The organism is Mycobacterium parascrofulaceum ATCC BAA-614 (assembly GCF_000164135.1).
Lineage (GTDB): Bacteria > Actinomycetota > Actinomycetes > Mycobacteriales > Mycobacteriaceae > Mycobacterium > Mycobacterium parascrofulaceum.
The window spans coordinates 1,051,273-1,094,327 of record NZ_GG770553.1 but is presented as its reverse complement, the minus strand read 5'-3'; the positions used below and the strand labels follow the sequence as shown (position 1 = coordinate 1,094,327).

The window sequence follows — 43,055 nt, the reverse complement described above, 5'->3', positions numbered from 1 at the left end:
CGCCGCGAGCCCGCGGCGGGCCACTCGGTCGCGTCGTCGCGGCCGCACGCCGCGTCCGCCAGCGCGTCGCACAGCCCGACGCCGTCGGTGAGGCAATGGGTGACCACCAGGCTGACCGCGGCCCCGCCGTCGGTCAACGGCAACATGCCGAGGTGCCATCCGGGACCGCGTTCGGCGTCCGGCCGCATGCGCGCCTGCTCGCTTAGCCACTCGTCGATCTCGTCCCGCGGCCGGGGCGCCGCGGCGATCTCCAGGCCCGACTGGTGGGCGGGTGTCACCCAGCGATGCCGGCCGAACGGCAACGGGCTGCGTTCGATGCGGCGACGCAACCGACCCCGGCCGAGATGGCGGTGGAAGGCGCGCAGACCGTCGAGGTCGATTGCGTGGTCGTACACCCAGATGCACTGCAGCACACTGGTTGCGGCCGTCGCTCGCTCACCGAGGAAGAGTGTCTGGTCGGCCAGGTCCAGCACGTTGCTCATCGCTAGGCCGCAACCACGTCGGGCTGGTCGGGGGTGGTGTCGATGACGCGGACGAACTCCCGGATCAGCGCCGCGACGTAGCGCTGCACCGAGTCGCGCGCTATCTCGTTGTCGGGGAACGAGATCGTCACCGTGGTTCGTTCGACGTGCCGGTTGATCCACAGGTTGATCCCGCCGGCGGAGAGGCTGTCGCCATAGGTGCCGAAGTTCATCTCCGCCCACATCCCGACGAGGGGAATCTTGCGGAAGTCGAGGAACGACACCATCATCGGCAGTTGGGTGGGCAGCTTGATCCCCAGCGCGTCCGGCGCGGCAAGCTCCAACACCCGCTCGACGGGCACCGTCGCGAGCTCCTTGGCGGCGTCGAACGACTTCTGCGCCGCCCGCGCCGCCTCCGGAAAGGAGTCGCCGGCCGTCGGCACGGTGACCGGTATCAGGCTGGCGAACCATCCCACCGTCATGGTGTCGATACCCGGCGCGCGGGTGTCCCGCGCCGTAAAACCGAAATAGGTTTCCTTGCCGGTCAATACGCGCTCGGCCAGGGCGGTGCACGCCAGGACTCCCCCGGTGAACCGGGCCCCGGCCGCGCAGCAGGCGGCGTCGAAGGCGTCCGTTCCCGCGGCGTCCAGCACCTCGACCGTCAACAGATCGCCCTTGCAGCTCGCCCACGTGTCGCCCAGTGGGAGCGGAAAGCTCGGCCAGTCGCCGTCGGTCTCGCGCGCGAAGGCGATCCAGTCCTTGATCGCCGGGGAGGCCAGGCTGAGGCTCGCCGCGTTCTCGCGCTGCCGCGCCGCGTAGTCGCGGTAACTCCTGACCTCGGGGCCGGGGCCGGCGGCGGGGTCGGCGCCGTGCGCCCCCAGCGCCAGCCGCTGATAGGTCAGGTGGATGTCGAGGAAGATCAGTGCGGCGGAGATGCCGTCGATGTGCAGGTGGTCGACGCTGGCGTAGAACGTGAAGTGGTCGGCCCCCTGGACGACTCCGTAGGTGAAACAACCCCATCCGAGCGTCTCCGGGGTCGTCGTCAGGACGTGGGCGCGCGCCCGGTCCGGGCTCGTTCGGCCGAACGACACCGGAGCGAAATCGATGACCTGGGGGTCGGTGATCAGCCGGCGGACGACGGCGCCTTCCCTCGAATTCGAACCAGCTGTGGTAGGTGTCCTGACCGCGGACGTGCGCATTGATCGCCGCCGTCATCGCCGGGATGTCGCACACCCCGGGGATGTCCCACGCCACGACCATCAGACGGGGCAGCTGCCGGTTCAGCGCCTTGCTGTGATAGGCGGTCCAGAGGTGTTGAGTCTGTTGATAACTCGGGGCCAGATCGCTTCGCGGCGCGGTGCGAGCCGCTTCGTGCGACGCGGGTGTGGCCATCCAGGTGGTAAGCGGGCCGTGCGGCGGTTGCCATTCGCTGATGTTTCCGAGTGCGACCATTTCTTGATCCCGTTCTGTGGCGATGCTGGTTCCGTTGTGCGGCAAGGGGGTAGCGGAAGAGCCATTCATAATGGCTTTTCTGCGCAGTATGAATTCATTTATGCTCCGGGGATCTTGCGACGGATTTCCGTTGTTGGCCCGAACTTACGGCGTCGCTTCCACCCCCCTGTCGCTGTTATTGGACGGTAGTGCAGGAACGCGGGGATAGGTCGGTTTTTTAAAGATTCGCAATCTCGAGCGCGAGCGCCACCGAGCCGGTAATCTTCTTCAGTTCGCACTTCAGCCGGCGGGTGAAAAGGCCGCGGCCTCAGGGGAACAGGGGAAGTCGCCACAACGGCATGGCGGGGTCGAGCAGCCACAGCCGCATCATCGTGAGCCGCATCAGGCGCTGCGCGCTGAAGATCAGGAACGCCGCCAGCGGCAGCTCGATCAGCAGCGCGGTGGTGACCGAAAGCCAGACGTCCTTGGGCCCGGCCGTCATCAGGTCGAACCAGGCGTCGCAGATCAGCAACACCCCGGTGGTGAAGGCGGCGGGCACCAACAGCTGGCGGCGCAGGTACCCGAGCGTCGCCGTCGCGAGCATGAATCCGACCAGGAGAAGGTCGAAGCCCACCCACGTCACGGGCCAGTTGTGCGCGACATAGTTCTCCGGCAGCGTCACCGACAGGTACCCCAGCCAGGGGACCATCGCCATCGAGCCGCCCACCATCAGGCTCAACCGGATGCGCCGAACCCGGGCCAGCAGCGCCGGGTCGATCAGGTCGCTCACGGGCTGCTCCAGCCGGGAAATGAGCTGCCGTCGCTGCTCGGGGGAGAGCGCCGCGATCTGCGCGTCGGACAGGATGCCGTCGGTCATCGGCGAGCGGCGACCACCGGGGGTCGGCGGTCCGCCGCCGTCTTGGGCACGGCCTGCGCATCGGTGGCATCGAATTCTTTGACCCAGCAAGCGAATTCCAGCGTGATGCCGTCGGGGTCCTGGAAGTAGAACGACCGCACGTACACCCCGGGGTGCACCGTCGCGGACACCTGCATCGGACTTTCGTCGTGGTTGAGCACGGGCCCGACGCGCACCCCTTTGTCCTTGAGCCGCTGGCGATAGGCGTCGAACTTCTCGGCCGGGACGTGGAAGGCCAGGTGGTTCATGGTGCTCACCGCGCTGGTGATGTCGCCGATTCCGGGGATCGCACCCGGCGAGGAGATGCCCGGCACCCGGTCGGCGGCCTCGGCGAACCAGAAGAACGCGACGCAGTCTCCGTTGCCGGCGTCGAAAAAGAAGTGCTGGCCCGCGCCCCCGGGCAGATCGAGGGACTTGATCAGCGGCATGCCCAGGATGTTGGTGTAGAAGTCGACGGTGCGGGCCATGTCCGAGCAGACCAGCGCGACGTGGTTGATCCCGCCGAGTTCGAATTCGGTATTGGTGTTGTGCGGCTTGATCATCGCGCGGCTCCCCTCGGCCCCCGGTTTGGGGTCCTGGCCAAGATGTGATTCTGAATCTAACATCAGCTTCGAGTTTTCTTTCGAGAAGTCCGTCGCCAACAGGGCCGCAACATTGACTCTTCACACCGGTGCCGCGGGCGTGATCCGCGAGTTCGTCGGGCTGTCGTCGCCGACCGCGGGGCGCGCGGGTGCGGGCGGGCACCCCTGCCAGGGGCTGTACCACCGGGGGGTGGGGCGCAAACCCAAGGTGGCGATGATCGCCACGCACTACCAGATCGACTTCTCGGAGCACTACCTCGCCGACTACATGGCCACCCGCGGTGTCGGCTTCCTCGGCTGGAACACCCGCTATCGGGGCTTCGAGAGCAGCTTCCTGTTGGACCACGCGCTGGTCGACATCGGCGTCGGGGTGCGTTGGCTGCGCGAGGTGCAGGGGGTGGAAACCGTTGTGCTGCTGGGTAACTCAGGGGGCGGCTCGTTGATGGCCGCATATCAGTCGCAGGCCGTGGAGCCGAACGTGACCCCGCTGGACGGGATGCGCCCGGCGACCGGGGTGACCGAGTTGCCCGCCGCCGACGGCTATGTGGCCACCGCCGCCCATCCCGGGCGACCCGACGTGTTGACGGCCTGGATGGATGCCGCCGTCGTCGACGAAAACGACCCCGTCGCCACCGCTGCCGACCTGGACCTGTTCAACGGGCGCAACGGGCCGCCGTATTCGCCGGAGTTCCTCGCCCGCTACCGGCGCGCGCAGGCCGCGCGCAACCACGCGATCACCGACTGGGCCGAGACGGAACTCAAACGCGTTCGCGCGGCGGGATTTTCCGACCGCCCGTTCAGCGTCATGCGCACCTGGGCGGATCCGCGCATGGTCGACGCCGGCATCGAGCCGACGCGGCGGCAACCCAACATGTGCTACGCCGGCGTCCCGGCCAAGGCGAACCGGTCCGCGCACGGCATTGCCGCCGCCTGCACCCTGCGCAGCTGGCTGGGCATGTGGAGCCTGCGGGTGGCGCAGACCAGGGCCGACCCCCACCTGGCCCGGATCACCTGTCCCGCCCTGGTGATCAACGCCGAGGCCGATACCGGGGTCTTTCCCTCCGACGCACAGCGGATCTTCGCCGCGCTCGCCAGTCCCGACAAGACCCAGGCGTCGATCGACACCGACCACTACTTCACCACCCCGGGCGCTCGCAGCGAGCAGGCCGACCTCATCGCCAAGTGGGTCGGTAAGCGGTTTCGCTGAGCCGCCGCGACCCCTGTGGTCAACCAACCGACCGGTTGTTAGTTTGGGAGGTGCCCGGCCGAGACGGAAAACCCCACATCATGGGAAGGCGACCAATGCCGATCGCTATCACTCCTGAGCATCGAGACCTGGCCGATTCGGTCCGCTCCCTGGTGGCGCGCGTCGCGCCGTCCGAGGCGTTGCACGCGGCGATGGAAACGCCGATCGTCAACCCCCCGCCGTACTGGCAGGTGGCGGCCGAACAAGGCCTGCAGGGCCTGCATCTGGCCGAGTCCGTGGGCGGGCAGGGCTTCGGCATCCTCGAGTTGGCCGTCGCGCTGGCCGAGTTCGGCTACGGCGCGGTGCCCGGGCCCTTCGTCCCGTCGGCGATCGCCAGCGCGCTGATCTCCGCCGACGATCCGCACGCCAAGGTGCTCTCCGAGCTGGCGTCCGGCGCCGCCATCGCCGCCTACGCCATGGACTGCTGCGGCCTCACGGCTACCCGCCAGGGTGACGCGCTGGTGCTCCGGGGCGAGGTCCGCGCGGTTCCCGCGGCGGCGCAGGCCTCCCTGCTGGTGCTGCCGGTCGCCATCGACAGCGGCGAGGAGTGGGTGGTGGTGCGCGCCGAGGAGCTCGAGATCGAGCCCGTGCGAAGCATCGACCCGCTGCGCCCGGTCGCCCACGTGCGGGCCAACGCCGTAGAGGTCGGCGCCGACGCCGCGCTGTGCAACCTGAGCATGGCCACCGCGCACGCGCTGATGACGACGCTGCTGTCCGCCGAGGCGATCGGGGTGGCCCGCTGGGCGACCGACACGGCGTCGCAGTACGCCAAGATCCGCGAGCAGTTCGGCCGGCCGATCGGGCAGTTCCAGGCCATCAAGCACAAGTGCGCGGAGATGATCGCCGACACCGAGCGGGCCACCGCGGCGGTGTGGGACGCCGCCCGCGCCATCGACGAGGCGCGCGAAAACGATTGGGACATCACGGGTTCCAACGTCGAATTCGCCGCCGCCGTCGCGGCGACGCTGGCGCCCGCGGCCGCCCAGCGGTGCGCGCAGGATTGCATCCAGGTGCACGGCGGGATCGGCTTCACGTGGGAGCACGACACGAACGTCTACTACCGCCGCGCGCTGATGCTGGCCGCCTCCTTCGGCCGCGCTTCGGAATACCCGCAGAAGGTGGTGCACACCGCCACCAGCACCGGCCTGCGGGCGGTCGACATCGACCTCGACCCCGACACCGAGAAGCTGCGGGACGAGATCCGTGCCGAAGTCGCCGCGCTCAAGGCGATGGATCGCGACCAGCGCAGGGTCGCCATCGCCGAGGGCGGATGGACGCTGCCGTACCTGCCGAAACCGTGGGGCCGCGCCTCCGGTCCAATCGAGCAGATCATCATCGCGCAGGAGTTCACCGCCGGCCGCGTCAAGCGCCCGCAGATGGGCATCGCGACGTGGATCATCCCGTCCATCGTCGCCTTCGGGACCGAGGAGCAAAAGCAGCGGTTCCTGCCGCCGACCTTCCGCGGCGACATGATCTGGTGTCAGCTGTTCTCCGAGCCGGGCGCCGGATCCGACCTGGCCGGGCTGAGCACCAAGGCGACCCGAACGGACGGCGGCTGGCGCATCACCGGCCAGAAGATCTGGACCACGGCGGCGCAGCTCTCCCACTGGGGCGCGCTGCTGGCCAGGACCGACCCGTCCGCCCCGAAGCACAACGGCATCACCTACTTCCTCCTCGACATGCGCAGCGAAGGCGTCGAGGTGAAGCCGCTGCGCGAGCTCACCGGGAACGCGATGTTCAACACCGTCTACATCGACGACGTGTTCGTGCCCGACGACTGCGTGCTCGGCGAGGTGAACCGGGGCTGGGAGGTCAGCCGCAACACCCTTACGGCGGAACGCGTTTCGATCGGGAGCAGCGAGGCGAACTTCCTGGCCACGCTCGGCCAGTTCGTCGAGTTCGTTCGCGACGGGCAGTTCGACCCGGTCGCGCAGCACCGCGCCGGTCAACTGATCGCGGAGGGCCATGCCGCCAAGGTGCTGAATCTGCGTTCGACGCTGTTGACGCTCGCCGGCGGGGATGCCATGCCGTCGGCGGCCATCTCCAAGCTGCTCTCCATGCGCACCGGCCAGGGGTACGCCGAGTTCGCGGTCTCGTCGTTCGGCACCGACGCCGCCGTCGGCGACACGGGTGAGCTACCCGGCAAGTGGGGCGAATACCTGCTGGCGAGCCGGGCCACCACGATCTATGGCGGCACCTCCGAGGTGCAGCTGAACATCATCGCCGAGCGGTTGCTCGGCCTCCCCCGCGATCCCTAACCGCCGCTTGTGATTCGGCCCCGGAGAGGGGCCATGCCGACCTGAGGGGTGGTCAGGCCGGCATGGTTTCCCCCCCATCCCGTGGGCCGGTCGGCCTCTGTGGATCGGCACGTCGAGACTGGCCGGTTACCACGGGGAGGTTGGTTCACCACCACCAGTTCCACCAGTGGCCGGGGGCCGACAACCCTCGGTTAACCCAACCCTGGCCACGGTGCCCCCCGTTCCCGCCGTGGCCGCCGCCCCATCCATGACCCCCTCCTGGACGGTCGGGAAGGATGCCGGATCCCCCTGGCGCACCGTGCGGGCCGGCGGTGGTGAAGTTCGTGTCGGGTCCCGGTGCGGGGGCCGCCTGGGCGGCGGGGCCGCCGCCGAACAGCACCGCCGCGGCCACTGCCGAACCGCCGACCAAGCCCGTGGCCGCGCCGCGCAACGATCGTGCAGAGATCCTCATCGCGAGCTCCTTCCGGGACCGGGGCGGGACTGGGTGCGGGACTTGACGCCGACAAACAAAACGCTAGCCAGAAATTCCCCGGCAAACAACATTTGCGCGCCAAAAATCGGCTGTGAATTAAGTAACAATGCCGTTGGATTTATTCGCTACGCCTGCATTCAGCGGATTTCATGACCTTCGCATATCCGGAGATCAACAAATACTGAGCGGACGTATACGCAGTTCAAAGGACATATACTGACATGCACAGTTCCGCATTTCCGCGATCGCGCAGAAACTGAATTGCGCATCTTCGAGGCGGCACCGCCACCGCCCTCAGGGAAAACGACTGCCGCAATTGACGCCGGGGATAGCTATCGACATCTGTTTGCTAGCGATAGCCGCAGCTGGAGCGCCCTTCGGGCCGGCGGGCCGCCGGTGCGCCGCGCCGCGCCGCGCCGGCCGAGCTCCGCGGCCCGGTGACGCGACTTACGCCCCCGTCGGTGGAAGAATCAGTATCGACACATTCGAGCGCTGATTTACTGATTGGCCACTCATCCGGAGGACGACCGCCACAGTGAACTTCAACCCCAGCCACATCGGACCCGGAGGCGGAACGTTTCGGGGCCACGGACCGTCGGCCACACCGGCGGGCGACGCCGCGCCAACCGAGCGCCTCACCGGGCTCGGGCAGCAGGGCGCGCACCGCGCGGTCAGCCAGCCGGCGGCCGGCCAGGTGGGTCGGGGTCAGCGCACGCGCCGCACCGTCGACCTCCCGGCGGCCACCCATCGGGCCCTCGACATCTGGCAGCGGGAGGCCGCCGACCGACTGGGCGTCGCCCGCGTGACCGGGCAGGAGGTCCTCACCGCGCTCATCGACCAACTGCTGGTCGATCCCAAACTCACGGCGCAGATCACCCGCGCCATCAAAGACCGGCGCTGACCCCCGGGCGGGACGCGGTTAGTCGACTTCCATCTCGCGCAGCTCGCGCTTGAGGATCTTGCCCGTCGGGTTGCGCGGCAGCTCCTCGAGGAAGACCACCTCGCGCGGCACCTTGTAGCGGGCCAAGTGGTCGCGCACGTAGTGCTTGATGGTGTCCTCGTCGACGTCGGAACCGTCCTTCTTGACGACGAAGGCCCGCAGCCGGTGACCCCACTCCTTGTCCTCGACGCCGATCGCGGTCGCCTCGACCACCTCGGGATGCCCGCTGATCAAGTCCTCGACCTCGGCGGGGAACACGTTCTCGCCACCGGAGACGATCATCTCGTCGTCCCGGCCGCTGACGTAGAGCAGGCCGTGCTCGTCGAAGTAACCGACGTCGCCGGACGACATCAGGCCATCGATGATCTGTTTGTGGCCGCCGCCGGTGTAGCCCTCGAACGGGAACGCGTTGCCGACGAAAATCCGGCCGACCTCGCCCTGCGGCTTCTCCTTGCCGTTGTCGTCGAGGATCTTGACCTTGACGCCCTTGACCACGGGCCCGACCGTCGCCGCGTTCTTCTCGAGATCGTGCGGCCCGGCGATGGTGGCGAACGCGATCTCCGTCGAGCCGTACATGTTGTAGATGACCGGGCCGAGATCCTTCAACGCGCGGCTGGCCAGCTCGGCGCCCAGCTGCGATCCGGAGATGAACACGATCTTCAGGCTGGACAGGTCCGGCTTCTTGTCCATCTTCTCGACCGCGTCGAGTATGCGCGACAGCATGACGGGCACCACCACCATCGCGGTGACCTTGTACTTCTCGATGTCCTCGAGCACCAGCGGCGGCTTGAATTTGCGCCGCAACACCAGGGTGGAGCCCAGGAACATCGCGATGGTGCCGTGCAAATACCCCAGCGCGTGGAACATCGGGGCCGGCAGCGACGTCACCTCGTTGGCCTTGAACGGCACGTGCGAGAGGATCCCGCCGACCGGCGCCAGGGTGGGCGGGGTGCTGCGGTTCGCCCCCTTGGGGGTGCCGGTGGTGCCGCTGGTCAGGATGATGATCGACGCGTGCTTGCTCGCCTTGGGCGCGGGTTCTTTGCTGCTGCGCTCAATCAGGTCGGCCAGCGTCTCGTCCTTGCTGCCGGACGGCTCGTCCGCGTCGGGGTTGGTGCCCAGGGCGCGCAGGAAGCCCAGCTCCGGCTCGGCCTTGCTGACCGCCTTGGTGTACTCGTCGTCGTAGATGATCAGCTTCGCACCCTCGCGCTCCGAGACCTCCTTGATCTGGGGGCCGGAGAACTCGCTGTTGAGCAGGATGATGCGGGCGCCAACCCGGGCGGCGCCGTAGTTGGCGATCAGAAACCAGCGGGTGTTGCGCGCCAGGATCGCGACCCCGTCGCCGCCCTTGACGCCCATCTCGATCAACCCGTTCGCCACCGCGTGGGCGGCCTCGTCGAGTTGGGCGAAGGTGAATTCGCCCTCCTCGTCGATGCACGCGGCGCGGTCGGGGTGGCGCCTGGCGTTGAGCGAGGGCAGCATGCCGAACTCGCCCCACTTGTAGATGTCGTTGGCCATCGCGGCGTAGTTCTGTGGCGGCTCCAGCCGGAAGGCGCCCGCCTCGAAGATCTTGCGTACGTAGTGCAATTCGGCTGAGCCGCGTTCCAGGTACTGCTGGACCTTGGCAACCGCCTGCCCGGGCAGGCCGATCAGATTAGGCATGGATCCACCCTATGTGACGTCCGTCGCATTACGAGGGGTAAGTACCCATCGACTTACGATGATGAACATGGGCCCGGTTTCGCTGGAGGTGGACGGGCACGACGTCACGGTCACCCACCCGGACCGGGTGGTGTTCGAGGCCAACGGCGGCGCGAGGCCGCACACCAAGCTCGACCTGATCCGGTATTACCTCTCGGTGGCGGAGGGCGCGCTGCGCGGTGTGGCCGGCCGGCCGATGATCCTCAAGCGCTTCGTCAAGGGCATCACGCAGGAGGCGGTGTTCCAGAAGCGGGCGCCGAAGAACCGGCCCGACTACGTCGACGTCGCCGAATTGCACTACGCGCGGGGCACTTCCGCCGCGGAGGCCGTCATCCACGACGCCGCCGGCCTGGCGTGGGCGGTCAACCTGGGCTGCGTCGACTTCAACCCGCACCCGGTGCTGGCCCGCGACCTCGATCATCCCGACGAATTGCGCGTCGACCTGGACCCGATGCCCGGCGTCTCCTGGGGACGGATCATCGAGGTGGCGCTGGTGGCCCGGGAGGTGCTGGAGGACTACGGCCTGGTCGCCTGGCCGAAAACCTCGGGGTCGCGCGGCTTTCACATCTACGCCCGGATCGCGCCGCGCTGGGAGTTCCGCCAGGTGCGGCTGGCCGCCCAGACCGTGGCCCGCGAGGTCGAGCGCCGGGTGCCCGACGCGGCGACCAGCCGCTGGTGGAAGGAAGAACGCGAGGGGGTGTTCGTCGACTTCAACCAGAACGCCAAGGACCGCACGGTCGCGTCGGCGTACTCGGTGCGCGCGACGCCGGACGCCCGGGTCTCGACGCCGCTGCGCTGGGACGAGGTCACCGAGCGCCGTCCCGAGGAGTTCACGATCGACACGGTGCCCGACCGGTTCGCCGAACTCGGCGACCCGTGGGAAGGGATGGACGAGGCGGTCGGCGACCTGGACCGGTTGCTGGTGCTGGCCGAGGAGATGGGCCCGCCGGAGCGCGCGCCGAAGGGGGCGGGCGGTGCGGGCGGCCGGCGACGGTCGGTGATGCCGCTCATCGAGGTCGCCCGCACCAAGACCAAGGACGAGGCGCTCGCCGCGCTGGACACCTGGCGCGCCCGCCACCCGGCCGCCTCCGGCCGGCTGCGGCCGGCCGACGTCCTGGTCGACGGCATGCGCGGGCCGAGTTCGATCTGGTACCGGATCCGGGTCAACCTGCAGCATGTGCCGGTCGACGAGCGGCCGCCGCAGGAGGAGCTGATCGCCGACTACAGCCCTTGGGATGGTTACGGCGGCAGGCAGCAGCGGCCCGGCTGACGCGCGCCTACACCCCGGCCCGTGCCCGCGCGCGATAGGCGCTCGTCCTGCGCAGGTAGCAGAACCAGGTGACCACCAGCAGGGCCAGGAAGAAGCCAACGTAAAACCGCAGCGCCGGCTCGATGCTGCCGAAGTGCGACCTCGACCAGGCGTAGGCCAGCGGCACGACGAACCCGCCGAACGCACCGACCGACGAGATCACGCCCAGCGCGCCCGCGGCCTGCCGGCGCATGTGCACCATGGTGTCCGGGTCGCCGCCGGCGAGTTCCCCCTTGAGCACGAAGATCCGCGAGATCATCCGGTAGGTCGAGCCGTTGCCGACGCCGGTGGCGACGAACAGGAACATGAAGCTGGCGAAGAACGCCGGCAGGTTCTTGGCGTTGACCGACCACAGCGCCACCGAAGCGCCCGCGGCGAGCATGACGAAGCTGGCGGCCGTGATCCGGGCCCCGCCGATTCGGTCGGCCAGCTTGCCGCCCAGGGGGCGGATGACTGAGCCGATGCCCGCACCGAGGAAAGCCCAGGTCAAGGCGATATCGCCGCGACCGAAGACCGTCTTGAGCAGGGTCGGGAAGGCCGCCGAGTAGCCGATGAACGACCCGAACGTGCCGATGTAGAGCAGCGACATGACCCAGGTGTCGGAATGCCGCAGCGACTGCCACACCGGCTTCACGTCCGCTTTCGCCTCGGACAGGTTGTTCATGAAGGCGAACGCGCACACCGCGGCCACCACGGCCAGCGGCACGTAGAACAGACCGGCGCGCGACAGCGCCACCCCGCCGCCGGCGACGACGATGGGCGGGATGATCTTCTGCACCACCGCGACGCCGATGTTGCCGCCGGCCGCGTTGAGGCCCAGCGCCCAACCCTTGTCCCGCTCCGGGTAGAAGAACGAGATGTTGGCCATCGACGACGCGAAGTTGCCCCCGCCGAAGCCGGCCGTCGCGGCGATCGCCACCAGCGCCGCGAACGACAGGCCGGGATGGGCGACCGCCCAGGCCAGCAGCAGGCACGGGATCAGCAACAGCGCCGCCGAGATGGTCGTCCAATTGCGGCCGCCGAAGAGCGGAACCGCGAAGGTGTACGGCAGGCGCAGGAAGGCGCCGACCCCGCTGGGGACCGCGACCAGGCAGAGCGCCTGGCTGGCCGTCAGCGCCCAGCCGGACGCGGACGGATGCCCGTGCGGGCCCGCGGTCATCTGGACCACCACGATGCTCCACAGCATCCACACGCTGAACCCGACGTGCTCGGCGAAGACCGAGAAGATCAGGTTGCGGCGCGCGATCGGCCTGCCGGTCGCCTCCCAGAACGCGGGGTCTTCGGGCCGCCAGTCGTCGATCCAGTGGCCGCCGCGATGCCGCGGGCTCGGGGGCGCGGGCGCCAGGACGGGAGTCGTCGGTTCCACGGGGGTCGTCGTCGTAGTCACGGCCCCGACGCTATGGACGCACTGTTACCGGTCCGCGTGGCCACAGTTACGCCGGAGATACGTGAATCTCGCAGCGGCCGTCCGCCGGTTGTCAGAACTTTTTGCCCGACCGATGCGGGAGAATTGCCGCATGCCGGCGACTGACCAGCCCCTCGGGCTGCGGGAACGCAAGAAGATCAAGACCCGCCATGCCCTGCGGCGCGAGGCGTTCCGCCTGTTCGACGAGAACGGCTACGCGGCCACCACCGTCGAGCAGATCGCCGCCGCCGCCGACGTCTCCCCCAGCACGTTCTTCCGCTACTTCGGCTCCAAGGAGTCGCTGCTGCTGGCCGACGACCTCGACCCGCTGATCCTGGCCGCGTTCGACGCCCAGCCGCCCGAGCTGTCGCCGAGTCAGGCCATCCGCCGCGCCTACGCCAGCACGATGGCCGGGTTGTCACCCGAGCAGCTCGAGTTCGAGAACGCCCGCCAGCGGCTCATCTTCTCGATTCCGGAGCTCAAGGCGGCCCTCTACGACGAGTACTACCGCACCGTGAACGTCATGGCGGAGGCGATCGCTCGCCGAATAGGCCGTCGCGCAACCGATTTCGAAGTACGGGTGTTCGTCGGCGCGATGGTCGGCGCCATGATGGCGGCCTTCGACAGCGCGCCGCAAACGGCCGACACCGTCTACCGGGCCCTGGACTTCCTGGACGCGGGCATGCCGCTGGGCGAAGCGGCGCAACCGCGCGGCGGCGGGCGACGGGGGCGCGGGACGCGCTAATCTCACGCGATGCGACAGGGTTGGAATCGACGGGGATTCTTGCAGCTCGCAAGGGCCGGGGCGGTCGCAGCGGTCGCCGGGGCTGCGGCGGCGTGCTCGGCGCGCACACCGTCCTCGGATGCCTCCGGCGGCAAATCGGTGACCATCAACCACCTCTTCGGCCAGACCGTGATCAAGGAACCGCCCAAGCGCGTGGTCAGTGCCGGCTACACCGAGCAGGACGACCTGCTCGCGGTCGGCGTGGTGCCGATCGCGGTGACCAACTGGTTCGGCGATCAGCCCTTCGCGGTGTGGCCCTGGGCCCAACCCAAGCTCGGCCGGGCGCAACCCGTGGTGCTCAACCTCGACAACGGGATTCCGGTGGACCAGATCGCGGGCCTCAAGCCGGACCTGATCGTGGCTGTCAACGCCGGGGTGGACGCCGACACCTATCAGAAGCTTTCCGCGATCGCACCGACCGTGCCGCAGTCGGACGGCGACGCCTTCTTCGAGCCGTGGAAGGAGCAGGCGGCCGCCGTCGGCCAGGCGGTGTTCCAGGCCGGGCAGATGAAGTCCCTGGTCGATGCCGTCGACCAGAAATTCACCGCCGTCGGCAAGGAACACCCGGTCTGGACGGGCAAGAAGGCGCTGCTGATGCAGGGCACGTTGTGGCAGGGCACCGTGGTGGCGACCATGGCGGGCTGGCGCACGGACTTCCTGAACCAGATGGGGTTGGTGATCTCCGACAGCATCAAGCCGTTCGGCAACGACCACCGCGCCGTCATCCCCCGCGATCACGTCAAAACGGTGCTCGATTCCGCCGACGTGATCATCTGGACCACCGAGAACCCCGACGACCAGAAGGCGCTGCTCGCCGACCCCGACGTGGCCGCGTCCCAGGCCACCGCGCAGAGCCGGCACATCTTCACCACCAAGGAACAGGCCGGCGCGATCGCCTTTTCCTCGCCACTGAGCTACCCGTTGGTGGCCGACCAACTGCCCCCGCTGATCGGCAGGATCCTCGGTTAGATCGCGGCGGCCGCCGCGGCGTTTGAGCGTTTGCTAAGGCAGCTCTGGCAGTGTTCGAAAATCCCGCGCTCGCCCCTCGCCGGGGCCGCGATGGGAAGGTTACCGTCGAGTAATGAGCGTGACCGACCTGACCGACAACGTGTCCAAGGACCTGCCCACACAGCTGGTCGGCAACACGGTGCTGGACTTCGGTGACAGCGCCCTGATGCTGCAGTGCGGCAGCACCGCCGAGGTGCTGGCGTGGGCGGCGCAGTTGCGCGCCGCGGCGTTGCCGGGCGTCGTCGACGTCGTTCCGGCCGCGCGCACGGTGCTGGTGAAGCTCGAGGGGCCCCGCCTGCAGGGGGTGATCCGTCAGCGCCTGCGCAGGATGCGGGTCACCGCCGAGCACGTCGCACCGGTTCGGCGCGCCGACGTGGTCATCGACGTCGTCTACGACGGCCCGGACCTCGCCGAGGTGGCCGGCCTCACCGGGCTGACCGTTGCCCAGGTGATCGACGCCCACACCGGCTCGCTCTGGCGGGTCGGGTTCAGTGGGTTCGCCCCTGGCTTCGCGTATCTGGTCGATGGCGACGCACGGCTGCGGGTGCCGCGCCGCGCGGAGCCCCGCACCGCGGTGCCCGCCGGCGCGGTCGGCCTGGCCGGCGAATTCAGCGCGGTATACCCGCGCCAGTCGCCGGGCGGCTGGCAACTGATCGGACGCACCGACGCGGTCCTGTGGGACCTCGAACGGCCCGATCCGGCACTGCTGACGCAGGGCATGTGGGTTCAATTCCGGTCCGTCCGAGGGTAAGGAGGTCGCCGTGGCAACGCTGGAGATCCTTCGCACCGGGCCGCTCGCCGTGGTCGAAGACCTGGGCCGGGCGGGACTGGCGCACCTGGGAGTGAGCCGGTCCGGGGCGGCCGACCGCCGCGCGCACCAACTGGCCAACCGGCTGGTGGCCAACCCCGACGACCGCGCCACCGTCGAAGTCACGTTCGGTGGGTTCGCGGCGCGCGTTTCGGGCGGCGATGTCGACATCGCGGTGACGGGAGCCGACACCGACCCGACCGTCGATGGAATCAAGTTCGGCACCAACAGCATTCAGCATGTCCGCGACGGCCAGGTGATCGCCTTGGGTACGCCCCGCGCCGGGCTGCGAACCTACCTCGCGGTCCGCGGCGGCATCGGCGTGGAACCGGTGTTGGGCTCGCGCAGCTACGACGTGATGTCGGCCATCGGTCCGTCACCGCTGCGGGCGGGCGATCGGCTGCCCGTCGGCGCACACACCCCCGACTACCCCGAACTGGACCAGGCGCCGGTGGCCGCGATCACCGGTCACACCGTCGAGCTCGCGGTGGTTCCGGGGCCGCGCGACGACTGGTTCGTCGACCCCGATCTCCTGGTGCACACGCACTGGGTGGCATCCGACCGCAGCGACCGCGTGGGTATGCGCTTGGTGGGGCGTCCGTTGCAGCACTGCTACCCCGACCGCCAACTGCCCAGCGAGGGCATGACCCGCGGCGCAATTCAGGTGCCGCCCAACGGTTTACCGGTGATCCTGGGGCCCGACCACCCGGTGACCGGCGGTTACCCGGTGGTGGGTGTGGTGGTCGAGGAGGACATCGACAAGATCGCCCAGGTGCGCCCCGGGCAGTCGGTGCGCCTGCACTGGTCGCGGCCACGGGTGCTGGTGGGCGCGGGCCCCCGCTCCACCGACGCCGGGTGGCCGTTCTCCTAGTCGTCCCCTTCTCAATCGTGTTCCAGCTCACACGGTCTGGCGGGCACGAACCGAATCACTGGAAGCGCGCGACCATTTCACCGCGATGCGGCCTACAGGCGTTTACCAGATAACTGGTAAAGAACTTACAGGCGATTCGGGCCGAATTGAGTTGACCCGCTCCGGTCCCGAATGTGAGCATCGAAATGCACGGCGGGGCATGCCTCTTCATTCGGTGCGCCCAGATGGCCCGCGAACTGCAGGATGGCCGGACTCCGAAGCGCGCTTCCCGCTGCGCCGGTGAGCGAAGCGATCGCTGATGCGGCCATCCCCATGGCCACAGCGGAATTCGCCGTTGACCGCTCGACGATGAGCGCCGTCCCACGGAGTTTCCCGGAAGCATCGCAGTTGAGGAAAGGTGCCGAGCGGATGTCCCGAAACCACCGCATCACCGAATGGGATCCAGAAGACACCGCGGCCTGGGAGGCCGGCAACAACAGAATCGCGCGCCGCAACCTGCTCTGGATCATCGCGTGCGATCACATCGCCTTCGGCGTCTGGACCCTCTTCCCGGTGATGGCGCTGTTCATGCCCCAGGACGTCTACGGGTTCTCCGCAGCGGACAAATTCCTGCTGGGCGCGACGGCGACCCTTGTCGCGGCCTGCCTGCGCATCCCGTACTCCCTGGGCATCGCCACCTTCGGCGGCCGTAACTGGACCGTCTTCTCCGTCCTGGTGCTGATCGTGCCGACCAGCGGCACGATCTGGCTGCTCGCCCACCCCGGTCTGCCGCTGTGGCCGTACCTGGTGTGCGCCGCGCTCACCGGAATGGGCGGCGCCAATTACGCGGCGTCGATGACCAACACCAACTTCTTCTACCCGCATCGGCGCAAGGGCTTCGCGCTGGGATTCAACGCCGGGGCCGGCAACCTGGGGGTGCCGATGATCCAGTTGGTGGGGCTCTTGGTGATCGCCATCGCCGGGCACCGCCAACCGTACTGGGTGTGCGGACTCTACCTGGTCCTGCTCACGGTCGTCGCCGTCGGAGCGACCCACTACATGGACAACCTGGAGCACGCCACCTACGACGTCAGCCACCTGCGCTCGATCCTGCGCGAGGGGGACACGTGGGTGCTGGCGATGCTCTACCTGGGCACCTTCGGATCCTGGATCGGGTTCTCGTTCGCGTTCGGCCAGGTGCTGCAGATCAACTTCGTCGGCACCGGCCAGAGCCACGCCCAGGCCTCGTTGCACGCCGCCGAGTTCGCCTTCGTCGGCCCGGCGCTCGGGTCGGTGGCCCGCATCTATGGCGGCAGGCTGGCCGACCGCATCGGCGGCAGCCGCGTCACCCTGGCGGTCCTGGCCGCGATGGGCATTATCACTGCGTTTCTGGTCGCCATCAGCATCAACGACGACCGCACTCCCGGCCTCACCACGGCGGCCACCATGGTCGGCTACATCTGCGGCTTCATGGCGCTGTTCGCCCTGGCCGGGCTGGGCAACGGCTCGGTGTACAAGATGATTCCGTCGGTGTTCGAGGCGCGCAGCCACCGGCTGGGGATGCCCGAAGCCGATCGGTCCCGCTGGTCGCAGGCCACGTCGGGGGCGGTGATCGGATTCGTCGCCGCGTTCGGGGCGCTCGGTGGCGTGGGCATCAACCTGGCCCTCCGCCAGTCCTACCTCAGCACCGGCACCGATACCTTGGCGTTCTGGGCCTTCCTGGCCTTCTACCTCTCCGCGGCGGTCGTGACCTGGGCCAGGTACGTGCGTCGGCCCACGTCGACGGCGGCGAGCGTGTCGGATTCGCAACCGCACTCCGAGCCCGCCCGGGTGTGAGCGCGCCCTCACGGGTGGGCAATGCGCAAGCAATTGCCAGGTAACGCAACCGAAATCTGACAGGCATACACAGGTGATATGGGCCAGCCGGACTCCCCGCCGCTGACGGGATACCGCATCGCGGTGACCTCAGCTCGGCGCTCGGAGGAGCTGTGCGCGCTGCTGAGCCGCCACGGCGCGGAGGTGTGCAGCGCGCCCGCGATCAACATGATCGCACTGCCCGACGACGACGAATTGCACCGTAACACCGAGGCGCTGATCGCCGAGCCACCCGACATCCTGGTCGCGCACACCGGCATCGGCTTCCGCGGGTGGCTGGCCGCGGCCGAGGGGTGGGGGCTGGTCAACCCGCTCGTCGCGGCGCTGTCGTCGGCCCGCATCGTCTCCCGCGGGCCGAAGGCGACCGGCGCGCTGCGCGCCGCCGGCCTGCACGAGGAGTGGTCGCCGGAATCCGAGTCCTCGCAGGAGGTCCTGGAATACCTGCTCAGGTCGGGGGTGACCGGGCTGCGGGTGGCGGTCCAGCTGCACGGCGCGGCCGACGCGTGGGATCCCTTCCCGGAATTCCTCGGCGGGCTGCGCCTGGCGGGCGCCGAGGTGGTGCCCGTCCGGGTGTACCGGTGGAAACCAACCCCATTGGGCGGCACGTTCGATCAACTCGTGACCGGGATCGCGGGGCGTCAGTTCGACGCGGTCACCTTCACGTCGGCGCCTGCGGCCGCGGCGGTGCTCGAGCGCAGCCGCGAGCTGGACGTCGAAGACGAACTGCTGGGAGCCCTGCGCACCGACGTGCACGCGATGTGCGTCGGCCCGGTGACCTCCAAGCCGTTGATCCGCAAGGGCGTGCCGACGTCGTCACCGGAACGAATGCGGTTGGGCGCCTTGGCCCGTCATGTCGCCGAGGAGCTGCCCCTGCTCGGCTCGTGCACCGTGCAAGCGGCCGGCCACACGGTGGACATCCGTGGCACCTGTGTGCTGGTGGACGGCTCGATCAAGGTACTTTCGCCGTCCGGCATGGGGATACTGCGCGCGCTCGCCAAACGTCCCGGCGACGTCGTCGCCCGCGGTGACCTGCTGCGCGCGCTGCCCGGCAACAGCAACGACCCGCACGCCGTCGACACGGCCGTGCTGCGGCTGCGAACGGCCCTGGGGGACAAGAACATCATCGCGACCGTGGTCAAGCGCGGCTACCGGCTCGCGACCGAGCAGCGGGCGGATTCGGCGTGGCGCTGATCCTGGTCGCCCACGGCACCCGCCGCCCCGAGGGCGTGACGATGATCGAACGGCTTGCGGCGCAAGCGAGTTCATTGATCGGTGACCGAGTCGAGGTGGCCTTCGTCGACGTGCTGGGCCCCACTCCCAGCGAGGTGCTGTCGCGGGCGAGGACAACCGGCCGGCCCGCCATCGTGCTGCCGGCGTTCCTGTCGCGCGGCTATCACGTACGCGCCGACCTCCCCGCCCACGTCGAGCTCAGCGGGCACCCGGACGTCATCGTCGCACCGGCCCTGGGCCCGAGCGGGCAGGTCGCCCGGCTCGTCGGTGACCAGCTGATCAAATGTGGTTGGCGGCCCGGCGATTCGGTGGTTTTGGCGGCGGCGGGGACCTCGGACGCCCGGGCCCGCACCGACCTGCACACCACCGCGACGCTGGTGTCGGCGCTGACCGGGTCGCGGGTGGGTCTGGGCTTCGCCGCCATCGGAGACCCGCGGCTGTCCGAGGCCGTGGACGAGGCGAGGCGCCACGCGCGCCGCACCAACGCCCGCGTCGTAGTCGCCTCCTACCTGCTGGCCGACGGCCTGTTCCAGGAGCGGCTGCACGCCTGCGGCGCCGACCTGGTCAGCGGGCCGCTGGGCACCCATCCGGGCCTGGCCCGCCTGATCGCCAATCGATTCCGCCGCGCGGTTCCGCCCGTGCCGGCCCCCACCGCCCGGCGGGCCTCGCGGCGACCGAGCGCGCAACGATTCGTCCACGACCGGGTCGTGCGGCCGCATTCGGCGGCCTGACCGCACCGACCTCCGGGGCGCGCCGACGCGCGGCGACGCTTGATCTTTGCTCGGGGACCGGCGATCCTGGCAACATGCCCCGTCGCGAAGAGCCGTCGCATGGGCTCCTCGACCCGGTCGCCAAGATGTTGCGGTTGCCGTTCGGCACACCGGAATTCATCGACCGGATCGTGACGGGCGGGGTCAACCAGGCGGGCCGGCAAACGCTGCGCATGCTGATCACCACGTGGGACGCCGCCGGCGGCGGGCCCTTCGCGGCGAGCGCGATCGCGTCCACCGGGATGGCCAAGACCGCCGAAACCGTGCAAAGCATGTTCATCGGCCCGGTTTTCGGCCCCCTGCTGAAGCTGCTCGGCGCCGACAAGGTCGCCACCCGCGCCTCGCTGTGCGCCTCGCAGCTGGTGGGCCTGGGCATCATGCGCTACGGCGTCCGCTCCGAGCCGCTGCATTCGATGTCGGTCGACGCGATCGTCGACGCCATCGGGCCGACGATGCAGCGCTACCTCGTCGGCGACATCACGCGCTAGCTAGGCGGCGGCCCGGCCGACCTGGACGAAACCGTCGGCGGTGACGCGCGCCGGGTACACCGGCACGGAGAAGTTCGGATCGTCCAGGCAGGAACCGTCTTCCAGCGAGAAGGCCTGCTTGAGGATCGGCGATTGCACCGTCACCCGGCCGCCGCGGTCACCCACGATCCCGCGGGAGAGCACCGCCGCCCCCGAGAACGGGTCGACGTTGCCGACCGCGTACACCGAGCCGTCGTCCAGCCGGAACAACGCCGCCTGGGAACCGTCGTCGAGCAGCACGCCGACGCCCCGGCCCGGGATGAGGCGGTCGTACTCGCAGGCCGTCGTCCACACCGCAATGTCGTTGAGAAGTGTCATGATTGCTCTCCAGCTCCCGTACGGATCTTCGGCATCCCAATGGACACAGGGATTTTGCGCCCGGCATGTTCGGTGAACTCGACCGTCGAGTCGACCGCGTCCGGGGCGTTGACGAACGAGACGAACCGCGACAGCTTGTCCGGGTCGTCGAGCACGCCCTTCCATTCGCATTGGTAGTTCTGCACGTGCCGCTCCATTGCGGCCTCGAATTCTTCGGCCAGGCCCAGCGAGTCCTCGCACACGACCTCGCGGACGTGGTCGAGGCCGCCCTCGAGCGAATCGACCCAGGGCGCGGTGCGCTGCAGCCGGTCGGCGGTCCGGATGTAATACATCAGGAAGCGGTCCACGTAGCGGACCAGCGTCTCGGTGTCCAGGTCGCTGGCCAGCAGCTGGGCGTGCTTGGGCGTCATGCCGCCGTTGCCGCCGACGTAGAGGTTCCAGCCCTTTTCGGTGGCGATGACGCCGACGTCCTTGCCGCGCGCTTCGGCGCACTCGCGCGCGCAGCCCGAAACCCCCATCTTGATCTTGTGCGGCGCGCGCAGGCCCCGGTACCGCAGCTCCAGGTCGATGGCCAGCTGCACCGAGTCCTGCTGGCCGTAGCGGCACCAGTCGGTGCCCACACAGCTCTTCACGGTGCGCAGCGCCTTGCCGTAGGCGTGGCCCGACTCCATGCCGCCGTCGACCAGCCGCTTCCAGATCTCCGGCAGCTGATCCACCCGGGCGCCGAACAGGTCGATCCGCTGGCCGCCGGTGATCTTCGTGTAAAGCCCGAAGTCCTGCGCGATCTGGCCGATCAGGATCAGGTGCTCGGGCTTGATGTCACCGCCGGGCACCCGCGGCACCACCGAGTAGCTGCCGTTCTTCTGGATGTTGGCCAGGAAGTGGTCGTTGGAATCCTGCAGCGATGCCTGCTCGCCCTCGAGGATGTGGTCCGAGCCGGTGGAGGCCAAAATCGAGGCGACCACGGGTTTGCAGATGTCGCAACCCTTTCCGCGGCCGAAGCGCTCCAGCAGGCCGGAGAAGGTGCGGATCTCGGTCGCCGAGATGATCTCGAACAGCTCGGCGCGCGACTGGCTGAAGTGCTCGCACAGCGCCTTGGACTGTTCGACGCCCTCGGCTTCCAGCAGCTGCTTGAGCAGGGGCACGCACGAACCGCACGAGGTGCCGGCCGACGTGCACGACTTGAGCGCGGGCACGTCGGCGCAGCCGTCGGCGATCGCGCATTTCAGATCGCCCTTGGTGACGTTGTTGCACGAGCAGATCTGCGCCGAATCCGGCAGCGCCCCAACACCCAGCGCCGGAGCCTCGCCGGAGACAGGAGCGATCAGCGCGAGCGGATCGCCCGGCAACTCGCTGCCGACCATCGGCCGCAACACCCCGTACGACGAGGCATCGCCCACCAACACGCCGCCGAGCAGGGTCTTCGCGTCGTCCGAAAGCACCAGCTTGGCATAGGTCCGCTTGACCGCGTCGTTGATGGCGACCTCGAGGCAGTTCTCGGTCACCCCCATCGCGTCGCCGAAGCTGGCGACGTCGACACCGAGCAGCTTCAGCTTGGTCGACAGGTCCGCTTCGCCGAACTCCGCCGCGCCGTCCAGCAGGCGGTCGGCCACCACTTCGGCGGAGGTGTAGCCCGGTCCCACCAGGCCGTAGCACCGGCCACCGATCGCGGCCACCTCGCCCACCGCGTAGACATCCGGATCGCTTGTGCGGCAGGCCAGGTCGGTGAGCACACCGCCGCGCTCGCCCAGCGTCAGGCCGGCTTCCCTGGCCAGCTCGTCGCGCGGGCGGATGCCGGCCGCGAAGATGACCAGCCCGGCGTCGATGACCTCGCCGTCGGTCAGCCGCACCCGCACCGACGACACCCCGTCCGAATGGTCGAGCGCTTCGATCGACTCCGTGCCCGTGCCCACGTGCACCGCGATGCCCAGGTCGCCGACCATCTTGGCCAGCAAGGCGCCGCCGCCCTCGTCGATCTGCTGGGCCATCAGCCGCGGCATCATCTCGACGACGTGCGTCCGCAACCCGAACTGGCGCAGCGCGTTAGCGGCTTCCAGCCCCAGCAGGCCACCGCCGATGACCACACCCGCCGGCGTGCGTCCGGCCTCCACCGTGCGCCGGGCGTCGGCCCGGATGGCGTCGAGGTCGTCGAGCGTGCGATACACGTGGCAGGCCGCCAGGTCGTGGCCGGGCACCGGCGGGACGAAGGCGTAGGACCCGGTGGCCAACACCAACGTGTCGTAGGAGTGCCGTTGCCCGTCGGCCGTCACCACCGACTTCGCTTCCCGGTCGATGCCGGTGACGCGGGCGTTCAACACCAACCGCACCAGTTCGTCGCCCGCGTAGTCGTTGCCCGGCAGCGCCAGCAGCTTGCGGTCCCAGCTCTCGGTGTACGAGGTCAGCCCGACGCGGTCGTAAGCCGCGTCGGCTTCCTCGGCGAAAACCGTGATGCGCCACAATCCCTCGGTGTCACGCGCCCGGAGGGCCTCCACCAGCCGGTGCCCCACCATGCCGTGTCCCACCACGACGATGTGACGGCCCGCACAGTGCGCGCGCGAAATCCCGTCTGCAGCCATGGCTTTGAGGCTAGCGGTCAGAAATTACCGCGATTTCGCCCAATGTGACGGTCCTATGACGAGGATCTCACAACTCACAGCAACCACTGTGAATAATCGTTCGCCCGAGGCGAACGCCTAGGTGGAACTTAAGCGTGGTCGACTCATGTTTCTGCTTATAGCCGGCCGGAAGGGCGCCGGACACAGCAAATCCACAACAAAGCTCAAGGAAGCACAAGGAGATCCCCATGAGTAACCTCGCATTGTGGTCGCGACCGGCCTGGGACACCGACCGGTGGCTGCGCGACTTCTTCGGCCCCGCCGCCGCGACGGACTGGGTCAAGCCGACTACCACGGGTTTTAACCCCGCCGCGGAGGTCGTCAAGGACGGCGACGACGCGATCGTACGCGTCGAGCTCCCCGGCGTGGACGTCGAGAAGGACGTCAACGTCGAGGTCGACCGTGGCCGGCTGGTGATCCACGGCGAACACCGCGATCAGTACGCCCAGGACGACGGGGAAGGTGTCGGGCGCACCCTGCGTGAGATCCGGTACGGGGCCTTCCGCCGGTCGTTCCAGCTGCCGGCCCACGTCACCGGGGACGCCATCACGGCCTCCTACGACGCGGGCGTGCTGACCGTGCGGGTCACCGGCGCGTACGCCGGAAGCCGGGCGCAGCGCATCGCGATCACCAAGTAACGGGTAGACGACATCCGGCGGGGCCAGCGGGTCCCGCCGGATGCATCTGCGGCACAGGGCATTCCGCCAACGGCGACGACTCCCACCCCCGGGGCCGGTGCGGTGCGGCGGCGCGCTCCGCGGTCGCCCGACGCGATCCGTCTGGCGCGATCCGTCTGACAGCGGGCTGTGCGGTGGATAGTATTCGGAAGCGTACTGTGATCCGTAACACCGTCTGCCCGAGGAGATCCGTTGAGCACCACGACTGAACTCGCCGAACTGCACGACCTCATCGGCGGCCTGCGGCGGTGCGTGGGCTCGCTGAAGACCCGCTACGGCGACAGCCCGGCGATGCGGCGCATCGTCATCGACGCCGACCGGATCCTGTCCGACGTCGAGATGCTGGACACCGACGTATCCGAGCTGGACCTGTCGCGTGCCACGGTGCAGCAGTCCGGCGAGAAGATCGTCATTCCCGACACCCAGTACGACACCGAGTTCTGGCGCGACGTCGACGACGAGGGTGTCGGCGGTCACAGCAGGTCCTGACGTCAGGTCCTGACAACCAAGCCCCCCGGAAACGAGGGGGTGCTCTCTGTGTACCCTTCGACCAACAGCCCGTTCGAAGAGGAACACTAGATGAGCGCACCCACGGCGAACCGTCCTGCGTCAGGTGTCTTTTCACCCGCGCGCGCCCGCATCCCGCAACGGACCCTACGCACCGACCGGTGGTGGATGTCGCCGCTGCGGATCGACCTGGGTTTCGCCGCGTTCCTCATCTATGCGACGTTCCGCGCGTTCCAGCAGAACTACTTCTTCGTCCCGCAGTACCACTACCTGACGCCGTTCTACTCACCCTGCGTGAGCACGGCCTGCGGCGAGGCCCACGACTTCTGGCCGCAGATCCTGCCGAACGTGTGGTGGCTGCCGTACGCGGCGCTGACGCTGCCGTTCCTGCTGCTGTTCCGGCTGACGTGCTACTACTACCGCGGCGCCTACTACCGCACGGTGTGGCAGTCGCCCAGCGCCTGCGCGGTCGCCGAGCCGCGCGTCCACTACACCGGCGAGACCAGGTTCCCGCTGATCGTCCAGAACAGCCACCGGTACTTCTTCTACATCGCCGGCATCATCTCGGTGATCAACACCTACGACGCGATCATCGGATTCCACTCCGACTCCGGCCCGCACGGCTTCGGGTTCGGCCTGGGCAACCTGATCATGGTCGGCAACGTCGTCATGCTGTGGGTCTACACGCTGTCCTGCCACTCCTGCCGGCACGTGACCGGCGGGCGGCTCAAGCACTTCTCCAAGCACCCGGTGCGGTACTGGATCTGGACCCAGGTCAGCCACATCAACACCCGGCACAAGCAGTACGCGTGGATCACGCTGGGCACCCTGATGCTCACCGACTTCTACATCGCCCTGGTGGCCAGCGGCACCATCAGTGACCTGAGATTTGTTGGCTGAAACGCCTTTTGAAAAGAATCAGAACTTAGCTAGCGAGGGTTTCATGGTTGAGGTCGAGCGGCATGCCTACGACGTAATCGTCATCGGCGCCGGCGGCGCGGGGCTCCGTGCGGTCATCGAGGCGCGGGAACGCGGCCTCAAGGTCGCGGTGGTGTGCAAGTCCCTCTTCGGCAAGGCTCACACGGTGATGGCCGAGGGCGGCTGCGCGGCGTCGATGGGCAACACCAACCCGAAGGACAACTGGAAGACCCACTTCGGCGACACGATGCGCGGTGGGAAGTTCCTCAACAACTGGCGGATGGCCGAACTGCACGCCAAGGAAGCGCCCGACCGCGTCTGGGAGCTGGAAACCTATGGCGCCCTGTTCGATCGGCTCGAGGACGGCAAGATCAGCCAGCGCAACTTCGGCGGGCACACCTACCCGCGGCTGGCGCACGTCGGTGACCGCACCGGCCTGGAGCTGATCCGCACCATGCAGCAGAAGATCGTCTCGCTGCAGCAGGAGGACTACGCCGAACTGGGCGACTACGAGGCGCGCATCAAGGTGTTCGCCGAGTGCACCATCACCGAACTCCTCAAGGACGGTGACGCGATCGCCGGGGCCTTCGGCTACTGGCGCGAGACGGGGCAGTTCGTGCTGTTCGAGGCGCCCGCGGTGGTGCTCGCGACCGGCGGGATCGGCAAGTCGTTCAAGGTCACCTCGAACTCCTGGGAGTACACCGGCGACGGGCACGCGCTGGCCCTGCGGGCGGGCGCGTCGCTGATCAACATGGAGTTCGTCCAGTTCCACCCGACCGGCATGGTCTGGCCGCCCAGCGTGAAGGGCATCCTCGTCACCGAGGGTGTCCGCGGCGACGGCGGGGTGCTGAAGAACTCCGACGGCAAGCGGTTCATGTTCGACTACATCCCGCCGGTGTTCAAGGGTCAGTACGCCGAGACCGAGCAAGAGGCCGACCAGTGGCTCAAGGACAACGACTCGGCCCGCCGCACGCCCGACCTGCTGCCCCGCGACGAGGTCGCGCGCGCGATCAACTCGGAGGTCAAGGCCGGCCGGGGCAGCCCGCACGGCGGCGTGTTCCTCGACATCGCGTCCCGGTTGACGCCCGAGGAGATCAAGCGGCGCCTGCCGTCGATGTACCACCAGTTCAAGGAGCTGGCCGGGGTCGACATCACGAAGGAGCCGATGGAAGTCGGGCCCACCTGCCACTACGTGATGGGCGGGGTCGAGGTGGACGCCGACACCGGCGCCGCCACCGTCCCCGGGTTGTTCGCCGCGGGTGAGTGCTCCGGCGGCATGCACGGCTCCAACCGGCTGGGCGGTAACTCCCTGTCGGACCTGCTGGTCTTCGGCCGCCGCGCCGGACTGGGCGCGGCCGACTACGTCCGGGCACTGAGCAGCCGCCCGGCCGTCTCGGCCGACGCCGTCGAGACCGCGGCGAAGCGGGCGCTGTCCCCCTTCGACGGGCCGACCGACGGTGCCCCGGCGGAGAACCCGTACACGCTGCAGCTCGAGCTGCAGCAGTCGATGAACGACCTGGTCGGCATCATCCGCAAGGCCGACGAGGTCGCGGAGGCCCTGACCCGCCTGGACAAGCTGCGCGAGCGGTTCAAGAACATGCACGTGGAGGGCGGCCGCCACTACAACCCGGGCTGGAACCTCGCCATCGACCTGCGCAACATGCTGCTGGTCAGCGAATGCGTCGCCAAGGCCGCGCTGGAGCGCACCGAGAGCCGCGGCGGCCACACCCGCGACGACCATCCGGCGATGGACTCCGGGTGGCGCAAGGTGCTGCTGGTCTGCCGGGCCGCCGGCGGCGACGAGGTGATTCCGGACATCAGCATCACGCACAAGGACCAGGTGCCGATGCGGCCCGACCTGCTGGAGCTCTTCGAGATCTCCGAGCTGGAGAAGTACTACACCGACGACGAACTGGCCGAGCATCCGGGACGGAGAGGCTGATGACCTACAACGCGAGCATGCGCGTGTGGCGCGGCGACGATGCCAACGGCGCGCTGCAGGACTTCACGGTGGAGGTCAACGAGGGCGAGGTGGTGCTCGACATCATCCATCGCCTGCAGCAGACCCAGACGCCCGACCTCGCGGTGCGGTGGAACTGCAAGGCGGGCAAGTGCGGCTCCTGCTCGGCGGAGATCAACGGGGTGCCGCGGTTGCTGTGCATGACCCGGATGTCCACCTTCGCCGAGGACGAGGTGGTGACGGTGACGCCGCTGCGGACCTTCCCGGTGATCCGCGACCTGGTCACCGACGTGTCCTTCAACTACGAGAAGGCCCGCGAGATCCCCGCCTTCGCGCCGCCCAAGGACCTGCAGCCGGGCGAGTACCGGATGGCGCAGGTCGACGTGCAGCGCTCGCAGGAGTTCCGCAAGTGCATCGAGTGCTTCCTGTGCCAGAACGTGTGCCACGTGGTCCGCGACCACGAGGAGAACAAGAAGGCGTTCGCCGGGCCGCGCTTCCTGATGCGGATCGCCGAACTCGAGATGCACCCACTGGACACCATGGACCGGCGCAACCAGGCCCAGGAAGCGCACGGTCTGGGCTACTGCAACATCACCAAGTGTTGCACCGAGGTCTGCCCGGAAAACATCAAGATCACCGACAACGCGCTGATCCCGATGAAAGAGCGGGTCGCCGACCGCAAGTACGACCCGGTGGTGTGGCTGGGCAACAAGCTGTTCCGGCGCTGAGCCGGGCGTTAGCGCTCCCGGTGCGCCGGGTACCCGCATATCAGCCCTGTTGGGTCGACACCCGACGATCTGCCCCAACTCGAAAGGCAGCGTGGGAGATATGCGAGAAACCACCAGCATCAACGAAATCCGAACCGCGATCCGGGAGTTGTCCGTCCGCGCGGATCTTGCGCGCAAGGAGGGCCGCCACGACGACGCGGCCGAGATCGAACAGCGGATAGCGGGCTTCCGGGCGGAACTCAGCCGCCGGCCCTGATCGCGTTCAGGCGCCCAGGCGCCGGAACACGCTGCGGTGAAACACGATCGGCGCGACGTCGGCGTCGACCGTCACCTCCTTGACCCGCAGCACCACGATCGTGTGGTCCCCGGCCGGGATCAGCTGCTCGATCGCGCTTTCCAGCCACAGGGCGGTGCCCTTGATGAAGACGGCGCCGCTGTCCCGGGACTCCGTCTCCAGCCCGGCGAACCGGTCCCCGGTCTTGGCGGCCAGGGTCCGCGCCGCCTCGTCGTGCGCCTCGCCGAGCACGCTGATGCCCAGCATGGGCCGGTCCTTGAGCTTGGGCCATGTCGTCGACGTGTTCTGCACGCAGAACGAGACCAGCGGCGGATCCAGGGAGACGGGGACGAAGGTGCTGGCCGCCAGCCCCTCCCGGCTCCCTTGCACCTCGGCGGCGATGGCCACCACCCCCGAGGGAAAATGGCCGAAGGCCTCACGAAGTGTGGACGGTGTCAGGTTCTTGTTCGAGTTCACCGGAATTCATTCGCCCCTTGAGCCGAGAACGGGATTCTCGTCCCCGACCCTACCTGCCGAATATCCGTGCGCCGAAGCCACATCGGGGTGCGCGCACACCCCGCGGCGGGGCGCGCCGGGGACCCCGGCCGGTCAGGTGGAGGAGAAAGCCCACCTCGCGGGCGCGGCCCGCGACGCCCGCCGCAATCGGGCCGCCGACGTGCGCGAATCCGCCACCGGCATGGCGGTGACGTATCCCACAGTTTAGCTTTCGTTTCACCATCGTCGCAGGTCAGCGGCGTCATGCGCCCTTCCCAACCGGTTGGTTAATTAGATGATGAAATCTAGCTCACATTGACTTGCGTTGAACTGTCCGAGAGCGATATTTTAGCGGTGTTACTGGTGGGTAACTTAGAAGTAGTACCCAACCACAAGTGGCATTCTCAACGAGGAGGAACCGTAGTGAGCCACTACAAGAGCAACGTCCGTGACCAGGTGTTCAACCTGTTCGAGGTCTTGGGCGTTGAGAAGGCTTTGGGCGCCGGCGACTACAGCGATCTGGACGTCGACACCGCGCGCGAAATGTTGTCAGAGATCAGCCGGCTGGCCGAGGGGCCGATCGCCGAGTCGTTCGTCGAGGGCGACCGCAATCCGCCGGTCTTCGACCCGAAGACCCACTCGGTGACGCTGCCGGAGGCGTTCAAGAAGTCGGTCCGCGCCGTCACCGAGGCCGGCTGGGACAAGGTCGGCATCGACGAGGTGCTCGGCGGCATGCCGATGCCGCGTGCCCTGGTATGGGCGCTGCACGAGCACCTGCTGGGTGCCAACCCGGCCGTCTGGATGTACGGCGGCGGCGCCGGCTTCGCCAACATCCTCTACCACCTCGGTACCGAGGAGCAGAAGAAGTGGGCCGTGATCTGCGCCGAGCGCGGCTGGGGCTCCACCATGGTGCTGACCGAGCCGGACGCCGGCTCCGACGTCGGCGCCGGCCGGACCAAGGCGATCAAGCAGGACGACGGCTCCTGGCACATCGAGGGCGTCAAGCGCTTCATCACCTCGGCCGACTCCGGCGACCTGTTCGAGAACATCTTCCACTTGGTGCTGGCGCGCCCCGAGGGCGCGGGCCCGGGCACCAAGGGGCTGTCGCTGTTCTTCGTGCCCAAGTTCCTGTTCGACTTCGAGACGGGCGAGCTCGGCGAGCGCAACGGTGTCTTCGTCACCAACGTCGAGCACAAGATGGGCCTGAAGGTTTCGGCCACCTGTGAGCTGTCGTTCGGCCAGCACGACGTGCCGGCCAAGGGCTGGCTGGTCGGCGAGGTGCACAACGGCATCGCGCAGATGTTCGAGGTGATCGAGCAGGCGCGCATGATGGTCGGCACCAAGGCCATCGCCACCCTGTCGACCGGCTACCTCAACGCGCTGGAGTACGCCAAGTCCCGCGTGCAGGGCGCCGACATGACCCAGATGACCGACAAGACCGCACCGCGGGTGACCATCACGCACCACCCGGACGTGCGCCGGTCGCTGATGACCCAGAAGGCCTACGCCGAGGGTCTGCGCGCGCTGTACCTCTACACCGCGACCTACCAGGACGCCGCGGTCGCGGAGGCGGTGCACGGCGTGGACGCCGAGCTGGCCGTCAAGGTCAACGACCTGATGCTGCCGGTGGTCAAGGGCGTCGGCTCCGAGCAGGCCTACGCCAAGCTCACCGAGAGCCTGCAGACCTTCGGTGGGTCCGGCTTCCTGCAGGACTACCCGATCGAGCAGTACATCCGGGACGCGAAGATCGACTCCCTCTACGAGGGCACCACGGCCATCCAGGCGCAGGACTTCTTCTTCCGGAAGATCATCCGCGACAAGGGTGTGGCGCTGGCCCACGTGTCGGGCGAGATCCAGAAGTTCGTGGACAGCGAGTCCGGCAACGGCCGGCTCAAGTCCGAGCGCGAGCTGCTGGCGAAGGCCCTGGCCGACGTCCAGGCGATGGCGGCCACGCTGACCGGCTACCTGATGGCGGCGCAGGAGGATGTGACCAGCCTCTACAAGGTGGGCCTGGGATCGGTGCGCTTCCTGATGAGCGTCGGCGACCTGGTCATCGGCTGGTTGCTACAGCAGCAGGCGGCGGTGGCCGTGCAGGCGCTGGACGCCGGCGCCAGCGGCGACGAGCGGTCCTTCTACGAGGGCAAGGTCGCCGTGGCCTCGTTCTTCGCGAAGAACTTCCTGCCGCTGTTGGCCAGCACCCGCGAGGTGATCGAGACTCTGGACAACGACATCATGGAGCTCGACGAAGCCGCCTTCTGACGGCCACAAGGCAAAACCCCGCTTCCGGATGGGAGCGGGGTTTTTGCTTGTGGATTTCACCGTGCCGACGGCACAAAAGACCAACGGCTACAAAAAGGCCGCCGCTGGATCCCCTCACTCCAGCGGCGGCCCTTTTCGTACGCCCGTCCACGCCGACCGGCGGTCGTTTCAGGGATGCCCCGTATTGCCGTCGGGGTCGGGGGGTCAGACCACAACACGGGGTCATCCGCGCACTCGGATACCCGCCAACCCGGATTACTAACCGGGTGTGACCGACGTCATGAACCGGCCGGCCGCACGGGCGATCAGGCCTCCAGGATCGCGGCCACGCCCTGCCCCCCGGCGGCGCAGATGGACACCAGGGCGCGCAGCGGCTTGCCGGCGCCACCCTTGCCCTCGGCCTTCTTCTGGGCGAGCTGCTTGGCCGCCTGCGCCAAAATGCGACCGCCGGTAGCGGCGAAGGGGTGACCCGCGGCCAGCGACGAGCCGTTGACGTTGAGCTTGGACCGGTCGATCGACCCCAGCGCGGCGTCCAAGCCCAGCCGCTCCTTGCAGTAGTCCTCCGACTCCCACGCCTGCAGGTGCGCCAGCACCACCGAGGCGAAGGCCTCGTGGATCTCGTAGAAATCGAACTCCTGCAGGCTCAGTCCGTTTCTCGCCAACAGCCGCGGCACCGCGTAGGTGGGCGCCATCAGCAGGCCGTCGCGGCCGTTGACGTAGTCGACGGCGGCGGTTTCCGAGTCCACCAGGAAAGCCAGCGGGGTCAGCGAGCGGGCGGCCGCCCACTCCTCGCTGGCCAGCAGCGCAACCGACGCCCCGTCGGTCAGCGGCGTCGAGTTGCCGGCCGTCATCGTCGCGTCACCGGCCTTCACACCGAACACCGGCTTGAGCTTGGCCAGCTTCTCCGCCGAGGAATCCGGGCGCAGGTTGTCGTCGCGGTAGAGCCCGAGGAACGGCGTGACCAGGTCGTCGAAGAAACCCCGGTCGTAGGCGGCGGCCATGTTGCGGTGGCTCGCGGCGGCCAGCTCGTCCTGGTCGACGCGCTTGATGCCCATCTCCTTGGCCGTGATCGCCTGGTGCTCGCCCATGGACAGCCCCGTGCGCGGCTCGCTGTTGACCGGGATCTGGATCCCCAGGCTGGCGGGCAGCGTGCCCACCAGCCGCAGCCGCTCGACGTTGGACTTGGACCGGCGCAGCTTGAGCAGGGTGCGGCGCAGGTTGTCGCCCAGGGCGATCGGCGGGTCGGAGGTGGTGTCCACCCCGCCGGCGGCGGCGACGTCGTAACGCCCGGACGCGATGCCGTCGGACGCGGCGATGGCCGCCTGCAGACCCGTGCCGCACGCCTGTTGCAGGTCGAACGCCGGGGTGTACGACGACAGCTCGGAGCCCAGCACGCATTCGCGCGTCAGGTTGAAGTCGCGGCTGTGCTTGAGCACGGCGCCGCCGACCACCACGCCCAACCGCTCACCGGCCAACCCGAAGCGGTCCACCAGCCCGCCCAGCGCGGCGGTGAACATGTCCTGGTTGGACGCCTCGGCGTAGGCGCCGTCGGACCGGGCGAACGGAATGCGGTTGCCGCCCAGCACGGCCACTCGCCGCCGCTGCGCGCCGCGCTGGTTGCTTGCCTCAGAACTTGCAGGGGCCACTGTCTTCTCCGTGTATCTGCGGTCTATTGGGTATCTGCCGTCTATTGGTTTCGGGATCGCCCGTCTGGGGCCATACTACCCACTGTTCTTACTCTGAAGTAAGTTCGTCCCCGATACGGTTGTGCTGTAGGCACACCCCGACTGAGAAAGCACATGGAAGGTAGCTCCGGTGGCTCCCAAGGTCTCGTCCGATCTGTTCTCCCAGATTGTCAATTCCGGTCCTGGATCGTTTCTCGCCAAGCAGCTCGGTGTCCCGCAACCCGAGACGTTGCGCCGCTACCGGCCCGGTGACCCGCCGCTGGCCGGATCCCTGCTGATCGGTGGCGAAGGGCGCGTCGTCGAGCCGCTGCGCGCCGCGCTGGCCAAGGACTACGACCTGGTGGGCAACAACCTGGGCGGTCGCTGGGCGGACCAGTTCGGCGGCCTGGTCTTCGACGCCACCGGTATCACGACGCCCGAGGGGCTGCGGGGCTTGTACGAATTCTTCACGCCGCTGCTGCGCAACCTGGGACACTCGGCGCGCGTCGCGGTGGTGGGCACCACGCCCGACGCGGCCGCTTCGCCGCACGAACGGATCGCGCAGCGCGCGCTGGAGGGGTTCACCCGCTCGCTGGGCAAGGAGCTCCGCAACGGCAGCACGGTGGCGCTGGTGTATCTGTCGCCCGACGCCAAACCCGCCGCGACGGGCCTGGAATCGACCATGCGGTTCATCCTGTCGGCCAAGTCCGCCTACGTCGACGGCCAGGTGTTCTACGTCGGTGAGGCCGACTCCACGCCGCCGGCCGACTGGGAGCGGCCACTGGACGGCAAGGTGGCGATCGTGACCGGCGCGGCCCGCGGGATCGGCGCGACGATCGCGGAGGTGTTCGCCCGCGACGGCGCCCGCGTCGTCACGATCGACGTCGAGTCGGCCGCCGAGTCGCTGGCCGAAACGGCCAGCCGGGTCGGGGGCACCGCGTTGTGGCTCGACGTCACCGCCGAGGACGCCGTCGACAAGATCACCGAGCACCTGCGCGAGCACCACGGCGGGCACGCCGACGTGCTGGTCAACAACGCCGGCATCACCCGCGACAAGCTGCTGGCCAACATGGACGACGCCCGCTGGGACGCCGTGCTGGCCGTCAATCTCCTTGCGCCGCTTCGCCTTACCGAGGGGCTGGTGGGCAACGGCACCATCGGCGAGGGCGGCCGGGTGATCGGGCTGTCCTCGATGGCCGGCATCGCGGGCAACCGCGGCCAGACCAACTACGCCACCACCAAGGCCGGCATGATCGGCCTCACCCAGGCGCTGGCCCCGGAACTTTACGGCAAGGGCATCACGATCAACGCCGTCGCGCCGGGCTTCATCGAAACCCAGATGACGGCCGCGATCCCGCTGGCCACCCGCGAGGTCGGCCGCCGGATGAACTCGCTGCTGCAGGGCGGCCAGCCCGTCGACGTCGCGGAGACCATCGCCTACTTCGCCAGCCCGGCGTCGAACGCGGTGACGGGCAACGTCATCCGCGTCTGCGGCCAGGCCATGCTGGGCGCGTAGCCGCGAGGAGGAGAACGCGATGAACCAGCCAAGCGGCCTGAAGAACATGCTGCGCGCGGCGGCCGGGGCCCTGCCGATGGTGCCCAGGGGCGACCAGCTTCCCACGCGGACGGTGACCGTGTCGGAGTTGCCCATCGACCACACCAACGTGGCCGAGTATGCGGCGGTCACCGGCCTGCGCTACGGCAACAACGTGCCGCTCACCTATCCGTTCGCGCTGACCTTCCCCACGATGATGTCGCTGGTGACCGGGTTCGACTTCCCCTTCGCCGCAATGGGTTCGGTGCACGTCGAGAACCACATCACCCAGTACCGGCCGATCGCGGTCACCGACACCGTCGGAGTGCGCGTGCACGCCGAGAACCTGCGCGAGCACCGCAAGGGCCTGTTGGTCGACCTGGTGACCGACGTGAGCGTCGGCGGCGATTTCCAGGACGTCGCGTGGAACCAGGTGACGACCTTCCTGCACCAGCAACGCACCAGCCTGTCCGACGAGCCGAAGCCGCCGCCGCAGAAGCAGCCCAAGCTGCCGCCGCCCAGCACCGTCCTGCGCGTCAGCCCCGGGCTGATCCGGCGCTACGCCGTGGTCGGCGGTGACCACAACCCGATCCACACCAACCCGGTCGCCGCCAAGCTGTTCGGCTTCCCGACCGTGATCGCGCACGGAATGTACAGCGCCGCAGCCGTATTGGCGAACATCGAGGCCCGCTTCCCGGATGCGGTGAAGTACTCGGTGAAATTCGGCAAGCCGCTGGTGCTGCCGGGCACCGCCGGCCTCTACATCGACGAAGGCCGCGTCGACGAGGGCCATGGCGGCTGCGACATCTCGCTGCGCAACGTCGCCAAGGGCTACCCGTACCTGACCGGCACGGTCCGGGCGCTGTAGGGCGTTTCAGCCCGAGCGCGTCGGGCCGCGGCCTGTGGCAACGACTTTCAGCGCGTGGGCGCCGGTCGCGGTCACCAGGAACAGGAAAAACAACCACACCGGCGGCCGGGCGAGTTCCCAGACGAAGATCGCCGCCCAGATCGGCGAACCCTGCGTCACCGCCAAGACGCCGGCGGCGCCCGCGAGCGAGACCGTCGGCCCGTGCAGGTGCGTGCCGGCCACCGCGTTCATCGCCAGCACCAGCGCCAATCCGGCCGCCGCTCCGGTGGCCAGCGACGGGGTGAGCATGCCGCCCGCCCCGCCGGCGCGCAGGAACAGGGCGGTCAACAGGGGTTTGAGCGCCAGGATCGCGATCGCGGCGGACAGCGTCAGCCCGCTGGCCAGGCTGACGGTCAGGATGCTGCGGCCGTTGCCGGGCAGCTCGGGCCACCAATGCGAACAGATCCCCATCACCAGGCCCGCGCCCCCGAGCGCGGGAACCAGCACCCACGTCCGCAGCTGCCTGGCCGGTCGCGCCGCCGCCATCAGCCGGGTGAACGCCAAGCCCACCGCCAGCGCCACGGGCGCCAAGATCAGCGCCTGCCCGGTCAGCTCGAAGGACACGTTCGCGTCGGGCCAGTCCAGGATCGGTTCGTCGTGCGTGGCGGCCGAGCAGACGGCCACGGCCAGGCTCGACGTGATCAGGGCGGCGCCCAGGGCGCGGGGTTGCCAGGTGGTCAGCATGATCCGGGCGGTGAACAGCGCGCCGGCCAGCGGGACGGCGTAGACCGCACCCAGCCCGGCGCCGGCCGCGCACGCGAGCAGGATCTGGCGGTCGCCGGCCGTCAGCCGTCGCAGCCACGCGGTGCCCCAATCGCCCAGGGCGGCCGCGAACTGCCGGGGCGCCCCCTCCCGGCCCAGGGAAGCGCCCGAGCCGACCAGCAGCACCTGCAGCAGCGCGTCGACCCCCCACGCCAGCCGCGGTATCCGCTCGCGGCGGGCGATGGTCTCCGCGAGCGGCGGCATGGTCGCGGCGCGCCGCAACGCCCACCAGCCGAGCCCCGCCAGCGCACCGCCGACCATCGGTCCCAGCGCGCGGCGCACCGGGCTGCTGCCGGTGATCCCGGTCAACAGCGTCCCGAAGGTGTAGTGGTAGGTCACGTGCTCGATGAAGCGCAGCACCGTGGTGGTCGCCAGGCCGGCAACCCCGGCCAGCAGCCCGACGATGATCACGGCACAGAAGAAGTCGACGTTGCGGCGGGCGGGCGGTCGAGCCACCCCACGAATGTAGGGGCTAGCGCCCGGCGGCCCGGGGCCCGCCCTTCTCGGGCAGCGCGGCGGCGGCCTCCCGCTCCTCCGGCGCGCCCCGAAGCCCGTGCCAGAACAGGTTGATCATCAGCTCGGCGGCCTCGTCGGCGTCGATGTCGCCGGTGCTGAGCTGGTTGGCCATCGCCTCCCCCGCGCCCACCAGCGCCACGGCCATCATCTCGTCTTCGCGCTCGGCGCGCGGGCTGCGACTGCCGGCCCGCACCAGCCCGGCGACCAACTCGATGATCTGCTCCCGCCCCTCGCGCACCACGTGCGCGAACGCCTGCGAACTGGTGGCCTGCGTGTACATCACGATCCACGACGCCCGGTTGGCGTCGATGTAGCGCATGAACGCCACGATCGTGTTGCGCAGCAGGTCTTTCGGGCTCTGGGTGAAGTCGATGTCGGCGCGCACCGCGTCGATGAACCGGCCCATCTCCCGGTGCAGGCAGGCGCCGAACAGGTCCTCCTTGGAGCCGTAGTACAGGTAGAGCATCGGCTTGGAGATCTGCGCCTGGGCGGCGATGGCGTCCATCGAGGTCTCGTGGTAGCCGTTGACCGAGAACATCTGCACGGCGGCGTCCAGCATTTGTTGCTCGCGGACAGCGCGCGGTAACCGCTTGGTGCCACCCGCCATCGCTTACCTCTCTAGGCCGTCTATCTGACTCCAGAGTAAGCAACCGGCGCGCTTCAGTGCGCGCTTCAGTGGCCGCAAGCGGGGCTGCGGCCCTTCATCGTCGCCACCCGGCCGAGCGCGTCGTCGACGCGCTGCGCGGGTAGTTCGCCGGCGGCCACCGCCTTCTGCAGCCGGTCCAGGACCGCGGGCACCTCGTCCGTGGTGACCCACAGCGCCACGTCGGTGCCCGCCTGCAGGGCGCGCAGCACCGCCTCGGCGACGCCGTACCGGTCGGAGATGGCGCCCATGCTGGAGAGGTCGTCGGTGAACACCGGGCCGTTGAACGGCGGGGCGCCGTAGCCGACGCCGTTGCGCAGCAGCTGCACCGCCGCCGCGCTCAGGCTCGCCGGCTCGTCGCCGGTCAGGCCGGGGACCTGCAGGTGCCCCAGCATGACCGCCACCGGGGCCGCCGTCACCAGCGTCCGGTAGGGCACCAGGTCGACGCTCTGCAGGTCGCTCAGGGGCGGCGTCACCACCCCGCCGGTGTGCGAGTCGCCCGACCCGTGCCCGTGCCCGGGGAAGTGCTTGAGCACCGGCAGCAGCCCGGCGTCGCGCAGGCCCTGCGCGTACGCGCCGGCGTAAGCGGTGACGGTGTTGGGGTCGCCGCCGAAGGACCGGTCGCCGATCACGCCGTCGGTGGCGTCGGTGACGTCGACGACGGGGGCGAAGTCGATGGTGATGCCCAGGTCGCGCATCTTCTTGCCGCGCTCGGCCGCCAGGTCGTGCACCTGGGCGACGGTCTGGGTCCGGGCCAGCTCCCGCGGCGACGGCGACGCGCCGATCAGCGACCGCAACCGCGACACCCGGCCGCCCTCCTCGTCGACGCTGACCGCGAGCGGGAGCGGTCCGGCCTTCGCCGCGATGTCGGCCAGCGGGCCCTTGAAGATGGACAGGTCCGTCCAGCTGCCGATGAAGATGCCGCCGACGTGGTAGTCGTCGACCACCGAGCGGGCGTCGTCGGCGTTCTTCACGCCCACCATCAGCAGCTGAGCCAGCTTGTCGCGGACCGGCAGTGCGGTGAGGTCGCCGCACGCCGGCGGGGCGGGGGCGGCCGCCGGCTTGCTGACCGAGGTCGTCGGGCCGGGCGGCCGGGCCCCGTGGTGGGCGCAGCCCGACACCAACGCCGACACGGAGGCGAGCACGGCCCCGGCGGCGGCCATGGTGCGCGAAAATGACATCGGGCCATGCTTTCACGGCGGGGTCCGGACCTCCGGGTGTGGGCGGCGGCGAGGTTTTCCTCTCCCGCGGTGCGGGCATTCCCGGGCAGGTGCTAGCTGGGCTAGCGGGGGGCGAGAAGGAGCCAGCCATGACGGGTTTCACCCTGGCCGCGGCCAGCATCGCGGTGGGTCTGTCGGTCGGGATGGCGACGACCGTCGGCGTCACGCTGGCCGTCGCCGACCACGTCGCGGCGCCCGTGCGAGGCCGTCCGGCCCAGCCGAGCCCCCTCGGACCTCAGCTGGTGCAGTACGGCGACCGGTGCTTTCACGGGCACTGTCTGCCCTGACCCTGCCCTGACCAGGGCACGGGGGCCGCGACCGCGCTTCTGCTAGGTTGTCGCTAGGCCGTCGCCACGTATCCCGATGCTTGAAGGAGCCGTTGATGAACCGGATCATTGCGCCCGCCGCCGCGAGCGTGGTGGTCGGTCTGCTGCTCGGCGCGGCAGCGATCTTCGGGATCACCCTGATGGTGCAGCAGGACACGAAACCGCCACTCCCCGGGGGCGATCCGCAGTCGTCAGTGCTCAACCGGGTCGAGTACGGCAACCGTAGCTAGCGGCGGGAGCCGGGGGCACCGCCCGCTTGCGGGGGAGGCGTCGCCGCCACCGGATCCGGCGGCCGTCGCGGAGGCCGGCCCGCCACTCCCGTGTATGCGGGCCGCGCGCGTGTCGCGCCGTTGGCTGTGGCTGGTCGGCGCGATCGCCCTGCTGTTGACGTTCGCCCAATCCCCCGGCCGGATCTCGCCCGACACCAAACTCGATCTCACCGCCAACCCGCTGCGCTTCCTGGCCCGGGCCACCAACCTGTGGAACAGCGAGCTGCCATTCGGGCAGGCGCAGAACCAGGCGTACGGGTACCTGTTCCCGCACGGGACCTTCTTCGCGATCGGCCACCTGCTTGCGCTGCCGGGATGGGTCACCCAACGGCTGTGGTGGGCGCTGCTGCTCACCGTCGGGTTCTGGGGACTGTTGCGGGTCGCCGAGGCGCTCGGCATCGGCAGCCCGGCGGCACGGGTGATCGGCGCCGCCGCATTCGCGCTGTCGCCGCGGGTGCTGACCACCCTGGGGTCCATCTCGTCGGAAACCCTGCCGATGATGCTCGCGCCGTGGGTGTTGCTGCCCACGATCCTGGCCCTGAACGGGGCGCGCGCGTCCACGAACCGGTCGGTGCGGGCGCTCGCCGCGCAGGCCGGCCTGGCCGTCGCGCTGATGGGCGCGGTCAACGCGATCGCCACGCTGGCCGGCTGCCTGCCCGCGGTGATCTGGTGGGCGTGCCACCGTCCCAACCGGCTGTGGTGGCGCTACACCGGGTGGTGGCTGTTGGCGTTGTTCCTGGCGACCCTGTGGTGGGCAGTGGCGCTGGTGATGCTGCGCGCGATCAGCCCGCCGTTCCTGGACTTCATCGAATCGTCCGGGGTGACCACGCAGTGGTCGTCGCTGACCGAGATCCTGCGCGGCACCGAGAGCTGGACCCCGTACGTGGCGCCGACGGCGACCGCGGGCGCGCCGCTGGTGACCGGCTCGGCGGCCGTCGTGGCCACCTGCCTGGTGGCCGCCGCCGGGCTGGCCGGACTGGCCAGTCCGGCGATGCCGGCCCGCGGGCGACTGGTGACGATGCTGCTGACCGGCGTGGTGTTGATGGCGGCCGGCTACAGCGGCGGGCTGGGCTCGCCGGTGGCCCACGCGGTGCAGGCGTTCCTGGACGCCGGCGGCGCGCCGCTGCGCAACGTGCACAAGCTGGGGTCGGTGATCCGGATCCCGATCGTGCTGGGACTCGCCCAGGTGCTGGGGCGGATACCGCTGCCCGGCTCGGTGCCCGGCGCGGTGTGGCTGCGCGCGTTCGCCCGCCCCGAGCGCGACAGGCGGGTGGCGGTCGCGATCGTCATCCTCACCGCGCTGATGGTGAGCACCTCGCTGGCGTGGACCGGCCGGCTGACCCCGCCCGGCACCTTCAGCGCGATCCCCCGGTACTGGCAGGACACCGCCGACTGGCTCGACCAGCACAACAGGGGGACGCCCGTCCCGGGCCGGGTGCTGGTGGTTCCGGGTGCGCCGTTCGCCACCCAGGTGTGGGGCACCAGCCACGACGAGCCGCTGCAGGTGCTCGGCGGCAGCCCGTGGGGTGTGCGCGACTCCATCCCGTTGACCCCGCCGCAGACCATCCGGGCGCTGGATTCGGTGCAACGCCTCTTCGCCGCCGGGCGGCCCTCGGCCGGCCTCGCCGATACCCTTGCCCGCCAAGGTATTTCGTATCTCGTGGTGCGCAACGACCTGGATCCGGAAACGTCGCGCTCGGCGCGCCCGATCCTGGTGCACCGCACCGTCGACGGGTCCCCGGGGCTGCGGAAGGTGGCACAATTCGGCGATCCGGTGGGGCCCGGCACGCTGGCGGGCTTCGTGGCCGACAGCGGCCTGCGCCCGCGGTATCCGGCCATCGAGGTGTACCGGGTGGCCGGCGGTTCCGGCGCGCCGTACTTCGCGGACGTGGACCGGCTGCCGAGGGTGGACGGCGGACCGGAGGTGCTGCAGCGGCTCGACGAGCGGCGCCGGCTCCGGGGGCAGCCGCCGCTGGGTCCCGTGCTGATGACCGCCGACGCGCGCGGCGCCGGGCTGCCGGTGCCGGCGGTGACCGTCACCGACACCCCCGTCGCGCGCGAGACCGACTACGGCCGGGTGGACCTGCATTCGTCGGCCGTCCGGGCCCCGGGCGACGCGCGGCACACCTACAACCGCGTGCCCGACTATCCGGTCCCCGGCGCCGACCCGGTCGTCGGCGACTGGACCGGCGGGCGGATCACCGTGTCGAGCTCGTCGTCGGACTCCACCGCCATGCCCGACGTGGCACCGGCGACCTCCCCCGTCGCGGCCGTCGACGGCGACCCGGCGACCGCGTGGGTGTCCAACTCGCTGCAGGCCGCGGTCGGCCAGTGGCTGCGGGTGGACTTCGACCACCCCGTGACCAACGCGGCGATCACCCTGACGCCGAGCGCCACCGCCGTCGGCGCGCAGGTGCGCCGCATCCTGATCGAAACCGCCACCGGCAGCACGACGCTGCGGTTCGACGAGCCGGGCAAGCCGCTGGCCTCCGCCCTGCCCTACGGCGAGACGCCGTGGGTGCGCATCACCGCCTCGGGCACCGACGACGGATCCCCCGGCGTGCAATTCGGCATCACCGACCTGTCGATCACTCAGTACGACGCGTCCGGCTTCGCCCACCCGGTCGACCTGCGGCACACCGTGCGGGTTCCCGGGCCGCCACCGGGCTCGACCGTCGCGGGCTGGGACGTCGGTTCCGGGCTGCTCGGCAGGCCGGGCTGCGCGACGGCGCCCGACGGTGTGCGCTGCGCGCCGTCGATGGCCCTCGCGCCCGAGGAGCCGGTCAACCTCAGCCGGACGCTGACCGTTCCGGCGCCCATGTCGGTGACCCCGCTGGTGTGGGTGCGGCCGCGGCAGGGGCCGAAGCTGGCCGACCTGCTCGCCGAGCCGAACACCACCCGCGCCCAGGGCGACTCCGACCTAGTCGACGTCCTCGGCTCGGCGTACGCGGCCACCGACGGCGACCCGGCCACCGCGTGGACCGCGCCGCAGCGGGTGGTGCAGCACAAGACCCCGCCCACGCTGACGCTCACGCTGCCGCGGCCCACCGAGGTCACCGGGTTGCGGCTGGTGCCGAGCCGGTCGGCGTTGCCCGCCCACCCGACGATGGTGGGGGTCAACCTGGGCGAGGGTCCGCAGGTGCGCGCGCTGCGGCCCGGCGAACCGCAGACCCTCGCGCTGCACCCGCGGTTGACCGACACCGTCACCGTGAGCCTGCTGGACTGGGAAGACGTCATCGACCGCAACGCGCTGGGTTTCGACCAGCTCAAGCCGCCGGGGCTGGCCGAGCTGGCGGTGCTCGGCGCCGACGGCCAGCCGGTGGCGCCCGCCGACGCCGGCCGCGACCGCGGTAGGGAGGTCACGGTGGACTGCGACCACGGCCCGGTCATCGCGGTCGCGGGCCGGTTCGTGCACACCTCGATCCGCACCACCGTGGGCGCGCTGCTCGACGACGCCCCCGTCGCGGCGCAGGCCTGCGACCGGGAGCCGATCACGCTGCCGGCCGGCCAGCAGGAGCTGTTGATCAGCCCGGGCGCTCAGTTCGTGGTCGACGGCGCGGAGCTGTCCGCGCCGGATACCCCCGCCGCCGCGCCCGGCGCGGTCGCCGCTCCGGTGTGGCGGGCGTGGGGCCCGGACCGCCGCGAAGTGCAGGCTCCCCCGTCGGACACGTCGCGGGTGCTGGTCATCCCGGAGAGCATCAACCCCGGTTGGGTGGCCCGCACCGGCAGCGGGACGCGGCTGACCCCGGTGGCCGTCAACGGCTGGCAACAGGGCTGGGTGGTGCCGCCCGGCGACCCCGGCACCATCACGCTGACGTTCCCGCCCAACGCGCCGTACCGCGCCGGGCTGGGGTTCGGGCTGGCCCTGCTGCCGTTGCTGGCCCTGCTCGCGCT

At 69.5% G+C, this 43,055-nt stretch carries 35 protein-coding genes and 2 pseudogenes; 24 read left to right on the top strand and 13 right to left on the bottom strand.

Annotation, left to right across the window (positions count from 1 at the left end):
- The 4 genes and pseudogenes from HMPREF0591_RS05150 to HMPREF0591_RS05135 all read right to left on the bottom strand — a co-directional run.
- A pseudogene (locus tag HMPREF0591_RS05150) lies at positions 1-482 on the bottom strand (hypothetical protein); the annotation flags it as partial.
- Positions 483-484: 2 nt separating this feature from the next.
- A pseudogene (locus tag HMPREF0591_RS05145) lies at positions 485-1,913 on the bottom strand (condensation domain-containing protein).
- Between the two features lie 307 nt (positions 1,914-2,220).
- Positions 2,221-2,769: a hypothetical protein gene (locus tag HMPREF0591_RS05140; RefSeq protein ID WP_007167375.1), complete on the bottom strand. Its 549-nt coding sequence runs from the start codon at positions 2,767-2,769 to the stop codon at positions 2,221-2,223.
- Complete coding sequence (locus HMPREF0591_RS05135) at positions 2,766-3,350, bottom strand: VOC family protein (protein ID WP_007167374.1); 585 nt, start codon at positions 3,348-3,350, stop codon at positions 2,766-2,768. The genes HMPREF0591_RS05140 and HMPREF0591_RS05135 overlap by 4 nt, the downstream gene beginning before the upstream one ends.
- Positions 3,351-3,462: 112 nt before the next feature.
- Here HMPREF0591_RS05135 and HMPREF0591_RS05130 point away from each other — a divergent pair, with 112 nt between their 5' ends.
- The 3 genes from HMPREF0591_RS05130 to HMPREF0591_RS05120 all read left to right on the top strand — a co-directional run bounded on the left by HMPREF0591_RS05130 (position 3,463) and on the right by HMPREF0591_RS05120 (position 8,266).
- On the top strand, positions 3,463-4,596 hold the full coding sequence (locus tag HMPREF0591_RS05130) for an alpha/beta fold hydrolase domain-containing protein (RefSeq protein ID WP_083212258.1): 1,134 nt from the start codon (positions 3,463-3,465) through the stop codon (positions 4,594-4,596).
- Positions 4,597-4,691: 95 nt separating this feature from the next.
- Positions 4,692-6,893 carry an acyl-CoA dehydrogenase family protein gene (locus HMPREF0591_RS05125; protein ID WP_007167372.1) on the top strand — a complete coding sequence of 734 codons (2,202 nt, stop codon included), beginning with the start codon at positions 4,692-4,694 and terminating at the stop codon, positions 6,891-6,893.
- Between the two features lie 1,007 nt (positions 6,894-7,900).
- Positions 7,901-8,266, top strand: coding sequence for a hypothetical protein (locus HMPREF0591_RS05120; protein WP_040621150.1), 366 nt, complete (start codon positions 7,901-7,903; stop codon positions 8,264-8,266).
- 18 nt (positions 8,267-8,284) lie between these two features.
- On the opposite strand, the gene fadD2 is transcribed toward HMPREF0591_RS05120, so the two are convergent.
- Positions 8,285-9,964, bottom strand: a complete 1,680-nt coding sequence (gene fadD2 / locus HMPREF0591_RS05115; protein ID WP_007167371.1) for a long-chain-fatty-acid--CoA ligase FadD2 — start codon at positions 9,962-9,964, stop codon at positions 8,285-8,287.
- A gap of 58 nt (positions 9,965-10,022) precedes the next feature.
- Between fadD2 and HMPREF0591_RS05110 the strand changes: the two genes are divergently transcribed.
- Complete coding sequence (locus HMPREF0591_RS05110; protein ID WP_007167370.1) at positions 10,023-11,273, top strand: DNA polymerase domain-containing protein; 1,251 nt, start codon at positions 10,023-10,025, stop codon at positions 11,271-11,273.
- A 7-nt stretch (positions 11,274-11,280) separates the two neighbouring features.
- On the opposite strand, the gene HMPREF0591_RS05105 is transcribed toward HMPREF0591_RS05110, so the two are convergent.
- Positions 11,281-12,678: a NarK family nitrate/nitrite MFS transporter gene (locus HMPREF0591_RS05105; protein WP_040621147.1), complete on the bottom strand. Its 1,398-nt coding sequence runs from the start codon at positions 12,676-12,678 to the stop codon at positions 11,281-11,283.
- Between the two features lie 151 nt (positions 12,679-12,829).
- Here HMPREF0591_RS05105 and HMPREF0591_RS05100 point away from each other — a divergent pair, with 151 nt between their 5' ends.
- The 8 genes from HMPREF0591_RS05100 to HMPREF0591_RS05065 all read left to right on the top strand — a co-directional run bounded on the left by HMPREF0591_RS05100 (position 12,830) and on the right by HMPREF0591_RS05065 (position 20,530).
- Positions 12,830-13,462 (top strand): acyl-CoA-like ligand-binding transcription factor, encoded by a 633-nt coding sequence (locus HMPREF0591_RS05100; protein WP_050789975.1) that lies wholly within the window; start codon positions 12,830-12,832, stop codon positions 13,460-13,462.
- Positions 13,463-13,471: 9 nt separating this feature from the next.
- Positions 13,472-14,470 (top strand): ABC transporter substrate-binding protein, encoded by a 999-nt coding sequence (locus HMPREF0591_RS05095; RefSeq protein WP_040621141.1) that lies wholly within the window; start codon positions 13,472-13,474, stop codon positions 14,468-14,470.
- Positions 14,471-14,582: 112 nt separating this feature from the next.
- Complete coding sequence (locus HMPREF0591_RS05090; protein WP_007167366.1) at positions 14,583-15,260, top strand: 5-oxoprolinase subunit B family protein; 678 nt, start codon at positions 14,583-14,585, stop codon at positions 15,258-15,260.
- Between the two features lie 10 nt (positions 15,261-15,270).
- Positions 15,271-16,188, top strand: coding sequence for a 5-oxoprolinase/urea amidolyase family protein (locus HMPREF0591_RS05085; RefSeq protein WP_007167365.1), 918 nt, complete (start codon positions 15,271-15,273; stop codon positions 16,186-16,188).
- 408 nt (positions 16,189-16,596) lie between these two features.
- Positions 16,597-18,003: a nitrate/nitrite transporter gene (locus HMPREF0591_RS05080; protein WP_040621138.1), complete on the top strand. Its 1,407-nt coding sequence runs from the start codon at positions 16,597-16,599 to the stop codon at positions 18,001-18,003.
- 78 nt (positions 18,004-18,081) lie between these two features.
- Entirely contained in the window at positions 18,082-19,233 is a 1,152-nt protein-coding gene (locus tag HMPREF0591_RS05075; RefSeq protein WP_007167363.1) for a uroporphyrinogen-III synthase, read from the top strand.
- Positions 19,224-20,003 (top strand): sirohydrochlorin chelatase, encoded by a 780-nt coding sequence (locus tag HMPREF0591_RS05070; protein WP_007167362.1) that lies wholly within the window; start codon positions 19,224-19,226, stop codon positions 20,001-20,003. The genes HMPREF0591_RS05075 and HMPREF0591_RS05070 overlap by 10 nt, the downstream gene beginning before the upstream one ends.
- A gap of 74 nt (positions 20,004-20,077) precedes the next feature.
- Positions 20,078-20,530, top strand: coding sequence for a TetR/AcrR family transcriptional regulator (locus HMPREF0591_RS05065; RefSeq protein ID WP_007167361.1), 453 nt, complete (start codon positions 20,078-20,080; stop codon positions 20,528-20,530).
- On the opposite strand, the gene nirD is transcribed toward HMPREF0591_RS05065, so the two are convergent.
- A complete protein-coding gene (gene nirD / locus HMPREF0591_RS05060; protein ID WP_007167360.1) occupies positions 20,531-20,887 on the bottom strand; it encodes a nitrite reductase small subunit NirD in 357 nt (118 codons plus the stop codon).
- The gene (gene nirB / locus HMPREF0591_RS05055; RefSeq protein WP_007167359.1) at positions 20,884-23,463 is read right to left on the bottom strand and encodes a nitrite reductase large subunit NirB; all 2,580 of its coding nucleotides are present in this window, start codon (positions 23,461-23,463) and stop codon (positions 20,884-20,886) included. The genes nirD and nirB overlap by 4 nt, the downstream gene beginning before the upstream one ends.
- A gap of 227 nt (positions 23,464-23,690) precedes the next feature.
- On the opposite strand from nirB, the gene HMPREF0591_RS05050 reads away from it, so the two are divergent.
- The 6 genes from HMPREF0591_RS05050 (at position 23,691) to HMPREF0591_RS32940 (ending at position 28,548) form a co-directional block, all read left to right on the top strand.
- The gene (locus HMPREF0591_RS05050) at positions 23,691-24,140 is read left to right on the top strand and encodes an Hsp20/alpha crystallin family protein (protein WP_007167358.1); all 450 of its coding nucleotides are present in this window, start codon (positions 23,691-23,693) and stop codon (positions 24,138-24,140) included.
- 231 nt (positions 24,141-24,371) lie between these two features.
- Complete coding sequence (locus HMPREF0591_RS05045) at positions 24,372-24,668, top strand: hypothetical protein (protein ID WP_007167357.1); 297 nt, start codon at positions 24,372-24,374, stop codon at positions 24,666-24,668.
- Between the two features lie 90 nt (positions 24,669-24,758).
- A complete protein-coding gene (locus tag HMPREF0591_RS05040) occupies positions 24,759-25,586 on the top strand; it encodes a hypothetical protein (RefSeq protein WP_007167356.1) in 828 nt (275 codons plus the stop codon).
- Between the two features lie 43 nt (positions 25,587-25,629).
- Entirely contained in the window at positions 25,630-27,546 is a 1,917-nt protein-coding gene (locus HMPREF0591_RS05035; RefSeq protein WP_007167355.1) for a fumarate reductase/succinate dehydrogenase flavoprotein subunit, read from the top strand.
- Positions 27,546-28,292 (top strand): succinate dehydrogenase/fumarate reductase iron-sulfur subunit, encoded by a 747-nt coding sequence (locus tag HMPREF0591_RS05030; RefSeq protein WP_007167354.1) that lies wholly within the window; start codon positions 27,546-27,548, stop codon positions 28,290-28,292. The genes HMPREF0591_RS05035 and HMPREF0591_RS05030 overlap by 1 nt, the downstream gene beginning before the upstream one ends.
- 100 nt (positions 28,293-28,392) lie before the next feature.
- Positions 28,393-28,548, top strand: coding sequence for a hypothetical protein (locus HMPREF0591_RS32940; RefSeq protein WP_007167353.1), 156 nt, complete (start codon positions 28,393-28,395; stop codon positions 28,546-28,548).
- Between the two features lie 6 nt (positions 28,549-28,554).
- On the opposite strand, the gene HMPREF0591_RS05025 is transcribed toward HMPREF0591_RS32940, so the two are convergent.
- Positions 28,555-29,043: a flavin reductase family protein gene (locus tag HMPREF0591_RS05025; RefSeq protein WP_007167352.1), complete on the bottom strand. Its 489-nt coding sequence runs from the start codon at positions 29,041-29,043 to the stop codon at positions 28,555-28,557.
- 441 nt (positions 29,044-29,484) lie between these two features.
- Here HMPREF0591_RS05025 and HMPREF0591_RS05020 point away from each other — a divergent pair, with 441 nt between their 5' ends.
- The gene (locus HMPREF0591_RS05020; RefSeq protein WP_007167351.1) at positions 29,485-31,320 is read left to right on the top strand and encodes an acyl-CoA dehydrogenase; all 1,836 of its coding nucleotides are present in this window, start codon (positions 29,485-29,487) and stop codon (positions 31,318-31,320) included.
- Between the two features lie 305 nt (positions 31,321-31,625).
- Here HMPREF0591_RS05020 and HMPREF0591_RS05015 read toward each other — a convergent pair whose 3' ends face one another.
- Positions 31,626-32,966: an acetyl-CoA C-acetyltransferase gene (locus HMPREF0591_RS05015; protein ID WP_040621133.1), complete on the bottom strand. Its 1,341-nt coding sequence runs from the start codon at positions 32,964-32,966 to the stop codon at positions 31,626-31,628.
- Positions 32,967-33,135: 169 nt separating this feature from the next.
- Here HMPREF0591_RS05015 and HMPREF0591_RS05010 point away from each other — a divergent pair, with 169 nt between their 5' ends.
- The gene (locus tag HMPREF0591_RS05010; RefSeq protein WP_007167349.1) at positions 33,136-34,500 is read left to right on the top strand and encodes a 3-oxoacyl-ACP reductase; all 1,365 of its coding nucleotides are present in this window, start codon (positions 33,136-33,138) and stop codon (positions 34,498-34,500) included.
- 19 nt (positions 34,501-34,519) lie between these two features.
- Complete coding sequence (locus tag HMPREF0591_RS05005; protein WP_007167348.1) at positions 34,520-35,386, top strand: MaoC/PaaZ C-terminal domain-containing protein; 867 nt, start codon at positions 34,520-34,522, stop codon at positions 35,384-35,386.
- Between the two features lie 6 nt (positions 35,387-35,392).
- Here the strand turns inward: HMPREF0591_RS05005 and HMPREF0591_RS05000 are convergent, their stop codons facing one another.
- From HMPREF0591_RS05000 to HMPREF0591_RS04990, 3 genes are all read right to left on the bottom strand, one after another.
- Positions 35,393-36,643: a chloride channel protein gene (locus tag HMPREF0591_RS05000; protein ID WP_007167347.1), complete on the bottom strand. Its 1,251-nt coding sequence runs from the start codon at positions 36,641-36,643 to the stop codon at positions 35,393-35,395.
- 16 nt (positions 36,644-36,659) lie between these two features.
- Entirely contained in the window at positions 36,660-37,310 is a 651-nt protein-coding gene (locus HMPREF0591_RS04995; protein ID WP_040621127.1) for a TetR/AcrR family transcriptional regulator, read from the bottom strand.
- Positions 37,311-37,375: 65 nt separating this feature from the next.
- Positions 37,376-38,527: a glycoside hydrolase family 3 N-terminal domain-containing protein gene (locus tag HMPREF0591_RS04990; protein WP_007167345.1), complete on the bottom strand. Its 1,152-nt coding sequence runs from the start codon at positions 38,525-38,527 to the stop codon at positions 37,376-37,378.
- Between the two features lie 128 nt (positions 38,528-38,655).
- Between HMPREF0591_RS04990 and HMPREF0591_RS04985 the strand changes: the two genes are divergently transcribed.
- The 3 genes from HMPREF0591_RS04985 to HMPREF0591_RS04980 form a co-directional block, all read left to right on the top strand.
- Positions 38,656-38,853: a DUF2613 family protein gene (locus tag HMPREF0591_RS04985; protein ID WP_040621855.1), complete on the top strand. Its 198-nt coding sequence runs from the start codon at positions 38,656-38,658 to the stop codon at positions 38,851-38,853.
- Between the two features lie 95 nt (positions 38,854-38,948).
- Positions 38,949-39,122, top strand: coding sequence for a DUF2613 domain-containing protein (locus tag HMPREF0591_RS30695; protein ID WP_065443914.1), 174 nt, complete (start codon positions 38,949-38,951; stop codon positions 39,120-39,122).
- A 94-nt stretch (positions 39,123-39,216) separates the two neighbouring features.
- The coding region (locus HMPREF0591_RS04980) for an alpha-(1->3)-arabinofuranosyltransferase (RefSeq protein ID WP_007167342.1) at positions 39,217-43,055 on the top strand (3,839 nt) is incomplete at its 3' end.

What these genes read in the sequence shown, in the direction of transcription:
- HMPREF0591_RS05140 (WP_007167375.1), bottom strand. Translation starts at nt 2,769, where the DNA reads ATGACCGACGGCATCCTGTCCGACGCGCAGATCGCGGCGCTCTCCCCC.
- HMPREF0591_RS05135 (WP_007167374.1), bottom strand. Translation starts at nt 3,350, where the DNA reads ATGATCAAGCCGCACAACACCAATACCGAATTCGAACTCGGCGGGATC.
- HMPREF0591_RS05125 (WP_007167372.1), top strand. Translation starts at nt 4,692, where the DNA reads ATGCCGATCGCTATCACTCCTGAGCATCGAGACCTGGCCGATTCGGTC.
- fadD2 (WP_007167371.1), bottom strand. Translation starts at nt 9,964, where the DNA reads ATGCCTAATCTGATCGGCCTGCCCGGGCAGGCGGTTGCCAAGGTCCAG.
- HMPREF0591_RS05110 (WP_007167370.1), top strand. Translation starts at nt 10,023, where the DNA reads ATGATGAACATGGGCCCGGTTTCGCTGGAGGTGGACGGGCACGACGTC.
- HMPREF0591_RS05100 (WP_050789975.1), top strand. Translation starts at nt 12,830, where the DNA reads ATGCCGGCGACTGACCAGCCCCTCGGGCTGCGGGAACGCAAGAAGATC.
- HMPREF0591_RS05095 (WP_040621141.1), top strand. Translation starts at nt 13,472, where the DNA reads ATGCGACAGGGTTGGAATCGACGGGGATTCTTGCAGCTCGCAAGGGCC.
- HMPREF0591_RS05090 (WP_007167366.1), top strand. Translation starts at nt 14,583, where the DNA reads ATGAGCGTGACCGACCTGACCGACAACGTGTCCAAGGACCTGCCCACA.
- HMPREF0591_RS05080 (WP_040621138.1), top strand. Translation starts at nt 16,597, where the DNA reads ATGTCCCGAAACCACCGCATCACCGAATGGGATCCAGAAGACACCGCG.
- HMPREF0591_RS05075 (WP_007167363.1), top strand. Translation starts at nt 18,082, where the DNA reads ATGGGCCAGCCGGACTCCCCGCCGCTGACGGGATACCGCATCGCGGTG.
- HMPREF0591_RS05065 (WP_007167361.1), top strand. Translation starts at nt 20,078, where the DNA reads ATGCCCCGTCGCGAAGAGCCGTCGCATGGGCTCCTCGACCCGGTCGCC.
- nirD (WP_007167360.1), bottom strand. Translation starts at nt 20,887, where the DNA reads ATGACACTTCTCAACGACATTGCGGTGTGGACGACGGCCTGCGAGTAC.
- nirB (WP_007167359.1), bottom strand. Translation starts at nt 23,463, where the DNA reads ATGGCTGCAGACGGGATTTCGCGCGCGCACTGTGCGGGCCGTCACATC.
- HMPREF0591_RS05050 (WP_007167358.1), top strand. Translation starts at nt 23,691, where the DNA reads ATGAGTAACCTCGCATTGTGGTCGCGACCGGCCTGGGACACCGACCGG.
- HMPREF0591_RS05040 (WP_007167356.1), top strand. Translation starts at nt 24,759, where the DNA reads ATGAGCGCACCCACGGCGAACCGTCCTGCGTCAGGTGTCTTTTCACCC.
- HMPREF0591_RS05035 (WP_007167355.1), top strand. Translation starts at nt 25,630, where the DNA reads ATGGTTGAGGTCGAGCGGCATGCCTACGACGTAATCGTCATCGGCGCC.
- HMPREF0591_RS05030 (WP_007167354.1), top strand. Translation starts at nt 27,546, where the DNA reads ATGACCTACAACGCGAGCATGCGCGTGTGGCGCGGCGACGATGCCAAC.
- HMPREF0591_RS32940 (WP_007167353.1), top strand. Translation starts at nt 28,393, where the DNA reads ATGCGAGAAACCACCAGCATCAACGAAATCCGAACCGCGATCCGGGAG.
- HMPREF0591_RS05005 (WP_007167348.1), top strand. Translation starts at nt 34,520, where the DNA reads ATGAACCAGCCAAGCGGCCTGAAGAACATGCTGCGCGCGGCGGCCGGG.
- HMPREF0591_RS04995 (WP_040621127.1), bottom strand. Translation starts at nt 37,310, where the DNA reads ATGGCGGGTGGCACCAAGCGGTTACCGCGCGCTGTCCGCGAGCAACAA.
- HMPREF0591_RS04990 (WP_007167345.1), bottom strand. Translation starts at nt 38,527, where the DNA reads ATGTCATTTTCGCGCACCATGGCCGCCGCCGGGGCCGTGCTCGCCTCC.
- HMPREF0591_RS04985 (WP_040621855.1), top strand. Translation starts at nt 38,656, where the DNA reads ATGACGGGTTTCACCCTGGCCGCGGCCAGCATCGCGGTGGGTCTGTCG.
- HMPREF0591_RS30695 (WP_065443914.1), top strand. Translation starts at nt 38,949, where the DNA reads ATGAACCGGATCATTGCGCCCGCCGCCGCGAGCGTGGTGGTCGGTCTG.